The 47804-nt window shown below is 73.4% G+C and carries 43 protein-coding genes and 1 tRNA gene; 28 read left to right on the forward strand and 16 right to left on the reverse strand.

What is annotated here, in order from left to right; translation table 11 throughout:
• The 6 genes from ACI8AG_RS18755 to ACI8AG_RS18780 form a co-directional block, all read left to right on the forward strand.
• A partial coding sequence (locus ACI8AG_RS18755) for an NAD(P)/FAD-dependent oxidoreductase (protein WP_456598218.1) occupies positions 1-975 on the forward strand: 975 nt, incomplete at its 5' end.
• A 201-nt stretch (positions 976-1176) separates the two neighbouring features.
• Complete coding sequence (locus ACI8AG_RS18760) at positions 1177-2670, forward strand: NAD-dependent succinate-semialdehyde dehydrogenase (protein ID WP_456598219.1); 1494 nt, start codon at positions 1177-1179, stop codon at positions 2668-2670.
• A gap of 68 nt (positions 2671-2738) precedes the next feature.
• The gene (locus ACI8AG_RS18765; RefSeq protein ID WP_456598220.1) at positions 2739-3290 is read left to right on the forward strand and encodes an amino acid synthesis family protein; all 552 of its coding nucleotides are present in this window, start codon (positions 2739-2741) and stop codon (positions 3288-3290) included.
• 266 nt (positions 3291-3556) lie between these two features.
• Positions 3557-4609, forward strand: coding sequence for a TRAP transporter substrate-binding protein (locus tag ACI8AG_RS18770; RefSeq protein ID WP_456598221.1), 1053 nt, complete (start codon positions 3557-3559; stop codon positions 4607-4609).
• Between the two features lie 2 nt (positions 4610-4611).
• Positions 4612-5214: a TRAP transporter small permease gene (locus ACI8AG_RS18775; RefSeq protein ID WP_456598222.1), complete on the forward strand. Its 603-nt coding sequence runs from the start codon at positions 4612-4614 to the stop codon at positions 5212-5214.
• A gap of 31 nt (positions 5215-5245) precedes the next feature.
• Positions 5246-6535, forward strand: a complete 1290-nt coding sequence (locus tag ACI8AG_RS18780) for a TRAP transporter large permease (RefSeq protein WP_456598223.1) — start codon at positions 5246-5248, stop codon at positions 6533-6535.
• A gap of 105 nt (positions 6536-6640) precedes the next feature.
• Here the strand turns inward: ACI8AG_RS18780 and ACI8AG_RS18785 are convergent, their stop codons facing one another.
• From ACI8AG_RS18785 to ACI8AG_RS18800, 4 genes are all read right to left on the reverse strand, one after another.
• A complete protein-coding gene (locus ACI8AG_RS18785; RefSeq protein WP_456598224.1) occupies positions 6641-6985 on the reverse strand; it encodes a hypothetical protein in 345 nt (114 codons plus the stop codon).
• Positions 6986-7118: 133 nt separating this feature from the next.
• Positions 7119-7961 carry an ABC transporter permease gene (locus tag ACI8AG_RS18790; protein ID WP_456598225.1) on the reverse strand — a complete coding sequence of 281 codons (843 nt, stop codon included), beginning with the start codon at positions 7959-7961 and terminating at the stop codon, positions 7119-7121.
• The gene (locus tag ACI8AG_RS18795; protein WP_456587521.1) at positions 7958-8884 is read right to left on the reverse strand and encodes an ABC transporter ATP-binding protein; all 927 of its coding nucleotides are present in this window, start codon (positions 8882-8884) and stop codon (positions 7958-7960) included. The genes ACI8AG_RS18790 and ACI8AG_RS18795 overlap by 4 nt, the downstream gene beginning before the upstream one ends.
• Positions 8885-8995: 111 nt before the next feature.
• Positions 8996-10105, reverse strand: coding sequence for an NAD(P)-binding domain-containing protein (locus tag ACI8AG_RS18800; RefSeq protein WP_456598226.1), 1110 nt, complete (start codon positions 10103-10105; stop codon positions 8996-8998).
• A gap of 140 nt (positions 10106-10245) precedes the next feature.
• Here ACI8AG_RS18800 and ACI8AG_RS18805 point away from each other — a divergent pair, with 140 nt between their 5' ends.
• The 6 genes from ACI8AG_RS18805 (at position 10246) to ACI8AG_RS18830 (ending at position 16907) form a co-directional block, all read left to right on the forward strand.
• On the forward strand, positions 10246-11550 hold the full coding sequence (locus ACI8AG_RS18805) for a hypothetical protein (protein WP_456598227.1): 1305 nt from the start codon (positions 10246-10248) through the stop codon (positions 11548-11550).
• A 334-nt stretch (positions 11551-11884) separates the two neighbouring features.
• Positions 11885-12679, forward strand: a complete 795-nt coding sequence (locus ACI8AG_RS18810) for an ABC transporter ATP-binding protein (RefSeq protein WP_456587524.1) — start codon at positions 11885-11887, stop codon at positions 12677-12679.
• On the forward strand, positions 12676-13545 hold the full coding sequence (locus ACI8AG_RS18815) for an ABC transporter ATP-binding protein (RefSeq protein WP_456587566.1): 870 nt from the start codon (positions 12676-12678) through the stop codon (positions 13543-13545). The genes ACI8AG_RS18810 and ACI8AG_RS18815 overlap by 4 nt, the downstream gene beginning before the upstream one ends.
• Positions 13542-14432, forward strand: coding sequence for a branched-chain amino acid ABC transporter permease (locus ACI8AG_RS18820; RefSeq protein WP_456587525.1), 891 nt, complete (start codon positions 13542-13544; stop codon positions 14430-14432). Before ACI8AG_RS18815 ends, ACI8AG_RS18820 begins: the two co-directional genes overlap by 4 nt.
• Entirely contained in the window at positions 14425-15663 is a 1239-nt protein-coding gene (locus tag ACI8AG_RS18825) for a branched-chain amino acid ABC transporter permease (protein WP_456598228.1), read from the forward strand. The genes ACI8AG_RS18820 and ACI8AG_RS18825 overlap by 8 nt, the downstream gene beginning before the upstream one ends.
• Complete coding sequence (locus tag ACI8AG_RS18830; RefSeq protein WP_456587527.1) at positions 15660-16907, forward strand: ABC transporter substrate-binding protein; 1248 nt, start codon at positions 15660-15662, stop codon at positions 16905-16907. Before ACI8AG_RS18825 ends, ACI8AG_RS18830 begins: the two co-directional genes overlap by 4 nt.
• 54 nt (positions 16908-16961) lie before the next feature.
• Here ACI8AG_RS18830 and ACI8AG_RS18835 read toward each other — a convergent pair whose 3' ends face one another.
• Entirely contained in the window at positions 16962-18119 is a 1158-nt protein-coding gene (locus ACI8AG_RS18835) for an MFS transporter (protein ID WP_456587528.1), read from the reverse strand.
• 159 nt (positions 18120-18278) lie between these two features.
• Here ACI8AG_RS18835 and ACI8AG_RS18840 point away from each other — a divergent pair, with 159 nt between their 5' ends.
• On the forward strand, positions 18279-20429 hold the full coding sequence (locus ACI8AG_RS18840) for an acyltransferase family protein (RefSeq protein ID WP_456598229.1): 2151 nt from the start codon (positions 18279-18281) through the stop codon (positions 20427-20429).
• Positions 20430-20569: 140 nt separating this feature from the next.
• Here ACI8AG_RS18840 and ACI8AG_RS18845 read toward each other — a convergent pair.
• Positions 20570-20642: transfer RNA gene (locus tag ACI8AG_RS18845), tRNA-Lys, on the reverse strand.
• A 184-nt stretch (positions 20643-20826) separates the two neighbouring features.
• On the opposite strand from ACI8AG_RS18845, the gene ACI8AG_RS18850 reads away from it, so the two are divergent.
• The 4 genes from ACI8AG_RS18850 (at position 20827) to ACI8AG_RS18865 (ending at position 23921) form a co-directional block, all read left to right on the forward strand.
• Positions 20827-22002 carry a L,D-transpeptidase gene (locus tag ACI8AG_RS18850; RefSeq protein WP_456598230.1) on the forward strand — a complete coding sequence of 392 codons (1176 nt, stop codon included), beginning with the start codon at positions 20827-20829 and terminating at the stop codon, positions 22000-22002.
• Positions 22003-22068: 66 nt separating this feature from the next.
• Entirely contained in the window at positions 22069-22470 is a 402-nt protein-coding gene (locus ACI8AG_RS18855; RefSeq protein ID WP_456587531.1) for a hypothetical protein, read from the forward strand.
• Between the two features lie 69 nt (positions 22471-22539).
• Positions 22540-23613: an exo-alpha-sialidase gene (locus ACI8AG_RS18860; RefSeq protein WP_456598231.1), complete on the forward strand. Its 1074-nt coding sequence runs from the start codon at positions 22540-22542 to the stop codon at positions 23611-23613.
• Between the two features lie 11 nt (positions 23614-23624).
• Complete coding sequence (locus ACI8AG_RS18865; RefSeq protein ID WP_456598232.1) at positions 23625-23921, forward strand: ubiquitin-like small modifier protein 1; 297 nt, start codon at positions 23625-23627, stop codon at positions 23919-23921.
• Positions 23922-23976: 55 nt separating this feature from the next.
• On the opposite strand, the gene ACI8AG_RS18870 is transcribed toward ACI8AG_RS18865, so the two are convergent.
• Both ACI8AG_RS18870 and ACI8AG_RS18875 read right to left on the reverse strand, forming a co-directional pair.
• Positions 23977-24219 (reverse strand): hypothetical protein, encoded by a 243-nt coding sequence (locus ACI8AG_RS18870; RefSeq protein ID WP_456587534.1) that lies wholly within the window; start codon positions 24217-24219, stop codon positions 23977-23979.
• Between the two features lie 176 nt (positions 24220-24395).
• A complete protein-coding gene (locus ACI8AG_RS18875; protein ID WP_456598233.1) occupies positions 24396-26186 on the reverse strand; it encodes an AMP-dependent synthetase/ligase in 1791 nt (596 codons plus the stop codon).
• A gap of 128 nt (positions 26187-26314) precedes the next feature.
• Here ACI8AG_RS18875 and ACI8AG_RS18880 point away from each other — a divergent pair, with 128 nt between their 5' ends.
• From ACI8AG_RS18880 to ACI8AG_RS18910, 7 genes are all read left to right on the forward strand, one after another.
• On the forward strand, positions 26315-27457 hold the full coding sequence (locus ACI8AG_RS18880) for an acyl-CoA dehydrogenase family protein (protein ID WP_456598234.1): 1143 nt from the start codon (positions 26315-26317) through the stop codon (positions 27455-27457).
• 53 nt (positions 27458-27510) lie between these two features.
• On the forward strand, positions 27511-28725 hold the full coding sequence (locus ACI8AG_RS18885; RefSeq protein WP_456598235.1) for an acetyl-CoA C-acetyltransferase: 1215 nt from the start codon (positions 27511-27513) through the stop codon (positions 28723-28725).
• A 13-nt stretch (positions 28726-28738) separates the two neighbouring features.
• A complete protein-coding gene (locus ACI8AG_RS18890) occupies positions 28739-30889 on the forward strand; it encodes a 3-hydroxyacyl-CoA dehydrogenase NAD-binding domain-containing protein (protein ID WP_456598236.1) in 2151 nt (716 codons plus the stop codon).
• Positions 30890-30983: 94 nt separating this feature from the next.
• The gene (locus ACI8AG_RS18895; RefSeq protein WP_456598237.1) at positions 30984-31604 is read left to right on the forward strand and encodes a TetR/AcrR family transcriptional regulator; all 621 of its coding nucleotides are present in this window, start codon (positions 30984-30986) and stop codon (positions 31602-31604) included.
• Between the two features lie 86 nt (positions 31605-31690).
• The gene (locus ACI8AG_RS18900) at positions 31691-32326 is read left to right on the forward strand and encodes a trimeric intracellular cation channel family protein (RefSeq protein ID WP_456598238.1); all 636 of its coding nucleotides are present in this window, start codon (positions 31691-31693) and stop codon (positions 32324-32326) included.
• Between the two features lie 119 nt (positions 32327-32445).
• On the forward strand, positions 32446-33756 hold the full coding sequence (locus ACI8AG_RS18905; RefSeq protein ID WP_456598239.1) for a methyl-accepting chemotaxis protein: 1311 nt from the start codon (positions 32446-32448) through the stop codon (positions 33754-33756).
• A gap of 204 nt (positions 33757-33960) precedes the next feature.
• Complete coding sequence (locus tag ACI8AG_RS18910) at positions 33961-34200, forward strand: hypothetical protein (RefSeq protein ID WP_456598240.1); 240 nt, start codon at positions 33961-33963, stop codon at positions 34198-34200.
• Between the two features lie 64 nt (positions 34201-34264).
• Here the strand turns inward: ACI8AG_RS18910 and ACI8AG_RS18915 are convergent, their stop codons facing one another.
• The 3 genes from ACI8AG_RS18915 to ACI8AG_RS18925 form a co-directional block, all read right to left on the reverse strand.
• Positions 34265-35773, reverse strand: coding sequence for an alanine/glycine:cation symporter family protein (locus tag ACI8AG_RS18915; RefSeq protein WP_456598241.1), 1509 nt, complete (start codon positions 35771-35773; stop codon positions 34265-34267).
• Positions 35773-36210 (reverse strand): universal stress protein, encoded by a 438-nt coding sequence (locus ACI8AG_RS18920; RefSeq protein ID WP_456598242.1) that lies wholly within the window; start codon positions 36208-36210, stop codon positions 35773-35775. Before ACI8AG_RS18920 ends, ACI8AG_RS18915 begins: the two co-directional genes overlap by 1 nt.
• 93 nt (positions 36211-36303) lie before the next feature.
• Positions 36304-37548 (reverse strand): AI-2E family transporter, encoded by a 1245-nt coding sequence (locus ACI8AG_RS18925; protein WP_456598243.1) that lies wholly within the window; start codon positions 37546-37548, stop codon positions 36304-36306.
• 222 nt (positions 37549-37770) lie between these two features.
• Between ACI8AG_RS18925 and ACI8AG_RS18930 the strand changes: the two genes are divergently transcribed.
• On the forward strand, positions 37771-37926 hold the full coding sequence (locus ACI8AG_RS18930; RefSeq protein ID WP_236829151.1) for a hypothetical protein: 156 nt from the start codon (positions 37771-37773) through the stop codon (positions 37924-37926).
• 66 nt (positions 37927-37992) lie between these two features.
• Here the strand turns inward: ACI8AG_RS18930 and ACI8AG_RS18935 are convergent, their stop codons facing one another.
• The 4 genes from ACI8AG_RS18935 to ACI8AG_RS18950 all read right to left on the reverse strand — a co-directional run bounded on the left by ACI8AG_RS18935 (position 37993) and on the right by ACI8AG_RS18950 (position 42749).
• On the reverse strand, positions 37993-39480 hold the full coding sequence (locus ACI8AG_RS18935) for a mannitol dehydrogenase family protein (protein ID WP_456598244.1): 1488 nt from the start codon (positions 39478-39480) through the stop codon (positions 37993-37995).
• Between the two features lie 120 nt (positions 39481-39600).
• Entirely contained in the window at positions 39601-40614 is a 1014-nt protein-coding gene (locus tag ACI8AG_RS18940) for an aldo/keto reductase family protein (RefSeq protein ID WP_456598245.1), read from the reverse strand.
• Between the two features lie 201 nt (positions 40615-40815).
• Entirely contained in the window at positions 40816-41214 is a 399-nt protein-coding gene (locus tag ACI8AG_RS18945; RefSeq protein ID WP_456598246.1) for a MerR family transcriptional regulator, read from the reverse strand.
• Between the two features lie 47 nt (positions 41215-41261).
• The gene (locus ACI8AG_RS18950) at positions 41262-42749 is read right to left on the reverse strand and encodes a SulP family inorganic anion transporter (RefSeq protein ID WP_456598247.1); all 1488 of its coding nucleotides are present in this window, start codon (positions 42747-42749) and stop codon (positions 41262-41264) included.
• 305 nt (positions 42750-43054) lie between these two features.
• Between ACI8AG_RS18950 and pgi the strand changes: the two genes are divergently transcribed.
• Positions 43055-44686, forward strand: coding sequence for a glucose-6-phosphate isomerase (gene pgi / locus ACI8AG_RS18955; RefSeq protein WP_456598248.1), 1632 nt, complete (start codon positions 43055-43057; stop codon positions 44684-44686).
• Between the two features lie 93 nt (positions 44687-44779).
• On the opposite strand, the gene ACI8AG_RS18960 is transcribed toward pgi, so the two are convergent.
• A complete protein-coding gene (locus tag ACI8AG_RS18960) occupies positions 44780-46126 on the reverse strand; it encodes an MFS transporter (protein ID WP_456598249.1) in 1347 nt (448 codons plus the stop codon).
• Between the two features lie 417 nt (positions 46127-46543).
• Between ACI8AG_RS18960 and ACI8AG_RS18965 the strand changes: the two genes are divergently transcribed.
• The gene (locus ACI8AG_RS18965; RefSeq protein WP_456598250.1) at positions 46544-46882 is read left to right on the forward strand and encodes a hypothetical protein; all 339 of its coding nucleotides are present in this window, start codon (positions 46544-46546) and stop codon (positions 46880-46882) included.
• Between the two features lie 26 nt (positions 46883-46908).
• Positions 46909-47115 (forward strand): DUF2795 domain-containing protein, encoded by a 207-nt coding sequence (locus tag ACI8AG_RS18970; RefSeq protein ID WP_456598251.1) that lies wholly within the window; start codon positions 46909-46911, stop codon positions 47113-47115.
• The last annotated feature ends 689 nt before the right edge of the window (positions 47116-47804 follow it).

Here is a 47804-nt window from a genome sequence, read left to right on the forward strand (position 1 = left end):
CCCCCCCCCCCCCCCCCCCCCCCCCCCCCCCCCCCCCCCCCCCCCCCCCCCCCCCCCCCCCCCCCCCCCCCCCCCCCCCCCCCCCCCCCCCCCCCCCCCCCCCCCCCCCCCCCGCCCCCCCCCCCGCCCCCCCCCCCCCCCCCCCCCCCCCCCCCCCCCCCCCACGTCTCCTTCCTCCGGTCCATCGACGACGCCGTGGCGTTGCACGAACGGCTCCGCGACGCCGAGCACGTCGCCATCATCGGCGCGGGCTTCATCGGTCTCGAGGTGGCCGCGACGATCGCCGAGCTCGGCCGCCGCGTCACGGTCGTGGAGGTGGCCCCCGTGCCGCTGGCCCGGGTGCTGGGCGACGAGATGGGGGCCTGGTTCCGGGAGCTCCACGCCCGCCGGGGCGTCTCCATCCGGTGCGGCGCGTACGCGCTGTCGGTCGAACGGGCGCCGTCCGGCTACCTCGTGGAGCTCGGGGGAGACGAGGCAGTCCAGGCGGATCTGGTGATCGGTGCGCTGGGCGCGGCGCCTGACGTCGACTGGCTGCGCAGCAGCGGTATCGCCCTCTCCGACGGCGTGCTCTGCGACCGCAGCCTGCGCACGTCGGCCCCTGGCGTGGTGGCCGCCGGTGACGTCGCCCGCTGGTACAACCCGCTGTTCGACGAGGACATGCGGGTGGAGCAGTGGACCAACGCCGTCGAGCAGGGCCGGCACGCCGCCGGCGTGCTGCTCGGGGGGAACGACGCCTACGCACCCGTTCCGTACTTCTGGTCCGACCAGTTCGACGCGAAGATGAGGTTCGTCGGCCGCACGAACGGGGCGGAGCAGGTACACGTGGAGTCGCTCTCGGAGGACTCCCTGGTCGCGGTGTTCGGCCGCCACGGCGTCCAGGTGGGCGCGCTGTGCATCAACGCCCCGGCCCGACTGCCGGACCACCGGGCGGCCATCTCGCGGCGCCGCGCGTACTCCGAAGCGGTCGCGCACTGAGGGTGCCGGGATCCACCCCTTCGGGGACTGTCCGCTCCTCCTGATCCGGCGAGGATCGAGCCGATCCGGTCGAGGAGGACAGGCGCTGAGGCGGTCGGCGGCGCCCGGACCACCGCCTCGTGGTGTGGTGCGGGCCCGGGAGGCCGGCCTCGGCGCGGGCTCCGGCGGGCCGGCCGTCCCGACCACAGGAGTCCGACCACCATGCAGGAAACCGCCGCGAGCACCCCCGGTGCCGACGTCGACGCCTACGTCGAGGCCCTCCGTCCGCGGGAGGGCATCTGGATCGCCGGTGCCGGGCGGGCCGCGGCGGACGGTGCCTGCACCGAGGTCCGGGACCCGGCCAGGGACCGGGTGGTGGCCCGCGTCGCCGATGCCCGTGCCGCCCAGGCGACGTCGGCCGTGGACGCGGCGGCGGCGGCCCTTCCCGGGTGGGCGGCCACCGCGCCGCGCGAGCGGTCCGAGATCCTGCGCCGCGCCTTCGAGATGATCATGGAGGAGCGGGACGAACTCGCTCGCCTGGTCTCCCTCGAGAACGGCAAGTCGACCGCCGACGCGCAGGGTGAGGTGGCCTACGCCGCCGACTTCTTCCGGTGGTTCGCCGAGGAGGCGGTGCGCACCGAGGGTGCGTACGGGACGTCCCCGGCGGGCGGCGCCCGGACCATCGTCACGCACCGGCCGGTGGGCGTCGCCGCCCTGGTGACGCCGTGGAACTTCCCGGCCGCCATGGCGACGCGGAAGATCGCCCCGGCTCTCGCCGCCGGATGCACGGTCGTGCTGAAGCCGGCGGCCGAGACGCCGCTGACCGCGCTGGCCGTCGCCCGCCTCCTCACCCGCGCCGGCGTCCCGGACGGGGTGGTCAACGTCGTTCCCACGTCGGACCCTGCGGCCGTCGTCTCCACCTGGCTCGAGGACCCGCGGGTGCGGAAGCTGTCGTTCACGGGATCGACGGGGGTGGGGAGGCTCCTCCTGCGGCAGGCAGCGGACCGGGTCCTCAACACCTCCATGGAACTCGGTGGGAACGCGCCCTTCGTCGTCATGGACGACGCCCACCTCCCTGCGGCGGTCGAGGGCGCGATGACGGCGAAGTTCCGCAACGGCGGTCAGGCGTGCACGGCGGCGAATCGCTTCTACGTGCACACGTCGGTGGTCGAGGAGTTCACCGCCCGCTTCGCGCACGAGGTGGCCGGTCTGACTGTCGGGCCGGCGGACGAGGGGAACCGGATCGGCCCGCTGATCACGCCCCGGGCCGTCGCCGACGTGCGTGCGCTCGTCGACTCCGCGGTGCAGGCCGGCGCCCGGGTGGCGTTCCAGCAGGAGCTCGACCCCGCACCGGGCGGCTACTTCTTCCCCCCGACCGTGCTGACCGACGTGCCCGACGGAGCGGACATCCTCGCAACGGAGATCTTCGGCCCGGTGGTCACCATCGTCGCGTGGTCGGACGAGCGGCTGCTGCTCGAGCGGCTCAACGAGTCCGAGTACGGCCTCGCCGCGTACGTCTACTCCACCGACCTCGAGCGGGCCCTGCGGTTCAGCGAGGTCCTCGACGCAGGCATGGTCGGCGTGAACCGCGGGGTCGTCTCCGATCCCTCCGCGCCCTTCGGCGGTGTCAAGCAGAGCGGGCTGGGCCGGGAAGGTGCGCGCGAAGGGCTGCGCGAGTTCCAGGAGACGCAGTACTTCAGCGTCGGCTGGCCGTGACGGCCGGCAGCGGGGTGCGGTCCCCGTCGGCGGGGCGGCGACGACAGCAGGTGAGCCGAGGAGGAGCCGTGTCCGTGCGCAGGATCGTGACAGTGATCGAGGAGGTGCTGTCGGAAGGGGGCCGCGAGGTGGCGCCGGCCGCGCGCACGGCGGTGGTCGCCGCCGTGGTGGCGAACCCCTGGGCGGGACAGGGGTTCGTCGACGACCTCGGACCGGGCATCGAGGCTCATGCGTCCCGGCTCGGCGCGCTCCTGGCTCCTCGGGTCGTGGCTGCTCTGGGGGCGCCGGTGGAGGCCTACGGCAAAGCCGCGATCGTCGGCCTGGACGGCGAGATCGAGCACGGGTCGGCACTGATCCACACGCTTCGTTTCGGCGAGCACCTGCGCTCGGCAGTGGGCGGGACGACGCTGCTGCCCGCGGTGGAGAAGCGTGGCCCGGCCGGCGCCGCGTTCGACATCCCGCTGAAGCACCTCAGGGACGCCACGATCCGGTCCCACCACCAGACCGTCGAGGTCCGCCTCCCCGACGCGCCGCATCCCGACGAACTGGTCATCGCCCTCGCTGCGGCCGCCCAGGGCCGTCCCCAGCAGCGGTTGGCGCCGCTGTCGACCGAGCGCTGAAGTCCGGTAGCCCGGCAGGTGGCCGCGGTGGGCGGACGTGCCCGCCACCCGTCCCAGGGGCGTGCGCCGATCAGCGCGGTCGACCGGCCGAGGGGGGGCGATCACGGCTACGGCAGGCGCGGCGCTGCGTGCGTCGGAGCCCGTGGTCGAACCGTGATCCCGGGATGCGTGTTTGACCCCGGTTGGGTGACAGCGGGGCCCCCCGGTGATTCGTAGCGTCTGGGACCACTGCTCGGCTCACCACTGCATCGACGGAGGTACGGGACATGGGACAGCGTCCAAGGAACGGGCTCAAGGCCGGCTGTGCTCTCGCGGCGGTGACCGCGCTGGCCGCGTGCGGGGGCGCTGCCGGTAGCAGCGCCGGGGGCGGTGGCGAGCAGATCACGCTGAGCTACGCGTTCTTCGCTCCCCAGGCTTCCTTCCCCGGGGTCCAGATGGAGGAGTGGGCCTCGCGCATGGACGAGTGCACCGACGGCCAGGTCGCGGTGGACTTCTACCCCGGCGGGACGCTGCTCGGCTCCGGGGACATCTTCGACGGCGTCTCCCAGGGCGTGGTGGACATCGGCATGGACTCCCCGGCCTACGACGTGGGCCGCTTCCCCCTGAGCTCGGTGATCGCGCTGCCGGTCGGCTTCGCCAACGCCGAGGCCCCCAGCAAGACGTTCCTGGACCTCATCACGGAGTACGAGCCGGCCGAGTACGACGGCTACGAGATCGTCACGGCCTTCACCACGGAGCCGGCCCACCTCCAGACCCAGCAGCCGGTCGCCAGCAAGTCCGACCTCTCCGGTCGGGAGTTGCGGGCCGCGGGCGCGGGCGTCCCGGCGCTGCAGAGTCTCGGGGCCTCCCCGGTCGGCATGCCGATGCCCAACGTCGCGGAGGGGCTGCAGACGGGGGTCATCAGCGGCTACATGTCCTCGCGCGAGGTGCTCCAGGACTTCGGCCTGGCCGAGCAGGTGGGCTACGTGACCGACTACGCCTTCGGCGTCTCGAACAGCTTCGTCGCGGTGATGGACAGCGACCGTTTCGCCGAGCTCCCGGAGAACGTGCAGGAGTGCATCCGCGACCTCCGGCCGGAGATGGCCGAGTTCGCCTCCCAGTACCACGACCAGGAGAACGTCCAGGCCGCGCTGGAGTGGGCGGCGGCCGAGCACGGTCTCGAGACCGTCGAGCTCGCGCCGGCGGAGCGGGAGGAGTGGGACCGGACGCTGTCCCAGCTCGTCGACTCGTGGATCTCCGACACCCGAGGCGACTTCGACCCGCAGGAGGTCTTCGACCGGATGCAGGAGCTTCGCGAGCAGTACAGCGCGGAGGGCTGATCGTGGCGAGCTCCCAGAAGCCCGGCGACGGGGTGCCCGTCGACGGGGGGCCCGGCGACGGGGTGCCCGTGGACGAGGGGCCCGACAGCGGGAAGAGTTCCGGCAACAAGACCACGAAGGCGCTGGACGGGGTCTCCAGGGGGCTCGCCGTCATCGCTGCGGCGGTCCTCCTCGTGATGATGATCCTGACGGTGGGCAACATCGGCCTGCGGCTGGTGGCCACCCCCTGGTACGGCACGTTCGAGCTCGTCTCGCTGCTCGCCGTGATCGTGAACGGCCTGGCGCTCGCCGATGCGCAGCGGGGCCGCTCGCACATCGCGATCGACCTGTTCATGAACAAGACGCCGGTGCGGGTGCAGCTGATCGTGGGCGGGCTGATCACCGTCGTCTCGATCGCCCTCTTCGTGCTGCTGGCCCAGCAGCTCGTCGCCTACGGGATGAACTTGCGGAACCAGGGTGCCCTGACCGATTCGCTCCGGCTGCCGTTCTGGCCCTTCTCGCTCGTCCTCGCGGTCGGGGTCGGGGGACTGGTGCTGGCTCTCGTCAGCGATGTCGTCCAAGTAGGCCGGAACCTCCGGTCGAGCGTCCCGGAGAGCATCTGGTGAGCGCCGTCGGGATCGTCGGAAGGACGAGGACGTGAGCCCGGTAGCCGTCGCGCTGGTCGCGATCGCAGCGATGCTCGTCCTCCTGCTGCTGCGCATGCCCGTGGCGTTCGCCCTGATGCTGACCGGCTTCGTGGGCGCCGCGTACATGCTGACCCCGTCGGCCGCGCTCCAGCTGTTGTCGGCGGACCTGTTCCGCCAGTTCACCTCGTACGGCCTGTCGGTCATCCCACTGTTCGTCCTCATGGGGCAGGTCGCATTCAGGGCGGGGATCAGCGAACGGCTGTACGCGGCGTCCTACAAGTGGATCGGCTCCCTGCCGGGCGGGGTGGCGGCGACGACCATCCTGGCCAGCATCGGCTTCTCCACCGTGTCGGGGTCCAACTCGGCGACGACGGCGACGATGGGTGCGGTCGCGCTCCCGGAGATGCGGAAGTACGGGTACAACCCGGCGCTCTCCGGCGGCAGCGTCGCCATCGGCGGCACGCTCGGTGTGCTCATCCCGCCCTCGACCGCGCTGATCATCATCGCGATCCAGTCGGAGCAGTCGATCACCCGGCTGTTCGTCGCGGCTCTCGTCCCGGGTCTCGTCGTGGGCGGGCTGCTGCTCGCGACCGTGCTGATCCTCTGTCGGCTCCGGCCGGACCTCGGGCCTCCTGGGCCGAAGGTGCCGTGGGGGGAGAAGTTCCGGGCCCTGGGAGGCGTGTCCGAGGCGATCGTCCTGTTCGCGCTCGTGATCGGCGGCATGTACGTCGGCTGGTTCTCGCCGACCGAGGCGGGCGCGGTGGGCGCGTTCGGTGCCATCGTGATCGCGTTGCTCCGGAGGCAGTTGACCCTCCCGAGCCTGTGGACGGCCGTCCTCGAGAGCCTTCGCATCTCGGCGATGGTCGTGCTCCTGGTCGCCGGTGCGGTGGTGTTCGGGCGCTTCCTGAGCCTGACGCGGCTGCCGTTCGACCTGGCCGACGCGATCAGCGGACTGGCGGTGCCGACCACCGTGATCCTGCTGCTGATCCTGTTCGTCTACCTCGTGGGCGGTGCGCTCATGGACGCGCTCGGGTTCCTGGTCATCAGCATCCCGATCTTCTTCCCGCTGATCCTGGCTCTCGGGTACGACCCGGTCTGGTTCACGATCATCATCACGCTCGTGACCACGCTGGGTGCCGTGACACCTCCCGTCGGCGTCAACGTGTACATCGTGAGCGCCCTGGACCGCGCCCTCGACGTCGTCCAGACGTTCAAGGGCACGATGGTCTACTACGTGCCCTACGCGTTGTCGATCGCGCTGTTCATCGTGTTCCCAGGGATCATCGTCACCGGGGGCTGAGCGGGGTCGTCGCCTCGCACTGGTCCGCGCCGTGGGCGCCCCGCGCAGTCATCTGCGCGGGGCGCCCTCTGCGTGGGGCGCTCCCGGCGTGACGTGTTGCGAGGGTCAGCGCTGCCGGGCGGCGGCGGCGTGCAGCGAGCGGATGAAGAGGATCTCCTCGGCCGAGCGCCGCAGCCAGGTGCGCAGACCATCGGGGTCGTCGCGGTTCGCGTCGCGGATCTGGCCGAGCCGCACCTGGCGGGTGCTGGCCTGCGCGCGCTGCGCCGTGGGCAGCGCGCGACCCTCGGCGCGGGCGACCGCGGTGAGCCCCGCCCCCACGAAGACCAGGTCGCGGACCTCGGTCAGCTCGGCGAGCAGCCGCTCGGCGGCGGCGTCGTCGCCCGCGGTCAGAGCGGTCAGCAGTTCGTCGGCGCGGCGGCGGCCCTCGGCGGCCGGGTCGGGCGTGGTCACGGCACCACTGTGCCCCGGCCGGGCGGGCCGGGGCACAGCGGGGCGTGGACGACTGCCCCGTGTCCGGATGCCTCGGGCCCCCTTCCGGGTACCGCCCCGAGCCTGCGAGGGGTGGGGGGAAGGGGGTCCTTTCTCAGGCGTCGCGGCGGCGCAGCACCAGGTAGCCGGCCAGCAGCACGGCGGCCACCTCGGCGCAGAACACGGCGAACCCGGTCCAGGGCTCGAGCAGGTTCGGGTTGAACGACACCGGCGTGGCGACGACGGAGCCGGCGTTGCCCGGCATCAGCTTGGTCGCCCACTCGCCCCAGGCGCCCGGGAGGAGCACCACCATGTTGCCGACGACCAGCAACAGGGCCAGCACGATCGACAGCGCCGCGGCGGTGTGCCGCACCAGCAGCCCGACCGCGGCCGCGAACAGCCCGATGCCGGCCATGTACAGGCCGCTGCCCAGCAGCGAGCGGAGCACGCCGTCGTCGCTGAGCGCCAGGCCCACGCCCTCGCGCTCGAGGAACCAGTTGCCGCCGAGGTAGCCGAGGGCGGCGGTGACGGTGCCGACGACGAACAGCGTCGTGGTGAGCACGACCGCCTTGGCCGCCAGCACCCGGCCGCGGCGCGGGGTCGCGGTCAGCGTCGCGCGGATCATCCCGGTGCCGTACTCGCTCGTCACCACCAGCGCGCCGAGCACGATGGCGGTGATCTGGGCGACGGTCATGCCCCAGGTGATGAACGCACCGGCGGACTCGCCCGCCGTCCCGTCGGCGAGGTCTGCGGCGCTGACGGCGCAGACCAGGACGGTCAGCCCGGCGCCGAGGGTGACCAGCGCGGCGATCGACCACGGTGTCGAGCGCACCGACCAGAACTTGATCCACTCCGCCCGCAGGGTGTCTGCCAAGCCGGGCCGGCGCACCCCGGGGACGTGCCGGTTCGGGTCGAGGTCGACGGTGTCGGTCATCGGGGCGCTCGCGGTCTGGGTCATCGGGGGGCTCCGGCCGGGGTCTGCTCCCGCGCGGAGTACTCCACGCTCGAGGCGGTGAGGGTCATGAACGCGTCCTCCAGCGAGGAGCGGACCAGGGTGAGCTCGTGCAGGAAGAGCCCCTGCCGGCCGACCAGCTCCCCGATGGCGGCGGCGTCGCGCCCCTGCACCCGCAGCTCGTCGTCGACGACGTCGACGTCCAGGCCGTCGCGGCGCAGCAGCTCGGCCACCTCGGCCCGCTGGGGGGTGCGCACCCGCACGTAGGAGGCCGCGTGCTCGGCGATGAAGTCGGGCATCGAGCAGTCGGCCAGCACCCGGCCGCGCCCGATGACCACGAGGTGGTCGGCGGTCAGCGCCATCTCGCTCATCAGGTGGCTGGAGAGGAAGACGGTGCGGCCCTCGGCGGCCAGCTGCCGGGTCAGCGTGCGCACCCAGCGGATGCCCTCGGGGTCCAGGCCGTTGACCGGCTCGTCGAGCACCACCACCGGCGGGTCGCCCAGCAGGGCGACGGCGATGCCGAGGCGCTGGCCCATGCCGAGGGAGAAGCGGCCGACCCGCTGCCCGGCGACGTCGGCGAGCCCGACGAGGTCGAGCACCTCGTCCACGCGACGCACCGGCAGCCCGTTGCTCGCCGCCATCCAGCGCAGGTGGTCGCGCGCGGAGCGCCCCGGGTGCAGCGCGCGGGCCTCCAGCAGCGCGCCGACCTGGCGCAGGGGCGCGGGGAAGTCGGCGTAGCTGCGGCCGTGCACGGTGATGCTGCCGGCGGTGGGCCGGTCCAGGCCCAGCAGCATGCGCATGGTCGTGGACTTGCCGGCACCGTTGGGGCCCAGGAAGCCGGTGACCCGGCCCGGGTGCACGGTGAAGGAGATGCCGTCGACGGCGGTGCGGTCGCCGTACTTCTTGGTCAGACCCCGCGCCTCGATCATCGCGGGCCTCCGGGGAGCGATCGGGAAGTCATGCCCTGGAGCCTGTCGGCGGCGCCGTCCCGGGAACATCGGGGAGCGCCCTGATCCGACCCTGAACGGTCCCCGAGCTGGTCAGGCCGAGCGGGACAGGGTGCTCCCGGGGCGCAGCTCGCGGCGCAGGGCCCGGGCGGCGGCCTGGCCCGCGCGGTTCGCGCCGATCGTGCTCGCCGACGGGCCGTAGCCGACCAGGTGCACCCGCGGCTCGCCGACGACCTGGGTGCCGTCCAGCCGGAAGCCCTCTCCGGGGCCACGGAGCTGCAGGGGCGCCAGGTGCCCGACGGCCGCGCGGAAACCGGTGGCCCACAGGATGACGTCGGCGCGGACCAGCCGGCCCGGTCGTCCGTCGACCGGGTCCCAGGCCACCCCGTCGGGGGTGATCCGGTCGAACACCGGCAGCCGGTCGAGCACGCCCCGCTCGAGCCCGTCGCGGATGTAGGGGGTGGAGGTCACCAGCCCGGTGAGGCCGACCACGCTCCCGGGGCGGCGTCCCTCGCGCACCGCCGCCTCGACCTTCGCGACCACTTCGCGGCCCAGGTCCTCGTCGAACGGCCCCTCGCGCCACACGGGCGGGCGGCGGGTGACCCAGGTCGTGGAGGTGACCCGGGAGATCTCGACCAGCAGCTGGGTGGCCGAGGCGCCGCCGCCGACCACCACGACGTGCTGCCCGCGGAACTCCTCGGGGCTGCGGTAGTCGACGGTGTGCAGCTGACGCCCTCGGAAGGTCTCCTGCCCCGGGTAGCGGGGGACGAACGGCCGGGTCCAGGTGCCGGTGGCGTTGACGACGGCGCGCGCGGTCCAGGTGCCCCGGTCGGTCTCCACGGAGAAACGGCCGTCGTCGCGCCGGCGGACGGCGGTCACCCGCACCGGCCGCACCACGGGCAGGTCGAACCGGCGCTCGTACTCCGCGAAGTAGGCGGGCACCGACTCGACGGCGGGGGTGCGCTCGTCCACCGGGCGGAACGGCAGACCGGGCAGGTCGTGCACCCGGTGCGTCGTGCCCAGGGTGAGCGACGGCCAGCGGTGCCGCCAGGCGCCGCCGGGGCCCGGCTCGCCGTCGAGCACCACGAACCCGGTGCGCCGCTCGAAGCCCTGGCGGGCCAGCGCCCAGGCGGTGGAGAGCCCGGCCTGCCCCGCGCCGATCACGACGACGTCGACGTCGCCCCGGAGGTGGGCAGTGGTCACACGCATGGCAACCGGCCGCCCTCGCTGCTGCTTCCCGCCCCGGCACACCGGCCAACGGCACCCGCCGGTATCCGTTCCGCGTAAACCGACCGGCCGGTATGGTGCGCCTGCTCACACCCACCCACGACGGGAGAGTGCACATGCCCACGCCCGTGGCAGGCGACCGTTCCTCCGGTGCACCGGCCGGTGATCCGGAGCCGTGGTTCGTCTCCGTCGAGGTCCAGGTGCGGCCGTCGGCCGCCCGGCCGGAGTTCGCGGCCGGGGAGCGGTTGGACGCGGCGGGCGTGGCCCTGCTCGAGCGGGCGCGGTTCCGGGGCCTGCGGACGGCGGTGCTGACGGCGGACCGGTGCTCCTACGGGGAGGAGCTCGACTGGCTGGTGGACCGCTGGATCGACTGCGACACCGGGGACGCCGGCGCGGTCGCGGCCGCGGTGCGCTCGCTGCCCGGAGGAGCCGTCGTCGTCACCGGCTCGGCGCCCGGCGCCGTCCTGCCGGCGGCCGTCGCCGCCCGTGCGCTGGGGCTGCGGGGCCCGGACCCCGCGTCGCCCGTGGTGACCGGTGACGCGGTGGCCCTGCGCGCGGCCCTCGCCGCGGCGGGCGTCGCCGACGGGCGGTGGGCGGAGGTCCGCACCGGCGACCCGGAGCTCACGTCACCGGTGGGATACCCGTGCACGGTGGAGCCGGTGGACGGCGCCGGTGCGCGGCTCGGTCCGGTGCAGGACGACGGCGAGCTGCGGGTGCTCGCCGCCCGCGCCTGCTGCCGGCGCGGTGGGCGGTCGGCGCCCCGGCTGGTGATCGGTGAGCACGTGGCGGGTGACCGGTACGCCGCCGACGGGCACGTGGACCGCGGCGTCCCGACCGTGCACGCGTGGAGCGAGGTGCTCACCACGCCCCCGCCGCACTCCGCCGGCCTGCTGCTCACCGCGACCGCGCAGCCGCCGACGGCGGAGGCCGCCGGCTTCGTCGGCGCCGTGCTCGCCGCGGCCGGTTACGACCTCGGCCCCTTCCACCTGGAGTTCGTGCTGGGCCCGGAGGGGCCGCGGCTGGCCGGCCTGGTCCCGCGGCTCGCCGACGCGGGGGCCCACGCCTGCGTGGACCAGGTGAGCGGGATCGACGCCGCGGACCTCGTGGTCGCCGGCCTGCTCGGCCGGCCCGGGCCGGGGCGCCGGCGGGCGGTCGCGGCCAGTACCCAGTTCTTCCTCGGCTCGCACGCCACCGGGCGGGTGCGGGCGGTGTCCGGCCTGCCGGACGTCGGCTGCATCCCGGGGCTCGTCGTCGCGGAGGTGTTCGCCGACGTGGGTGGCGCGGCGGAGCCCGCGACCTGCGGCCAGGCGCACCTCGGCCACGTCGTGACCGTCGGGGACACCCCCGAGCAGTCCCGCCGCCGGGCGGCGGCCGCGCTGGACGCGATCCGCGTGGAGATCGAGGAGCTGCAGCCGGTCTAGCCGGGCCCTCCGCATCGACCGCCCCCGCCCGGCCGGTCGGCGGGCTCCGGCGGCGGGCTCCGGCTTTCCGGACGGTGCCGTACGGAGCGTGCTGTGGATCAGGGGCACGGATGCCTGGGTGGAGCCCGGCAACACGTGATCAATCCGTGACCTTTGTGGCGCCCGTCACAGACCATTGCCTGCCTAGAGTCCCGGCCTGTGTGCCAGATCACTTCTCCGCGCCTGACCTCCTGCGGTCGCGCTCCCGAGCAGGCGGCCCGGTGACGGCCACCCGCCCGCCGCTCGGCCGCCTCCGCCCGATCCCGCCCGGCCGGGCCACGGCAGGGAGCCGCCCGTGCTGAGCATCGACGCCCTGCACGTCACCTACGGCGGAGCCGTCCAGGCCGTGCGGGGGGTCTCCATGGAGGTCCCCGACGGCAGGGTCGTCGCCGTCCTGGGCAGCAACGGCGCCGGGAAGACGACGTTGCTGCGGACCATCTCGGGCACGCTGCGGCTGCACCGCGGCCGGGTCGACTCCGGGTCGGTGACCTTCGACGGGACCGACCTCGTGTCGAAGGACCCGGCCCAGGCCGTCCGGCTCGGGCTCGTGCAGGTGCCCGAGGGGCGGCGCATCTTCGGCCGGCTGACGGTCGAGGAGAACCTGCGTGCCGGCGGCATGGGGAACCGGGACAAGGCGGCCAAGGCCCAGGCCCAGGACCGCGTCTACGACCTGTTCCCGGTGCTCAAGGAGCGCAGCTCCCAGCGGGGCGCGCTGCTCTCCGGCGGCGAGCAGCAGATGCTGGCCATCGGGCGCGCGTTGATGGCCAGCCCGAAGCTGCTCCTGCTCGACGAGCCGTCGCTCGGGCTGGCGCCGCGCATCATCGGCCAGATCGGCGAGGTCATCGGCGAGATCAACCGCCAGGGGACCTCCGTGCTGCTGGTCGAGCAGAACGCCACGATGGCGCTCGGGGTCGCCGATCTCGCCTACGTGCTCGACGTCGGTGAGGTCTCGCTCTCCGGTGACGCGCGGCAGCTCGCCCAGACCGACGAGGTGCAGCGGCTGTACCTCGGCCACGACGGGGGCGGCGACGGCGCGGCCCCGACCCGGCGCGTGAGCTCGGGCAAGAAGCTCTCCCGGTGGACGGCATGACCGCGGCGCCCGACGTCGGGTCGGGGACGCGGTCGGACATCCCGACGGTCGAGGTCGACGGCGTCAGCGTCCGCTTCGGGGCGATCAACGCCCTGTCGGACGTCTCGTTCACGGTCGCTCCCGGCACGATCCACGCGATCATCGGGCCCAACGGTGCGGGCAAGTCGACGATGTTCAACGTCCTGTCCGGCGTCTACCGGGCCAACGAGGGCCAGGTCCGGTTCGGTGAGCACCGGCTGGACCAGATGCGGCCGTACAAGATCGCCGGCATCGGGGTGGCCCGCGCGTTCCAGAACATCGCGCTGTCGGGCACCCAGTCGGTGGCGGAGAACCTCATGCTGGGCCGCCACCACCTGACCAAGGCCGGCTTCCTCTCGGCCGGCCTGCGGCTCCCGCGGGCCACGCGGGAGGGCAAGGTGCACGGCGCGCGCGTCGCCGAGATCGCCGAGTTCATGGATCTCGGCGAGAAGCTGCACACGCCCGTCGGGGTGCTCTCCTACGGCGACCAGAAGCGGGTGGAGGTGGCCCGGGCCCTGTGCACCGAGCCGCGGCTGCTGCTCCTGGACGAGCCGGTCGCCGGCATGAACGCCGAGGAGACCGACCGCATGGCGGAGGCGATCCTCGAGATCCGGTCGGCGCTGGGCATCTCCGTCGTCCTGGTCGAGCACGACATGGGGATGGTCATGTCCCTGGCCGACCGCGTCACCGTGCTCGACTTCGGCCGGCGCATCGCCGACGGCACACCGGCGCAGGTGCAGACCGACCCCGAGGTCATCCGTGCCTATCTCGGCTCCGGCGACGAGGAGAGCCCCTCGGAAGCCGCCGCCCACCACCACTCCTCCGACAACCCTGGGGCGACCTCGTGACCCAGTTCCTCTCCCTGCTCCTCAACGGGATCTCCCTGGGCGCCCTGTACGCCCTCATCGCCCTCGGCTTCGTGATCATCTTCAAGGCGAGCGAGGTCGTGAGCTTCACCCACGGGTCCCTGCTGCTGCTGGGCGCCTACTCCATCGCGCGGCTGTCGGACACGATCGGCTTCCTGCCGGCCGTGCTCGTGGGAATCCTGATCACGGCCGCGGCGGCGTTCGTCATCGAGCGCCTGATCATCAACCGGTTGCGCGGCGCCGCGGTGATCAGCCTGGCCATCGTGACCATCGGCGTCGACATCATCCTGCTCACCGAGCTCATCCGCCGGCTCGGCTCCGACATCCTCAACGTGCCGCACCCGTGGGGCGGGCAGTCGTTCCGGATCGGCGACGTCGGGCTGGCGCAGAACCGGCTGATCGCGTTCCTCGTGGCCGCCGTCCTCATCGCGCTCTTCTTCGTTGCGTTCAAGTACTCGAACTGGGGCATCGCGATGCGGGCCTCGGCGGAGGACGGCGAGACGGCGGCCCTGATGGGCATCCGGCAGGGGCGGGTCTCCGCGCTCGCCTGGGTGGTCGCCGGGGTGCTCGCCGCCGTCGCGGCGCTGTTCCTGGTCGGATCACCGACGCCGGGCGTCACCCCGACGGCCTACGCCGTCGCGCTGCGGGCCTTCCCGGCGGCGATCCTCGGCGGCCTGGACTCGACCGGCGGCGCCCTCGTCGGGGGCCTGCTGATCGGCATCGCCGAGGCGATGGCCGCGGGCTACCAGGACCAGCTGCTCTTCCTCGGCCGCGGGTTCAGCGCCGTCGTCCCGTTCATCGTGATGATCGCGGTCCTCATGTTCCGTCCGTCCGGCCTGTTCGGGACGAAGGAGCTGACCCGTGTCTGAGGCGACGATGACGGCGGCGACCGGGGCCCACCCGTCGGGGGTCGGCCCGGCCGAGCGGGCCGGTTCCGGCCGGTCCGGACTGCGGTCCTGGCTGCGCCCTCTGCTCCTGGTCGCCTTCCTGCTGGTGATGCTGGCGCTGCCGCTGTACGTCGAGGAGTTCTGGCTGCGCACCGGGTTCGCCGCCTTCGGCGCGATCGTGGGCGCGATCGGCCTGAACCTGCTCGTCGGCAACAGCGGCCAGCTCTCCCTCGCCCACGCCTTCTTCCTGGCGGTGGGGGCGGTCAGCTACGTCTACGTCTCGGGGGAGCCGGGCGGGCTCGGGGTGGCCGAGCTCGGCGGGCTCGGGCTCCCCCCGGTCGTCGGGATGATCGTGGGCGTGCTCCTCGCGGGGCTCGCCGGGCTGATCTTCAGCCCGCTCGCGGCCCGGCTGCGCGGGATCTACCTCGGGGTCGCGTCGCTGGCGCTGGTGTTCATCGGCGTCCACGTGCTCAACAGCTGGACCGAGGTCACCGGCGGCTTCAACGGCCGGGCGGCACCGGACTTCTCGCTGTTCGGCTTCACCTTCGCCAACCGGGACCCGGAGCTGTACGTGCTCGGCGTGCCGTTCCGGGAGTCCGAGCGGCTGTGGTACCTGGGGCTCGTCCTGGCCCTCGGGGCTTACCTCTTCGCCCGCAACCTGCTGCGCAGCCGGCCGGGCCGGGCCCTGCAGACCCTGCGGGACAGCGAGGTCGCCGCGTCGGTGATGGGCGTCAACGTGCAGGGCTACAAGGCGCGGATCTTCCTGGTCAGCTCGATGTACGCCGGCCTCGCTGGGGTGATGTACGCGCTCTCCATCGGCAGCATCGCGCCGGAGTCCTTCGGCCTGGAGCTGTCCATCCTCTACCTCGCCATGATCGTGCTGGGCGGGCTCGGCTCGGTGAACGGAGCCGTGCTCGGGGCGATCTTCGTGAGCGCGCTGCCGCTGGTCTTCCAGCGGTACGCCGACCTGATCCCCTTCGTGGGCCGGGACGAGGGGCTGGCTGCCGGTGAGGCGGCCCGGTTCCTGTTCGGCGCGGCCATCGTCCTGGTGATCCTCTTCGAGCCCGCCGGCCTCGCCGGTATCGCCCGCCGCATCTCCGGCCGGGCCCGCCGCAGACCGGGCGGACGGATCACCCAGCACCCACCCGACACGCCCACCCGTTCCAGCGAGCCCACCCCCTCCGACCCACCAGCCCAAGGGAGCACCACGTGAGACTCAGCAAGCGTTCGACCGGCGCCACGATGCTGGCCGCCACCGTCGTCCTGGCCGCCACCGGCTGCAGCACCAAGGCGCCGGAGGCCTCGGGTGGCGGCGGCGGGGGAGGAGCGGCCGCCGGCGACGTCGCCACCGACGTCGGGATCGAGGGCGAGACGATCAACCTCGGTGTGCTCACCGACCTGACCGGTGTCTTCGCCGCGCTGGGCAACGACATCACCAACGCCAACTCCCTGTTCTGGGAGAACAACCAGGTCTGCGACACCTACGACGTCCAGCTCGACATCCAGGACACCGGGTACGTCCCGCAGCAGGGCGTCGCGCTCTACAGCGGGATGCAGGACAACATCCTGGCGATGCAGCAGACGATCGGGTCGCCGATCAACACCGCGCTGGCACCGGAGTACGAGTCGGACCAGATCGTGAACTTCCCCTCGGCCTGGTCGAAGACGCTGACCGAGATCCCGGGCACCGGCGTGGTGGGCGCCACCTACGACGTCGAGCTCGCCAACGGCTACGACTACCTGTTCCGCGAGGGCCTGCTGAACGAGGGCGACACGGTCGGCCACATCTACTTCGAGGGCGAGTACGGCGCCAACGGGCTCGAGGGCACCCGGGCCGTCGCCGAGGAGAAGGGCCTGGAGGTGATCGAGGCGCAGATCAAGGCGACCGACCAGGACATGAGCGCGCAGATCACCCAGTTCCGGTCCGCCGGGGTCGACCTGATCGCGCTCACCGTGGCCCCGGGGCAGACGGCCTCGGTCGCGACGGTCGCCGCGGCGCAGGGGCTGGACGTCCCGATCCTGGGCAGCAACCCCGTCTTCGCGCCGGGACTGCTCCAGGGCCCGGCCGCCGAGTGGCTGAAGACCCACCTCTACGTGGCCTCGCCGGTGTCCTCCTTCGACGCCCACCCGGAGCTGCTCCAGCAGTACCAGGAGGCCTACCCCGACGCCGTGCCGAGCCTCGGTGTGGTCGTCGGCTTCGGCATGAGCGAGATCATGAAGCAGGTGCTCGACCAGGCCTGCGAGGACGGCGACCTCACCCGTGAGGGCGTGCTCAACGCGTTCAACGAGCTGGAGGAGGTCGACACCGGCGGCCTCGTCGTCCCGATCCGCGGCTTCGAGGTCGGCCAGTCCCCGAGCCTGCAGAGCTTCATCCTGCAGCCGGCCGACGTGCCGGGTGGCGCCACCGTCCTGGAGGAGGCCTTCGAGGGCGAGTTCGCGGCGGGTATCGCCGGCTGACCCTCGCACTCCCGGCGGCGCCCCCTCCCTCGCGGAGGGGGCGCCGTCGCGCGCTCACAGCCGTCGCGCTCGGGCCACCGGGAGGAGGCGGAGGGCGAGCAGCGCGGTGATCGCGGCCGCCACGGTCAGCGGCAGCACCGCCGACGTCGCCCGCGCGGCCACGGCCATGACGAACGGCGCGGCGAACCCGACGTAGGCGCAGGCCAGGAACAGCGACGTCAAGGCGCCGAGGCGGGCCGGTGGGGCCAGCCGCGCGGTCAGTGTCAGACCGGCGGCGAGGCACAGCCCACCACCCGCGCCCAGCAGCGGGGCGGCGGCGACCAGCCAGGGCAGCGCGCCCGTCCCGGCGAACGACGCGGCGCAGCCGAACCCGAGCGTGCCGAGCGCCGTGCCGACGACGGCCGTCCACCGCCCCAGCCGGCGCTGCAGCCCGGCGACGACCGTGCCGGCGCCCAGCGTCACGCCCGCCAGCACGCCGGTGACCGCGACGCCGCCGTAGGGCAGCTCCACCAGCAGCGGGACGGCGTTGATGACCGTGGAGGGGAACGCGTAGACGCAGACCGCCACCGGGGCCAGCACGGTCGCCACCAGGGCGCCGTCTCCCGGCCGGATCAGCGGCGCGGCCGGCGCCGAGCCGGATCCGGTGGGGCGAGCGTCGTGCAGCTCGACCGTCTCCGGCAGCCGGAGGGCGAACGCCAGGCCCACCGCGACGAGCACGGTGTGCAGGAGGTACGGCAGCACTGTCGGCGCCGGGGCGTACTGGCCGAGCAGCCCGCTGGTCAGCGGGCCCAGCGAGAACCCGGCGGTCATGGCGAAGGCGGCCCGCCGTCCGCCGGCTCCCTCACCCGAGGCGAGCGAGAGCTCGCCCACCCACGCGCTGCCGACGCTGAAGACGATGCCGCTGACGACGCCCTGCAGGAAGCGGGCGCCGAACAGCAGCGCCAGCGAGTCGCCCGCCGCGGCGAAGGCGAGCGACGCCAGCGCGGAGAGCACGATGCCGGGGATCGCGACCCGGCGGCGGCCCAGCCGGTCCGACAGCGGCCCGGCCAGCAGGAGGGCGGGAACGAGCCCGGCCGCGTAGCAGCCGAACAGCGCGGTGAGGACCTCGGCCGAGAGGCCGAGCCGTTCCTGGTAGACCAGCAGCAGCGGGGTGGGGACGTTCGTGCCCGCGGCCACGGCGAAGAGCGCGAAGACGGCGCGCTTCCAGATCACCGGGCGACCCTACGACCCGCTCGAGGCCCCGCCGTCCCACGTCCGGCTCGGGTACCGGTCGCTGTCTGCTGCCGCTACGCCGCCGGGAATCTGCCCAACCGGGGGAGTCGCGCAACGTGGTGACGCCAGGAACCCGGCGGCGCCAGTACGTTCGTGCCCATGACCGCGGGAGATCAGGCGGCAATCCGGACCACGCCGCGGCCGCCCGGCGGTCCGCTGCGCTTCCGTGCGGACATCCAGGGTCTGCGCGCCGTGGCGGTGGCGCTGGTCGTCGCCGACCACATCCTCGGCTGGCCCCACGGTGGCTTCGTCGGCGTCGACGTCTTCTTCGTCATCTCCGGGTACCTGATCACCGCGCTGCTCCTCCGCGAGCTCGCCTCGACGGGCACCGTCTCCTTCCGGGCCTTCTACCTCCGGCGCGCCAAGCGGATCCTGCCGGCGGCCATGGCCGTGCTGGCGGTGACCGTGGCCGTCGGGTACGTCGTCTGGTTCCTGCCGCGGGCGAACCAGACCGCGCTCGACGCGTTGGCCGCGGCCTTCTTCGTCGAGAACTGGCACCTGGTGGCCGTCGGGGCCGACTACCTGCAGGCGCAGGGGCCGGTGTCGCCGGTGCAGCACTACTGGTCGCTGTCGATCGAGGAGCAGTTCTACGCGCTCTGGCCGCTGCTCCTGCTCGGTGGCTTCGCGCTGTTCGACCTCCGGCGCCGACCGGGGCGGCTGGTGTGGTTCCTCACCGCGGGGATCGCCCTCTCCCTGGCCTGGGCGGCCTACCGGACGAGCACCGCTCCCACGGCCGCCTACTTCGACACCCTCGCGCGTGCGTGCGAGTTGCTGGCCGGAGCGCTCGTCGCCGTCGTCGGCGGTCGGCTGGTTCTCGCCGACCGGTTCCGCGCGGCGCTGAGCCTGGGCGGGCTGGGAGTCATCCTCGGCTCCGCCGTGGTCATCTCGCCGTCGTCGCCGTTCCCCTTCCCGTGGGTGCTGGCGCCGGTGCTCGGCGCGGCGCTGGTGCTCCTGGCCGACCCGCCCCCGTCCGCGGCCACCGCGGTGCTGACCAACCCGGTGGCGCGACGGCTGGGGCAGTGGTCGTACTCGATCTACCTGTGGCACTTCCCGGTGGTGGTGTTCGGGGTCGGCGCCTTCGGGACCTCCGTCGCGGTGCAGCTGGCCCTCGTGGCCCTCACGGTGCTCCTGTCGGCCGCCTCGTACCGGTGGATCGAGCAGCCCGTGCTGGCCATCCGTCCCCGTCCCCGCTACGTCTCCGGCTGGGAGCGACGCCGCCGCGAGGGGGTCGGGCTCCCCGTCACCGTGGCCGCCGTGCTGCTCGTGGTGGGCGCAGCCCAGTTCCTGGTGCCCGGGTGGAGGGGGGTCGCCGACCCGGACAGCGGGGGCCCGGCACGATCCACCGGTGACGAGCGGCCGTCGGCGGCCGAGCTCGCGGACCAGGTGGAGGCCGCCCTGTCCGCCGAGTCCTGGCCGGCCGACCTGACACCCTCCCTGGACGGGCTCGGGCCCGAGCACCAGCCGGTGGAGATGGGCACCACCGCTCCGGGGTGCCGCAACACGGTGGCCGCCGGAGATGACCCGCTGGTCTGCCGGCACGGGCCCGCGGATGCGCCCAGGACGGCGCTCCTGGTCGGCGATTCGGTCGCGATGAGCTGGGGGCCCACGGTCAACGGGGTCTTCGAGGGCGACGACTGGCAGGTGCTCGCGCTGGGTTACGCCTCCTGCCCGTTCATCGACGTCGCCGTGGCGCCGCCGGCCGAGCCACCCGGCTTCCCGGAGGAGTGCGCGGCCGCGCGCGAGCGCACGCTGCGGTTCATCGAGGAGACGGCACCCGACGTGCTGGTCCTCTCGGCCGGCCAGGGGTACTTCGGCAACTTCGTCAGCGGGGCCGGCAGCGAGGGCGACAGCGGCGCCGCCATCGACGAGTGGCAGCGCGGCCTGGAGTCGACCCTCGAGGCGGTGGCGCCGTTCGTCGGCTCCGTCGTGGTCCTGGGCAACCCGCCGCTGGGCGCCGATCCCCGCGAGTGCGGGGGGCGCCTGAGCGGTCCCGAGGACTGCGTCAGGCCGATCAGCCGCGGCTTCCTGGACAAGACCGAGGCCGAACGGGCCGCGGTCGACGCGCAGCAGGCGGCCGGCGCGGACGTGACCTACGTGGACACCCAGGAGATGTTCTGCGCGGACGGCCGCTGCCCCGCCTTCGCCGGCGACGTGCTGCTGCGCACGGACGAGACCCACCTGACGGCGGCAGCCGCGGACATGCTGGCCGCCGCCGTGCGGGAGCAGGTGCCGTCCGAGGTGCTGTCGTGATCGCGAGGCCGCCGGACGGGAGTGATAGCCCGAGATCGACAGGCAGGTGACCGACCGACGCATCGGAGTGAGTGCGTGGTGGATCAGCCACCACGCACGAAACCCCCTCCGACACGGGCACAGGTCGGAGGGGGTTGCGGTGCGCCATCAGGGACTCGAACCCCGAACCCGCTGATTAAGAGTCAGCTGCTCTGCCAATTGAGCTAATGGCGCGGTGCGCCCGGCTGGCGGGCACGAGAGAGAACGATACCAGCGCCGGGCGGTCGCCCGGTGGTGGGGGCAGGTGCTCTTCGCCACGCCCGTGTCCGATACCACGCTCCGCTGTCGTCCCGCCGTGGACACTGGAGGGGATTGCTCCCGTCCGGACCGGGTGGGAGGGCGAGAGGAGCCGGGACGGGTGCGACGGACAGCCACGATGATCGCCGCTGGGGCGCTGGTCGCCCTGGCCGGGTGCAGCGGGTCGGACGCCGGCGCTGCCGGTGAGCCGACCGCCGCGGCCGAGCCGGCGACGGTCGAGCTCGCGGTCGCCGACGGGGCGGTGGACATCTCGCCCGTGGTCCCGCTCGAGATCTCGGTGAGCGGTGGCGAGCTCGCCGAGGTCGCCGTCACCGACGCGACCGGGGCACCCGTGCCGGGCGTCGTCGCCGAGGAGGAGGAGGACGGCACCGCCGTCTGGGAGCCGGCGACGCCGCTGGCCTACGACACCGCCTACACGCTGACCGCGACGGCCACCAACGCCGACGAGGAACCGACGCGGGCGACGTCGACGTTCACCACCGTGGACCCGCAGGCGGTCGTGACGCCGGGGATCGGCCCGCTGGACGGCCAGACCGTCGGCGTCGGCATGCCGATCCGCGTGTACTTCTCCGAGCCGGTGACCGACAAGGCCGCCGTCGAGCGCAACCTGGTGGTCACGAGCACGACGCCCACCGACGGCGTGTGGAGCTGGTTCGGTGACAGCGAGGTGCACTTCCGCCCGTCCACCTACTGGCCCGAGAACATCGAGGTCACCCTCGACGCGAACCTGTACGGCGTCGACTTCGGCGACGGCGTCTGGGGGGAGAAGGACCGCAGCATCAGCTTCTCCATCGGCGAGCGGCACGTCTCGGTCGCCGACGCCGCGACGCACACGATGGAGGTCTACGACGGCGACCAGCTGGTGCAGACCTTCCCGATGAGCGCCGGGGGCCCGGACTTCCCGAGCCGCAACGGGCCGCACGTGGTCACCGAGCTCAACCGGAACCGGGTCATGGACTCCAGCACGTACGGCACGCCGGTCGACAGCCCGGACGGCTACCGGACGCCCGTGGAGTACGCGGTCCGGCTCTCGGACAACGGGGAGTTCGTGCACGCGGCGCCCTGGTCGGTGGCCCAGCAGGGGCGGGAGAACGTCTCGCACGGGTGCATCAACCTCTCCACCGAGCGCGCCGCGTGGTTCTTCCACTTCTCCCAGCCCGGCGACGTCGTGGAGATCAGGAACTCGATCGGCCCCACGCTCTCGGCCGCCGACGGCGCCATCTACGACTGGGCCATCCCCTGGGAGGAGTGGCGGGCCGGTAGCGCGCTGAAGTAGCGGCCACCGCGTTTCCCCCACACCCGCCGGGGGCACGAGGACGGCGCGTCCGAGGAGGGGATCGTCGTGGAGCCGTGGCAGATCGTGGTGCTGGTCGTCGTCGTGCTGCTGGTGCTGGCGCTGGTGGCGTTCGCGTTCACCCGGCGGTCGCGGACCACCGGGGCGCGCAAGCGGGCGGAGCAGCGCGAGGAGGCCCGCGACCACCTGCGGGAGGCCGAGATCCGCGGCGCCCGCGCCGAGAAGGAGCAGGCGCTGGCCGAGGAGCAGGCGGCCCGCGCCCGCCGGGAGCTCGCCGAGGTGCAGGAGCGGGCCGCGCTCGCCGAGCAGGAGGCCCGGCAGCGGGCGGCCCGCGCCGACGAGGACCGGGCCGCCGCCGAGCAGCTGCGCGCGCAGGCGCAGCGCCTCTCGCCCGACGTCGTCTCCGACGGGCAGCAGCGACACCCCGAGGGCGGCGCCACGCGCCGCTGAGCGCCGACCGCTCAGTTCCCGCCCCGTCGGCGGTCCTCCCTCCGAGGACCGTCGAACCGGAGGGGCGCCATGACCGACCTGCTGGCCATCGGAACGCGCAAGGGGCTGTGGCTGGCCCGCAGTGACGACGACCGGCGGACGTGGACCCTGGACGGGCCACACCTGCTGGCCCAGGAGGTGGCGGCGGTGTCCGTGGACGTCCGCCGCCCGGCGCCGCGGCTGCTGGCGGGGGTCCAGTACGGCCACTGGGGCCCCACCGTCACCTGGTCGGACGACCTGGGGGGCAGCTGGCAGGAGACCGAGCACGGGGCCATCCGGTTCCCGGGCGACGCCGGCGCCGCGCTCGGCCGGGTGTGGCAGCTGCGGCCCGACTCCGCCGCCCGCCCCGACGTCGTCTGGGCCGGCTGCGAGCCGCATTCGTTGTGGCGCAGCGACGACGGCGGCTGCAGCTTCTCGCTGGTGCGCGGGCTGTGGGACCACCCGCACCGGCCCACCTGGGAACCCGGGGCGGGCGGCGGCGCGGTGCACACGGTCCTGCCGGACCCGGGAACCGACCGGGTGACCGTCGCCATGAGCACCGGCGGGGTGTACGTCAGCGACGACGGCGCGACCGGGTGGACGCCGCGCAACCGGGGGATCAGCGCGGTCTTCCTGCCCGAGCCACCCGAGTACGGCCAGTGCGTGCACAAGGTGGCGCTCGACGCCGGGAGCCCGGCGCGGATGTACGCGCAGAACCACTTCGGGGTCTTCCGCACCGACGACGGCGGCGGATCGTGGACCTCCATCGCCGAGGGCCTGCCGGCCGACTTCGGCTTCCCGATCGCCGCCTCGCCCACCGTGCCCGGCACCGCCTGGGTCGTCCCGCTGGTGGCCGACGTGCAGCGCGTGCCGCCGGACGGCCGGCTGCGGGTGCACCGCACCCGGGACGCCGGCGCGAGCTGGACCGAGGTCGGCGCCGGGCTCCCCGAGGGCGCCTGGACCGCGGCGCTGCGCGACGCCTTCTGCACCGACGACCGGGGCGGCCTCTACCTGGGCACGCGCGACGGCTGCGTGTACGCCAGCAGCGACGAGGGGGACACCTTCTCCCTGGTGGCCGAGCACCTGCCCGACGTGCTCGTCGTGCGGGCGGCCCGGCTGCCGTGACGGGAGGCGGCGTGCGCGTGGAGGTGGTGCTGCCCGGGTCGCTGGCCGACCTCGCCGGGGGGACGCGGCACGTGACGGTCGATCCGGGTGGCGGTGCGGACGGCACCACGCTGCGGGCGGTGCTCGACGCGCTGGCGGCGCGTCACCCGGTGCTCGGCCGGCGGATCCGGGACGAGGCCGGGGCGCTGCGGCGGTTCGTCAACGTCTACGTCGACGGCGAGGACGTGCGCTGGCAGGGCGGCCTGGCGACGGCGGTCGGCGACGGCGCGGTCGTGCAGGTGCTGCCGTCGGTCGCGGGCGGCTGTTGAAGGACCCCCTGCCCCCCACCACTCGCAAGCTCGTGGCGGGACCCTGCAGGGGGCCTCAGAGGGCGGCGAGGGCGGCGCAGTTCGGGCAGAGCTGCGTCTCCTCGTACCCCTCGGGTGGCCAGGGCAGCTGCTCGTCGATGGAGACGTAGGCGCCGCAGAGGGCCTTGCGGCTCTGCCCGCTGACCCGGCCGATGGTCGCGTGCGCCGGGCCGATCTGCCGCGGGGTCAGCCCCTCGGCGCCGAAGGAGCCGACCATGACGACCGCGTGTGCCGTGCCGTACGCGTAGACGCTCGTCATGCGCCCAGGGTCCGAGCCCGCCGCCCGTTCCGCCACCACCGCCGGGCACGTGTCGGCCGCACGCGTCACACCGGTCCCATCCGTTCCCGATTCAGCGGCGCGGCCGGTCCGGCCGGCCCGCCGGAGGTCCGCGCGTGCCCCCGGACCGCCCGACCGGGGGCACGCGGGCGGCCGGCTCAGGAGGCGTAGATCCTCTCGATCTCGCCGGCGTTCTCCTGCATGACCACCGAGCGCTTGAGCTTCAGCGAGGGGGTCAGCTGGCCGCCCTCCACCGTCCACTCCACGGGGAGGACGGCGAAGGAGCGGATCGACTCGGCCTTCGACACCTGCCTGTTGGCGGCGTCCACGGCGGCCTGGAGCTCCGCCCGGACCTCCGGGTCGTCGACCAGCTCGGCCAGTGGGGTGCCGGCGGGGCGGCCCTTGCTCTCCAGCCACCCGGGCAGCGCCTCGGCGTCCAGCGTGATCAGGCAGCCGATGAACGGCCGGTTGTCGCCGACGACGATGCACTGGCTGACCAGCGGGTGCGCGCGGATCTTGTCCTCGAGGACGGCGGGGGAGACGTTCTTCCCGGCCGAGGTCACGATCAGCTCCTTGATCCGTCCGGTGATCGTCACGTACCCCTCGGGGTCGAGCACCCCGATGTCGCCGGTGCGGAACCAGCCGTCGCGCATCGCCTCGGCGGTCGCCTCCGGGTTGTGCCAGTAGCCGCGGAACACCTGCGGCCCGCGGACGAGGATCTCGCCGAGGTCGTCGATGCGCACCGCCGTGCCGGGGGCCGGCCGGCCGACGGTGCCGACCTTGAGGGTGTCCGGGCCGCTGACGGTCGCCGGGCCGGTGGTCTCGGTGAGGCCGTAGCCCTCGAGGATGGTGACGCCGATGCCCCGGAAGAAGTGGCCGAGGCGTTCGCCCAGCGGGGCGCCGCCGGAGAGGGCGTACTCCACCTGGCCGCCCATCGCCGCCCGCAGCTTGCCGTAGACCAGCCGGTCGAACAGTGCGTGCTGGAGCCGGGCCGCGAGGCCGGGGCCCCCGGTGTCCTGACCCTTCGACCAGGCGACGGCGACCCGCTCGGCGCGGTCGAAGATCGCGCCCTTGCCGCCGGCGTGGGCCTTCTGCCGCGCACCGTTGTAGACCTTCTCGAACACTCGGGGCACCGCGACGAGGAACGTCGGCTGGAACGTGCCGAGGTCGGCCAGCAGCGAGGCGAGGTCGGGAGTGTGGCCCAGCCGGGCGCCGTGCTGGATGCAGCCGACCTCGATGATCCGGGCGAAGACGTGCGCCAGCGGCAGGAAGAGCAACGAGCTGGCGTTCTCGGCCGCCATCGCCGGGATGACCGCCGGTGCGAGCTCGGCGACGTAGAGCAGGTTCCCGTGCGTCAGCTCGCAGCCCTTGGGGCGCCCGGTGGTCCCCGAGGTGTAGATGATCGTGGCGAGCGAGTCGGTGGTCAGGCCGGCCCGACGCGCCGCCAGCTCCTCCTCCGGCACCTCCCCGGCCCGCGCGGCCACGGCGTCCAGGTCCCCGGTCTCGACAGTCCAGACCTCGCGGAGCTCGTGCAGGTCGCTGCGCACCGACTCGACCAGGGTCCGGTGCGCGGCGGTCTCCACCACGACGGCGACCGCGCCGGAGTCCGCCAGGATCCACTGCGCCTGCTCGGCCGACGAGGTCTCGTAGATGGGTACGCCCACGCCGCCGGCGGTCCAGATGGCGTAGTCGGCCAGGGTCCACTCGTAGCTGGTCCGGCCCAGGATCCCGACCCGGTCGCCCGGCCCGACCCCGGCCGCGATCATGCCGCGCGCCAGGGCCGACACCTGCTGGGCGAACTCGCGGCTGGTGACCGGCACCCAGCTGCCGCCCACGTTGCGGCTCAGCGCGATGCGGTCCGGGTTCTCGCGCGCGTGGGTGGCCACCGCATCGGGCAGCGCGGCGGTGGCGGGGATCTCGAAGGTGCTGGGGCTGGCGTACTCCTGCACGGGTGGGCTCCTCGGGACGACGACACGACGCTGTGACGTGGACCGCGAAGATACAGAACGGGTGGTCTGTATGTTCGGGTTCCCGGCGCGGTGATCGCCGGTGGTCGGCGAACGTCCCGGAGGTTGCTGTGCAGTCCGCTCTCTACGAGGCCGAGCACGAGTCGTTCCGCGCGATGGTGCGGGACTTCCTGGCCAAGGAGGTCGTCCCCCACCACGACGAGTGGGAGAAGGCCGGCGTCGTCGACCGCGCGGTGTGGCTCCGCGCCGGCGAGCAGGGCCTGCTCGGCATGGACGTGCCCGAGGAGTACGGCGGCGGCGGGGTCCGGGACTTCCGCTACAACGCCATCCTCTCCGCCGAGATCAGTCGGGCGGGGGCCAGCGGCCTGGGCTTCACGCTGCAGAACGACGTCGTCGCGCCGTACCTGACCGGGCTCACCACCGAGGAGCAGAAGCGGCGCTGGCTGCCCGGCGTGGTCAGCGGGGAGATCATCACCGCGATCGCCATGACCGAGCCGGGCGCGGGCTCGGACCTGCAGGGCCTGCGGACCACGGCCCGTCGGGACGGCGACGAGTGGGTGCTCAACGGGAGCAAGACGTTCATCACCAACGGCATCAACGCCGACCTCGTCATCGTGGTCGCCCGCACCGACCCGGAGGCCGGTGCCCGCGGGTTCTCGCTGCTGGTCGTCGAGCGGGGGATGCCGGGCTTCGAGCGCGGGCGGAACCTGGACAAGGTCGGCCTCAAGGCGCAGGACACGGCCGAGCTGTTCTTCGAGGACGTGCGGGTGCCGGCGGCCAACCTGCTCGGCACCGAGGGGCACGGCTTCTTCCACCTCATGGCGAACCTGCCGCAGGAGCGCCTGTCGATCGCCGCCGGCGCCGTCGCCTCCGCCCGCATCGTGCTCGACCTGACCGTCCAGTACTGCAAGGACCGCACCGCCTTCGGCAGACCGATCGGGGCGTTCCAGAACACCCGCTTCGAGCTCGCCGAGATGCACACCGAGGTCTCGGTCGCCGAGACCTACCTCGAGAAGGCCGTCCTCGAGCACAACGCCGGCCGGTTCACCGCCGAGGACGCGGCCATGGCCAAGTGGTGGACCACCGAGCTGCAGAAGCGGGTGATCGACCGGTGCCTGCAGCTGCACGGCGGCTACGGCTACATGCTCGAGTACCCGGTCGCGAAGGCCTACCTCGACAGCCGCATCCAGACCATCTACGGCGGGACGACCGAGATCATGAAGGAGATCGTCGGCCGCTCCCTCGGCGTCTGAACCCGTTCCCCGTACGCACCCGAGAGGACTCGCATGGCCACCGAGGCACGAGCATGAGCACCGAGGCGTTCATCTACGACGCCGTGCGCACCCCGCGCGGCAAGGGCAAGAAGACCGGTGGGCTGCACTCGGTCAAGCCGATCAGCCTGACCACCGGTCTCATCGACGCGGTCCGCGACCGCAACCCCGGGCTGGACCCGGCGCTGGTCGACGACATCGTCCTCGGCGTCGTCTCCCCGGTGGGGGAGCAGGGTGCGGTGATCGCCCGGACGGCGGCGCTGACGGCCGGGCTGCCCGACACCGTGGCCGGCGTCCAGATCAACCGGTTCTGCGCCAGCGGCCTGGAGGCGGTCAACCTGGCCGCGCAGAAGGTCCGGTCCGGCTTCGAGGACCTGGTGCTAGCCGGCGGTGTCGAGTCGATGTCGCGGGTGCCCATGGGCTCCGACGGCGGCGCCTGGCCCATGGACCCCGAGACTGCCGCGCGCACCGGCTTCGTGCCGCAGGGCATCGGTGCCGACCTGATCGCGACCCTCGCCGGCTGGAGCCGGGAGGACGTCGACGCCTACGCCGCCGAGTCCCACGCCCGCGCGGCCAAGGCGTGGTCCAACGGCTACTTCGAGCGGTCCGTCGTCCCGGTGACGGACAAGAACGGCACCGTCGTCCTCGACGCCGACGAGTTGGTGCGACCCGGCACCACCGTCGAGTCGCTGGCCGCGCTGCCCTCGGCGTTCGCCGGCATCGGCGACCTGGGCGGCTTCGACGCCGTCGCGCTGAACAAGTACCACTGGGTCGAGCGGATCGACCACGTGCACACCGCCGGCAACTCCAGCGGCATCGTCGACGGCGCCGCGCTGGTCGTCGTCGGCACCGAGGAGGCGGGCAGCCGCAACGGGCTGACCCCGCGTGCCCGCATCGTGAGCACCGCCGTCTCCGGTGCCGACCCGGTGATCATGCTGACCGGTCCGGCGCCGGCCACGCACAAGGCGCTGGCCAAGGCGGGTCTCACCGTCGACGACATCGATCTGGTCGAGATGAACGAGGCGTTCGCCGCCGTCGTGCTGCGGTTCATGGCCGACACCGGTTTCGCCCACGAGCAGGTCAACGTCAACGGCGGCGCCATCTCGATGGGGCACCCGCTGGGCGCCACCGGGGCGATGATCCTCGGCTCCCTCGTCGACGAGCTCGAGCGGCGCGACCTGCGCTACGGCCTGGCCACCCTGTGCGTCGGCGGCGGGATGGGCATCGCCACCGTCGTCGAGCGAGTCTGAGGAGCGACACCCGATGAGTGAGAGCACCATCCGCTGGGAGTCCGACGCCGACGGCGTCGTCGTGCTCACCCTCGACGACCCCTCGTCGTCGGCGAACACCATGAACGACGCGTACGTGGCCTCGATGGGCGAGACGATCGACCGGCTCGAGCGCGAGAAGGAGTCGGTCCGGGGCGTCGTCCTGACCAGCGCGAAGAAGACCTTCTTCGCCGGCGGCAACCTGGGCAGCCTGATCCAGGCCACGCCCGAGAGCAAGGACGCCGTCCTGGCTCAGGTGACGCTGGTGAAGGGCCAGCTGCGCCGGCTGGAGACGCTCGGCATCCCGGTCGCGTCGGCGATCAACGGCGCCGCGCTGGGTGGCGGGCTGGAGATCGCCCTGGCCACCCACCACCGCGTCGTCCTCGACGACCCGAAGGTCAAGCTCGGCTTCCCCGAGGTCACGCTCGGCCTGCTGCCCGGCGGCGGCGGGATCGTCCGCTCGGTCCGCCTGCTCGGCCTGACGACGGCGCTGCTCGAGCTGCTGCTCCAGGGCCAGCAGGTCCGTCCCCAGAAGGCGCTGGAGCTGGGGCTGGTCCACGAGACGGCCACCGACCGCGACGAGCTGCTCGCCAAGGCCCGCGCCTGGGTGCTGGCGAATCCCGGTGCCGCGCAGCCGTGGGACACCAAGGGCTACAAGGTGCCCGGCGGGACCCCGTCGTCGCCGTCGCTGGCCGCCAACCTGCCGGCGTTCCCGGCGAACCTGACCAAGCAGCTCAAGGGCGCGCCCTACCCGGCGCCGTACGCGATCCTGTCCGCCGCGGTGGAGAGCCTGCAGGTGGACGTCGACACCGCGTTCACCGTGGAGGGCCGGTACTTCGTCGACCTGGTCGTCGGCCAGATCTCGACCAACATGATCCAGGCGCTGTGGTTCGACCTGAACCGGATCAACGGCGGGGGCTCGCGGCCGTCGGTCGAGCAGACGTTCTCGGCGTCGAAGGTCGGTGTCCTGGGCGCCGGGATGATGGGCGCCGGCATCGCGCACGCGTTCGCCAAGGTGGGCGTCGACGTCGTCCTCAAGGACGTCAGCGCGGAGGCCGCCGAGAAGGGGAAGGCGCACGTCGCCGGGCTGGTCGGGAAGCAGGTGTCGCGCGGGCGCATGAGCCAGGCGAAGGCCGACGCGTTCCTCGCCCGGATCACCCCGACCGGCGACGCGGCGGACCTGGCCGGCTGCGACGTGATCGTGGAGGCGGTCTTCGAGGACACCGCGCTCAAGCACCGGGTGCTGAGCGAGGCGGAGGCGAACGCCGCGCCGGGTGCGCTGCTGGCCTCCAACACCTCGACCCTGCCGATCACCGGGCTGGCCGAGGGCGTGCAGCGGCAGGCCGACGTGGTCGGCATGCACTTCTTCTCGCCGGTGGACAAGATGCCGCTGGTCGAGCTGATCGTGGGGGAGCGGACCTCCGACGAGGCGCTGGCGCGGGCCTACGACGTCGTCCGGCAGATCGGCAAGACCCCGATCGTCGTCGCCGACAGCCGGGGGTTCTTCACCAGCCGGGTGTTCGGCACCCTGGTCATGGAGGGCGCGGCGCTGCTGGCCGAGGGGCTGGCGCCGATGAGCGTCGAGCGCGCCGCCCTGCAGGCCGGCTTCCCCGCCGGGCCGCTCACCCTGCTCGACGAGGTCACCCTGACCCTGCCGCTGAAGATCCGCGACGAGGCGGCGAAGGCCGGGGCCGCCGACGACCACCCGGGCGTGGCCGTCCTGCGGACGATGGTCGAGCACGGCCGCACGGGCAAGGCCGCGGGCGCCGGGTTCTTCGACTGGCAGCCGGAGAAGCGGGTGTGGCCCGGGCTGGCCGAGCTCTTCCCGGCGAGCGACGGGGTGTCCTTCCGCGACGCCCAGGAGCGCCTGCTGTTCGCCATGGCCGTCGAGACGGCGCGCTGCCTCGAGGAGCAGGTGCTGCGCACCGTCGAGGACGCCAACATCGGGTCGATCATGGGGATCGGCTTCCCGCCGCTCTACGGCGGCGTCCTGCAGTACGTCGACCAGTACGCCGGCGGGGTGGCCGGCTTCGTGGCCCGGGCCGACGAGCTGGCCGACCGCTACGGCGAGCGGTTCCGGCCACCGGCGATCCTGCTGGAGCGGGCCGTCCCGGCGGGCAGCCTGCGGGCCGCCGCCGCGGCCTGAGCACCGGTAGCGGGGCGTCGCCGCAGGGCGGCGCCCCGTTCCCCGGCGTCCTTCCTAGGATCAGCGCGTGGCGCGGGGGAGCGAGCATGCCGAGGTGACCGCCGCCCCGAGCGTGCGACGCACCCAGGCCGAACGGCGGGCCAGCACCCGCGCGGCGCTGGTGCGGGCCACCGTGGAGTCGCTGGTCGAGCTCGGCTACGCCCGGACCACCACCCAGGAGGTGCAGCGCCGGGCCGGGGTCTCCCGAGGGGCTCTGACCCACCAGTTCACGGCCAAGGCCGACCTCGTGCTGGCCGCGGTCGACCACCTCTACGAGGAGTTCAGCGCCAGCGTCCGCCAGGCTGCCGCCGACCTGCCGGCGGACCCGACCGCGCGCGCCCGGCTCGGCGTGGAGCTGATCTGGGAGCGGTTCCACGGCGAGCTGTTCGTCGCCGCGATGGAGCTGTGGGGCGCCGCCCGCACGGACGCCGAGCTGCGGGCCGCGCTGCTCCCGCACGAGCGGCGGCTGGGCGTGCAGCTGCGATCGCTGACGATGGAGGTGTTCGGCGAACGGGTGGCGCGGCACCCCCAGGCCGAGGCCGTCTACCAGGTGCTGCTCACCTCGATGCGCGGGCAGGCGCTCACCTACGCGCTGCAGCCCGACGCGCCGCGCACCGGCCCGCACGTCGAGCACTGGCAGTCGATCATCGAGGCCTTCACCCGCCGGGGAGACTGATCCGGCACGGTGCCGGGACGGCGGGCAGGAGCCGCCGTCCCGGTCACGCCGGTCGGTGAGCCCCGCAGTGAGGAGCAGGACATCCCATGGCGACCACGGCGCTGCTCGTGCTCGACCTCGTCGGCACGTTCGCCTTCGCGCTCAACGGCGCCCTGACCGCCCTGCGCGCGACCCGGTTGGACATCGTCGGCGTGGTGACCCTCGGCATGATCACCGCCCTGGGTGGCGGCACCATCCGCGACGTCTTCCTCGACGCACTGCCGCCGGCGACCTTCCTCGACTGGCGCTACCTGGCCGTGGCGGCCGGGGGCGGACTGATCGCCTTCTTCTCCTGGTCCCACCTGGATCGGATCAACGGGACGATCAACGTCCTGGACGCTGCCGGGCTGAGCCTCTTCGCCGTCACCGGGGCACTCAAGGCGGTCGACCTCGGGTTCGGTCCCGCGCAAGCCGTCATCGTGGGCGTGCTCACCGGAGTGGGGGGCGGCACGCTTCGCGACGTCCTCGTCCGGCAGGTGCCGACGGTGCTCAGCAGCGGGCTCTACGCCGTACCGGCGCTGGTCGGCGCCACCGCGGTCGTCGTCGCCGAGCTGCTCGACGTCCGGAACGCCGCCGCCTCGATCGTCGCCGCCGCGGTGTGCTTCACGATCCGCATGGTCGGTGTCCTCTTCGACGTCAACGCACCCGTCCCCCCGGGTACCCGCGGCAGCGCGGAGGAGTGACCGCCGCCGCCGGGCGCGGTCGATCCGGCGTCCGGGCGTGGAGACGGCTCGGCGCCATAACCGCAGGGTCCATTCTTATTGTGCTCAATAGTCTTGCTGCACCTGTCGATAGTCGCGTCGTGACCACCCTCACCGATGTCCCGCGCCGCAACGGGCTCTGGGCAGCCATCCCGCGCGGTGCGCGCCTGGACGAGGCCGGCTTCCTCCGGCGGCACCGCATCATCTGCTGGGTCCTGGCCCTCCACCCGCCCGCGCTGGTGGCCATCGCGCTCGTGCGCGACGTGACCGGCTGGGCGCTCTGGGGGCAGCTGGCCGCGCTCGTCACCATGCTCGCCGCCGCCCTGGTGCTGCGCGGCATGCTCGCGCAGGCCGGCGCGGCCAGCGTCGGGCTGATGTTCGGCGCCGACCTGCTGGTGCACGTCGGCGGCGGCCTCACCGACCTGCACATCTGGTTCTACGTCCTGCTGGCGCTGGTCGCGCTCTACCAGCTGTGGACGCCGTTCCTGCTGGCCGTCGTCTTCGTCGCGGTCCACCACGCGCTGACCAGCCTCGTCGCGCCCGAGGCGGTCTACTCGACCGAGCAGGCGCAGGAGAACCCGCTCCTGTTCGCGTTGCTGCACGCGGTCTTCCTGCTGGCCGAGGCGTTCTTCCTCGCCTACACGTGGAAGTTCACCGAGGAGGCCGAGCGCGGTCGCCGGGCCGAGACCCGCCGGGCCGAGGCCCAGGCGGTCGCCCAGGCCCAGGCGCAGACCGAGCTCGCCGCCGAGCGGGCGCGGGCCGCGGAGGAGGCGGCCGCTGCCCTGGCCCAGCGCGAGCTCCGGGCGAGCGGCCTGGAGGAGCAGCTCGCCGAGCTGGTGCAGGCGGGTCAGCGGCTGGACGAGAACGTGGGCACGGCGACCGACGTCATGACCGGGCTGCGCTCGGCCATCGCCGAGATCGCGGCGGCGGCCAGCCACGCCACCACCACGGCCACCCAGGCCAGCGACGGGTCGCGGGAGAGCGCCGAGACCGTGGCGCGCCTGGCCGCGACCATGGCCGAGATCGACCAGATCGCCAGCAGCATCTCGGCCATCGCCGACCAGACCAACCTGCTGGCGCTCAACGCGACCATCGAGTCGGCCCGCGCCGGGGAGGCGGGCAAGGGGTTCGCCGTCGTCGCCGGGGAGGTCAAGGATCTGGCCTCGGAGACGGCGAGGGCCACCGAGCGGATCCGGGGCGTGGTCGAGGCGGTTCGCGGTGACGTCGAAGCCGCGGGCGCCGCACTCGGCAACGTCCAGGAGGTCATCCGGGGCGTCGTGGAGGCGCAGACCACGATCGCCGCGGCGGTCGAGGAGCAGAACGCGTCGACGGCCCAGGACGCCATCGCGGGCGCCTCCCGGGAGGCGACGCGGGTGGCCGACGACCTGCGGCGCATCGTCAGCGGCATGTAGCCGCCCGGCCGGGTGGCTCCTTCCCCCGCGCTGCTCGGACGGCCCCCGGAGCCGCCGCCCTGGGTACCCGGTGGTCCCACAGGTGCGCCCGCCGCTCGCGTGGACGGTGCGCCGGCGGGTAGGGGGACGCGGTGGCCACCGGGTGACCTGCACCGGCCGGTCACGTCCGACGATGTCCGTGCCGACCTCGAGGAGGAACAGCACATGCGCGTGGAGGATCTGTCCGGGGACGACGCAGCGGTGTACCGGGCCGTGGCCGAGCGGGAGGGGACCGACGGCGCGCCGCACCTGCAGGACCTGGCGCGGCGGACCGGGCTGGACCTCGAGCGGACCCGGGCCGCGGTCCACCGGCTGCAGCAGGCGGACCCGAAGCTCGTGCACGAGGTGCCCGACACCGGCACCACCGATCTCGGCCCCACCTACGAGCTGGCCCCCCGCACCTGATCGCCGGGCGGCCCGTCCCGCTGCGGGCCGCCCGCGCAGCCGGCCCGTCCCGCTGCGGGCCGGCTCAGCCGCGGTCGGCGACGGGGCGGATCTCGCCGCTGGCCAGGCGGGTGCGGTAACCCTCGATCTCCCCCTTGACCACGCGGGACAGGACGTAGAGGCCGATGATGTTGGGCAGGGACATCAGGAAGATCATGCTGTCGGAGAAGCCGATGACCGCCTCCAGCGTCGACGAAGCGCCGATGACCACGAAGATGCAGAAGATGAGCTTCCAGGTGCGGTCGACGATCATCGACTCGCCGAAGAGGTAGGTCGCCGCCTTCAGCCCGTAGTAGCTCCAGGCCAGCATCGTCGAGTAGGCGAACAGGACCACCGCGACCGCGAGCACGATCGGGAACCAGCCGACCACCGACCCGAAGGCGGCCGACGTCGTCTGCACGCCGGCGTCGCTGGCGTCGTCGGCGTAGGTGCCGGTGATGACGATGGCGAGCGCCGTCATGGTGCAGATGACGACGGTGTCGATGAACGGCTCGAGGACGGCGACGTGCCCCTCGGTCGCCGGCTCGTTCGTCTTGACCGCCGAGTGCGCGATCGCCGCCGAGCCCAGCCCCGCCTCGTTGCTGAAGGCCGCTCGCCGGAAGCCCTGGATGAGGACGCCGACGATGCCGCCGAACCCGGCCTCGGGGCTGAACGCCTGCGACACGATCGCCCACATCGCCTCGGGGATCTCCGTGAGGTTGGCGAAGAGCACGGTGAGGCAGGCGATGACGTAGAAGACGGCCATGAACGGCACGAGCTTGTCGGTGACCCGGGCGATGCTGCGGATCCCGCCGATGATGACCGCGCCGACGAACAGGGCGAGCACGAGACCGAAGATCGCGCCCGCGGCGCCGCCGCCGAGGGGCCCGTCCGCGCCGCCGGTGACCGACTGCGCCTGGCTGAACGCCTGGTTGGCCTGGAACATGTTGCCGCCACCCACGGCGCCACCGAGCGTGAAGATGCAGAAGAGGACGGCGAGGACCTTGCCGAGCGTGCCCAGCCTCGGGCTCTTCTCCTTCAGCCCCTTGGTCAGGTAGTACATCGGGCCGCCCGAGACCCGGCCGTCGGCGTAGACGTTGCGGTACTTCACGCCGAGCGTGCACTCCACGCCCTTGGTGCACATGCCGACAAGCCCGGCGATGATCATCCACAGCGTGGCACCCGGCCCGCCCAGCGAGATCGCCACCGCGACCCCGGCGATGTTCCCGAGTCCGACCGTGCCCGACACGGCGGTCGCCAGCGCCTGGAAGTGGGTCACCTCGCCGGCATCTCGCGGATCGTTGTAGTCCCCGCGCGCCAGCTGGAGGGCGTGCTTGAACGCCCGGAACTGGAACCCCCGCAGGTAGATGGTGAAGAAGACGCCGGCGATGACGAGCCAGACGACGATGAGCGGCAGCTCGACGCCCTCGTCGATGAAGTCCAGGGGGACGGCGAAGAAGACGACCGTGGTGATCCACTCGGAGACCGGTGCGAAGAAGCTGTCGACCTGTTCGTCGAACGTGGCGGCCAGCAGGGAGTCGGACGGCGAGGGCATCACGGCACCACCAGGACGGGGACGGGGGAGAGCTGGATGAGGCTGCTCGGCGTCGACCCGAAGAGCAGGGTGCGCACCCGGCTCTGCCCGATGCGGCCGACGGTGATCCAGGCGGCGTCGTGCTCGCGGGCCAGGCGCACCAGCGTCTCGGCGGGGTGCCCGTGCCGGACGACCCCCTCGACCAGGAGGTCCCCGGGCTCGGAGAGCCGCGCGACGACCGGGTCCAGCACGCGCTCGCGGGCGGCCGCGGCCTCCCGCGCCTTCTCCACGGAGCGGCGTTCGTTCTCCTCCGCGGTGGTGAAGGAGTAGGGCGACCAGGGGACGACGCAGGCGAGGACCAGGCGCAGACCGTGGTGGCGGGCAGCGTCGGCGGCTGCGTCCGCGGCGCGGTTGCTCGACTCGCTCCCGTCGAGCCCCACGACGATGGAATCGGGCACGGGCACACCTCCGGCGGAGACGACGTGGGCCGAACCGTAACCGGGATCACACCGCTCGTCAGGTCGAGCGGTGGCGGGGCGGGGGAGCGCCGGTCAGGCCGGAGGGGCGCCGGCGTGCGCCCGCGTTCCGCGGCCGTCGTCCTCGGCGTCCTCCGGGTCTTCCGTGGCGGGGCTGCCCGCCTGCCCCTCCACGGAGCGGCGCACCGCCCGCCGCCAGCCCTGGACCGCGGCGGCGAGCACGCCGGCGACCGGCACCGCCACGAACAGGCCCAGGAGGCCGAAGGCGGAGGCAGCCCCGGTCGTGAGCAGCAGGATGACCAGGGGGTGGAAGCTGATCGCGCGGGACAGGAGCAGGGGGGCCAGGACGTTCCCCTCGATCTGCTGAACCACGATGACGACGAGGAGTGCCCACAGCGCGGTGGTCCAGCCGTTGGTGACGCCGGCGACCGCGACCGCGACCGCTCCCGCGATCGTCGCGCCCACCAGCGGCACGTAGCCGAGCAGGAAGGTCAGCGCGCCGATGGGCAGGGCCAGCGGGACGTCGAGCAGCCACAGCCCGAGACCGATGAGGATGCCGTCGATCAGCCCGGTCGCGGTGGCCGCGTAGAACCACGCGCCGGCGGTGCGCATCCCGGCGCGGAAGGCGGCGTCGGTCGGGGCTCGGTCCGCCACGGGCAGGACTCCGAGGAACTGCCGCCACAGCCGGTCGCCGCTGGTCAGGGCGAACAGGGTGAAGAACAGGGCGATGATCAGGACGGTGGCGACGTTGCCCGCCGCGTTCAGCCCCTGCGCGGCCGCGTTGCCCAACCCGCTCATCGCGGAGCCGACCGAGGTCTCCAGCTGGTCGATGACCTGGTTCAGCCCGGCGTTGTTCAGGTCGTCGGTCCGGTCCTGGACCCAGGTGCTGGTCGCCTCCACGGCATCGGTGCCCGCGGCGATCAGGCCGGGCCAGGCGCCGATGATCTGGAGCACGAGGAAGGTCAGGACGCTCACGAAGAAGGCCAGGTAGGCGACGACGCAGAGGATCGCGGCCAGCGCGGCCGGGACGTTCCGCTCCCGCAGCCACCGGGCGATGGGCCAGAGCATCGCGACCTGCGCCAGTCCGAGCATCGCCGCGGCCGCGACGAACTGGACCTGCAGCACCAGCCAGATGGCGCCCAGCACGGCCAGCCCGATGACCAGGAACCGCCCGGCGATCACCGCCTCGCGCTGCAGCAGCGACGCGCGGCCGATCGCCGGGGGCTGGGTCGCGGCGTGCGCGCCGGGCGCGGTCGCCGGCGCGGGGCCGGGCCCGGGGGAGGGGCTGTCCCGGGGGAGGGCCGACGTCGGCTCGGTCATGCGCACCTCCCCTCGCAGCGTTCACCGGTGGCCGCTGCCGCCCGGTCCCGGACTCCTCGTCGCGCGCTCATCCTGGCGTGTCCGTCACCCGTGTGCGTGGAACGGTCGCACGACCGTCCCGTCGAGGCGTGACCGACCCGGCGATCGGGTAGCGATTCCGATCAAGGTCACATCGAGGTGCGCGCAGGCCGGAGCGGCCGTGCGCGGACAGAGGAGGAACCCGTGCTCGGACTCATCGGACTGCTGCTGGTCGTCTGGCTGGTGCTCGCCGTCGTCGGCGCGGTGGTCGAGGGGCTCTTCTGGCTGCTGATCATCGGTGTGGTGCTCTTCCTGGCCACCGCAGCCTGGGGCTGGACGAAGCGCAACACCCGGGTCTGACGTCCCCTGCGGGCCGGCCCGGTGCGGCCGGCGGGCGGTGACGGCGTCACCGCCCGCCGGCGGTTCTCAAGCCGATGCGTTCGGCGCGTCGACGAGTGCCGCCAAGGTGGCGCGGGCGCCGCGCTCGCGCAGGAGGGAGAGGGCCCGGCGGTAGGCCGCCACGAAGCGCTCGTCGTCCACCAGGTCCCCGAAGATACTGCGGTCCGCGATGAAGGCGACCGGGTCCTCGTCGAGCCGGCTGGCGTTGGCGCGTACCCGGTCGGCCTGCCGGTCGACCAGCGGCAGGGGGCGCCCGGCGTCGTCCCGGCCTTCCGCGGACCGGGCCCAGCTGGCGACGACAGCGGCTGCGCGGCGCACGTCTCCGCCCCTGGCCAGGCCGTCGTGCACGACGGGCAGCACGTACTTGGGGATCAGCGCCGAGGTCTGCGCGCAGAGCCTGGCCACGGTGTCGCCCACGGAGGGGCTGGCGAAACGGGCGAGGAGTGTCCGCTTGTAGTCGTCCAGGTCGATCCCGGGCACGTCCGCGAGCGTGGGGGACACCTCGCGATCCATGTAATCCCGCAGGAAGGCGGTCCAAAGCGGGTCCCGGCAGGCGTCGTGGACGTGCTCGTAGCCCGCCAGCCGGGCGAAGTGGGCCAGCGCCTGGTGGCTGCCGTTGAGCAACCGCAGCTTCATCGCCTCGTAGGGGGCGACGTCCTGCACGAACTGCACACCGGCCTCCTCCCACGGTGGGCGGCCGGCGGGGAAGCGATCCTCGACCACCCACTGGGCGAACGGTTCGCACACGACCGGCCACGCGTCCTCCACCCCGAAGCGCTCGCGGAGATCCGCGATGTCCGCGGCGGTGGTCAGCGGGGTGATCCGGTCGACCATGCTGTTGGGGAACGACACCTCGCGGCCGACCCAGTCCCCGAGATCGGCGTCCCGCATCGTCGCGAACGCACTGAACGCGCGCCTCGCGACGTCGCCGTTGTTCTGCAGGTTGTCGCAGGAGAGCACGGTGAACGGTGCCAGCCCCCGCTCGCGACGGCGGGCCAGCGCCTCGGTCACGAGCCCGAACGTGGTGCGCAGGGCGGCGTCAGGCCGGAGGTCGTCCCGGATTCCCGGGGCGTCGACGTCGAAGGCTCCGGTCACGGGGTCGGTGTTGTACCCGCGCTCGGTGATGGTCAGCGACACGATCCGCGTGTCGGGGTCCGCCATCCGCTCGACCACCGCCTCCGGGTCGTCGGGCGCGAAGAGGTAGTCGACGATCGATCCGACGACCCGTGGCTCGAAGGTGCCGTCCGGGTGCTTGACGACGAGGGTGTACAGGCCGTCCTGGGCAGCCATGACCTCCTGCATGAGGTGGTCGGACGGGAGGACGCCGACTCCGCAGATCCCCCACTCCGGGGCCAGTCCGCCCTCCATGAGCCGGTCGACGTACATGGCCTCGTGTGCACGGTGGAAGCCGCCCACCCCGATGTGCACGATGCCGGTGCGGACCCCGCGGCGGTCGTAGCGCGGCACCTCCACCCGCTCGGCGAGAGAGGTCAGGGCGCCGGCGTGGACGCGCACGATCTGTTCGGTTCCGGGCGGGTCGGGGCGGGTGAGCACTCCCTACCTTAACGTAAGAGTAGAGCGACCTCGTGTCGGCCCTGGCGCGCGGGAGACCGACGGGCGGCCGGAGCCGGCCCGCTACGCGGCGGTGCCCCTCGCCGCCTTGTCCGCGGGCAGGAAGACCTTCGCGGGATCACGCTCGACCACACCATCGAGCACCTCGTCGACACGGGCCATGACGTCGGCGTCGAGCCGCACGCCGACCGCCTTCACGTTGTCGCGGACCTGTTCCGGTCGGCTGGCGCCGATGATTGCGGCGGCCACGTTCGGGTTCTGCAGCACCCAGGCCAGCGCGAGCTGCGCCATCGTCAGCCCGAGGTCGTCGGCGACCGGGCGCAGCCCCTGCACCTTGGCCAGGACCTCGTCGGCGAGGAACCCCTCGATCTGGAAACCGACGGCCGAGTGGCCCGCGCGGCTACCGGTCGGCGGCTGCTCGCCGGGCCGGTACTTGCCGGTGAGCACGCCCTGGGCCAGTGGTGACCAGATGATCTGCGACAGGCCCTCCCGCTCGCACGTCGGCACGACCTCGCCCTCGATGACCCGCCACAGCATCGAGTACTGGGGCTGGTTGCTGACCAGCTGGACGTTCAGCTCGCGGGCGAGCGCCGCCGCCGAGGCGATCTGGTCGGGCTGCCACTCGGAGACGCCCAGGTAGAGGACCTTGCCGGCCCGCACCAGGTCGGCGAAGGCGGTCATGGTCTCCTCCAGCGGCACCGTCGGGTCGTAGCGGTGCGCCTGGTACAGGTCGATGTAGTCGGTGCCGAGTCGCCGGAGGGAGGCGTGGCAGCTCTCGACGACGTGCTTGCGGGACAGCCCGCGGTCGTTCGGCCCGGGGCCCGTCGGCCAGTACACCTTCGTCGCGATCTCCAGCCCCTCGCGGCGCTGACCGGCCAGGGCGCGGCCCAGCACCGACTCGGCGGCGGTGCCGGCGTAGACGTCGGCGGTGTCGAACGTGGTGATCCCGACATCGAGTGCGGCGTGCACGCACGACACGGCGGCGTCCTCCTCGACCTGGCTGCCGTGCGTCAGCCAGTTGCCGAAGGCGATTTGCGAGACGTTGAGGCCGGACCGGCCCAGTCGACGGAATTCCACCTCGACGACCGTAGTGCCGGGATCGCGCCGTGGCCCGGCGGGGGTGCGGACCGGTGGCGCGCAGCCACTCACCAGGGCTGGTCGGGGCAGGGACGGCGTCACGGTGGTGGCGCGGTACGTCGCGCCACCACCGCTCGCACCGCATGGGTCGGGATCGCCGGGGTCACCGGCGAGGACCTGGACGAGTCCGTCGACCGCAGGTCAGCGGCTGGCGTCCAGCCGCTCCGCGAGGGTGCCGGCGAACCCTTCGGCGACGGCGAGCTGCTCCTTCAACGCGGTGACGCGAGCCGTGGCCGCCTCGTGGAACATCCGCAGCCGGTCCACCAGCTGCGCCCGGTCGCCGCTGCCGGAGTCCAGGTCGGCCAGCAGGGTGAGCAGCTCCTGCATCTCCTCGAGGGTGAAGCCCAGGGGCTTCATCCGCTTCACGACCTCGAGGCGGGCGACGTCGTCGGCGCTGTACAACCGGAACCCGCCCTCGGAGCGGGCGGTGGGGATCACGAGCCCGTTCTCCTCGTAGAAGCGGATCGTGCGCAGGCTCAGGCCGGTGCGCTCGGCGACCTGGCCGATCTGCATGAGCTGCTCGCGGGGCGTTCCGGTCACGCCTCCTTCATAGGCCACCCGCCCGGCGGGCGCTGCCGCGGCGGGCATCAGTGGGCCCCGGCGAGCTGGCCGGTGTGCCGGTCGAAGCGGTCGGCGGAGTGCCCGGTGAGCCCGACGATCTCGACGTTCTTGCCCCGGGTCTCGTACTTGTGGGTGATGGCATCCAGGGCGGCCACGGTGGAGGCGTCCCAGATGTGGGCGTTCGACAGGTCGATGACCACGTTGTCCGGATCGCCGGCGTAGTCGAACTGCGTGTACAGGTCGTTGCTGGAGGCGAAGAACAGCGCGCCGTGCACCGAGTAGATCCGGGTGCCTTCGTCGTCCGTGACGCTGGTGACCTCGGCCAGGTGGGCGACGCGGCGGGCGAAGAGCGCGCACGCCGTCAAGACACCGGCGCCCACGCCGATCGCGAGGTTGTGCGTGAGCAGCGTGCCGGCGACGGTCGTGAGCATCACGGTGGTCTCGCTCTTCGGCATCCGGTGGATGGTGCGCAGGCTGTGCCAGTCGAAGGTGGCGATCGACACGAAGATCATCACGGCGACCAGGGCGGCCATCGGGATGGTCGCCACGATGTCGCCGAGGGCGACGACCAGGACGAGCAGGAACACGCCGGAGAGGAACGTGGAGAGCCGGGTGCGGGCGCCGGACTTCACGTTGATCATCGTCTGGCCGATCATCGCGCAGCCGCCCATGCCGCCGAAGAAGCCGGAGGCGATGTTGGCTACGCCCTGGCCCCAGGACTCGCGCGTCTTGTCCGAGTGGGTGTCGGTGAGGTCGTCGACCAGCTTCGCCGTCATCAGCGACTCCATCAGCCCGACGAGGGCCACGCCGAGGGCGTAGGGGGCGATGATGGTCAGCGTCTCGACGGTGAACGGCACGTCGGGCAGCAGGAAGAAGGGCAGGCTGTCGGGCAGCTCGCCCTCGCCGCCGACGTCGGGGATCTCCCAGCCGGCGGTCACCGCCAGGGCCGTCAGCACGACGATCGCGACCAGAGGTGCGGGGATCGCCGTCGTCAGCCGGGGGAGCAGGAAGATGATCGCCAGCCCCGCGGCCACCATCGGGTAGACCAGCCACGGCACGTCGGTCAGCTGCGGCAGCTGTGCGGTGAAGATCAGGATCGCCAGCGCGTTGACGAAGCCCACCATGACGCTGCGCGGGATGAACCGCATCAGCCGGGCGAAGCCCGTGACGGCCAGCACGGCCTGGAAGATGCCGCCGAGGATCACGGCGGCGAACAGGTACTGGACGCCGTACTCGAGCGCCAGCGGGGCCACGACCAGGGCGATGGCGCCGGTGGCGGCGGTGATCATCGCCGGCCGGCCGCCGGTGAAGGCGATGACCACGGCCATCACGAACGAGGAGAACAGCCCGACGCGGGGATCGACGCCCGCGAGAATGGAGAAGCTGATCGCCTCCGGGATCAGGGCCAGGGCGACGACCAGGCCGGCGAGCACCTCGGTGCGGGCCACCTTCGGGGACAGCCAGGCGGGCCGGGACAGGCGCGGCTTGGGGAGGGCAGGCAGTGCTGAGGACATGGATCCGTCTCGTTCGGTGCGCCGCGGAGCGCAGATCGGCAGCACCGGGGACGGTGCCGAGTGAGGGGTGGGCGCGCCGGTGCGCCCGGGAGAGCGGAGCCCGATGCGTCGCCCGGTGCGGGTCGGGATCGCCGACCCGGCAATTCGGCGCGCACGCGCGGCCCGCTGGTGTCACGGACAGTCTGCCGGGAACTCGCCCTTCACGTCAGGGTTGAGTGGTGAGCCGTTGGTCACGTTCAGGTACCGATGGCCGTACGGCACGATCGCGACGGCGCCGAGCCGTCGGACAACAGGGAGGGAGCGGCATGGACATCACCGCGACGGAGGAGTGGCGCGCGCTCGACGAGCACCGCCGTGCCCTCGGGGACACACACCTGCGGGACCTATTCGCCGGCGATCCCGATCGCGCGGCGCGGCTGACCGGGCAGGTCGGTGAGCTGCACGTCGACTGGTCCCGGCACCGGGTGAGCGACGAGACGCTGCGGCTGCTGGTGGCCCTCGCCGAGCGTGCGGGCCTGCCCGACCGCATCCAGGCGATGTTCCGCGGCGAGCACATCAACACCACCGAGGACCGTGCCGTCCTGCACGTCGCGCTGCGCATGCCACCGGGTGAGCAGCTCGTGGTCGACGGCCAGGACGTGGTCCGCGACGTGCACGAGGTGCTGGGGCGAATGCGCCGCTTCGCCGACCAGGTGCGCTCGGGGGAGTGGCGCGGGCACACGGGCCGGCCGATCCGGGCGGTGGTCAACATCGGCATCGGCGGCTCCGACCTGGGTCCGGCGATGGCGTACACCGCCCTGCGGCACCACGCCGACCGGGACCTCACCCTGCGGTTCGTCTCGAACATCGACCCCACCGACTTCGCCGAGGCCACCCGAGACCTCGACCCCGCCGAGACGCTGTTCGTCGTCAGCTCCAAGACCTTCACCACGCTGGAGACGCTCACCAACGCCGGCGTCGCCCGGGACTGGCTGCTGCGGGGCCTGGGGGCCGACGAGTCGGCCGTGGCCAAGCACTTCGCCGCGGTGTCCACCAACACCGACGCCGTGCGCGCGTTCGGCATCGATCCGCAGAACATGTTCGAGTTCTGGGACTGGGTCGGGGGCCGGTACTCCTTCACCTCCGCCATCGGGCTCTCGCTGATGGTGGCGATCGGCCCGGACGCCTACGACGAGATGCTCGCCGGCTTCCACGCCGTCGACGAGCACCTCCGCACCACCCCGCTCGAGCGCAACGTCCCGGTGCTGCTGGGCCTGCTCGGTGTCTGGTACCGCAACTTCTTCGACGCCCAGACCCACGCCGTCCTGCCCTACAGCCAGTACCTCTCCCGGCTGCCGGCCTACCTGCAGCAGCTGACCATGGAGAGCAACGGCAAGTCGGTGCGCACGGACGGGCAGCCGGTCACCACGGCGACGGGCGAGGTGTTCTGGGGGGAGCCCGGCACGAACGGCCAGCACGCCTTCCACCAGCTGCTGCACCAGGGGACGTCGCTCGTCCCCGCCGACTTCATCGGCTTCGGGGAGCCGAGCCACGACATCGGTGAGATGCACGACCTGCTGATGGCCAACATGTTCGCCCAGGCGGCCGTCCTGGCCTTCGGCCGCACCGCCGAGGAGGTGGCGGCCGACGGCACGCCCCCGGCCCTCGTGCCGCACAAGGTCATGCCCGGGAACCGGCCGAGCACGGTGATCCTCGCGCCGCGGCTGACTCCGGGGACGCTCGGGCAGCTGGTGGCGCTCTACGAGCACGTCGTCCTCACCCAGGGCGTGATCTGGCAGATCGACTCGTTCGACCAGTGGGGTGTCGAGCTGGGCAAGGTGATGGCGCGCGAGCTGGCGCCGGCGCTCACCAGCCCGGAGCCCGTGCCGCTGGACCAGGATGCCGCCACGACGGCGCTGGTGGCCGAGTACCGGCGGATGCGGGGCCGGGCGACCTGACGCGCTCCGCGGGGTGATGCCTGCGGGAGGTGGACCCCGGGGCGGCCGCGCGCCGTCGCAGCGACCGCCCCGGGAATTCGGAGGCCGCGGCGGTCAGGGGGAGGGCTCGCTCCGGGCCGGCCGGTCCTCGACGGGCGGGGTGCCAGCGATGTCGGCCTCGACGGCGGTCGCCCCGGGGGTCGCCGGCGGTGGCGGGATCGGCGTGCCCGCCACCGCCTCGCCGGCGTCCTCCGGAGCGTCGTCGGGGACCCGGTCCAGGGGGCGGGGGACCGGGAGCACCAGCGAGATCACGGCGACCAGCAGCGGGAGGACGGCGGAGGCCAGCAGCGCCACGGTGTACCCGCCGGTCACGTCGTGCACGAGCGCGAAGGCGAGCGGTCCGAAGGCGGTGGAGGCCACGCTGACGGCGGCGACGACCCCGCGGGTCGACCCCAGGTGGGTGGTGCCGAAGTAGCGGGGGAACGCACCGGCCTCGAGGGTGCGGATGGCGCCGGCGGAGCCGCCCAGGAGGAGGCCGAAGCCGATCGCCGACCACCCGGGGTCCACGACGGTCCCCCACGCCAGCCCGGCGGCGAGCCCGAGCATGCAGGTGGCGGTCAGCCACCGGGGGCTCACTCGGTCGACCAGGGCGCCGACGGCGAGGGTGGCCAGCAGCGAGGCGACGGTCTGCGGCAGGAAGTTGGCCGCCGCCGCGGTGCTGCTCAGCCCGCGTTCACCGAGCAGGTCGATCTGGTGGAAGGCGACGGCCGTGCCGAGCATCCCCGCGACGGCGACCCCGGCCACGACCACCCAGAAGAAGGGAGTGTGGGCGGCCTGGCCGAGCGTGAGCCCGGCCGGGAGGTGGATCGGCGGCTGCCCGGCCTGCGGCCTGCCGTCGGGCTGCTGGCCGAGCTCGGGGGGTGAGTTGCGGACGCCGAGCAGCGCCAGGGGGATGACGACCGCCCAGACGAGGAGCCCCTCCACCGCCCAGGCGGTCCGCCAGCTCGTGGCCGAGATGAGGGCCTCGAGCCCGATGGGGGCCAGGGAGATGCCGGCGGCGCCGACGGCGGAGACGAGACCGACCGCCGTCCCCCGGCGACGGGTGAACCAGACGGCGACGGCAGCGGTGGCGGTCAGCCCGAGGGCGCCCTGGCCGGCCATCCGGATCCCGACGAAGCCGGCGGTCAGGCCCACCAGGTTCGACACGAGCGACAGCGCCAGGAGCACCGCCCCGAAGACGGCGCCGATCCCCGCCATCGTGGCGCGGGTGCCGTACCGGTCGAGGGCGCGACCGACCAGGGGCATCGCCGCGGCGCCGACGAGCGTGCCGACGAGGTAGGCCGTGGAGATCGCCGACCGGCTGACACCCAGCCCCTCGGTCATCGGGTCGATGAAGGCGGAGACGGCGGCGGTCTGGCCGGGCGCGGTGGCGGCCAGCGCCACGGCGGAGACGGCCACCATGTGCCAGCCGTAGAAGCCGCCGGGGGAGAGGGCGCCCGGGCGTGGGGTGCCCGCGGACGGCGGGGAGGAGAGGCGCGCTGCCGGCGCGGAACGGGACGTGGGACTTCCTTCCGGGTGGTGGTGGCCGGCGTCGCTGACGGCGAGTGCGGTGCGGTGGCGCGGTCGGAGCGATCGTTCCAGCGGTGCGGGCGCCAGTGGTTCCAGCGTCGACCGTGGCCGGTTCTCCTGCAACACGCGACCCCGCGCCGGCAGGGGCGCCGGCCGCCGTGCACGGGCGGTGCAACCGCAGAGTTGCGCGCAGCGCAGGTGCCCGGGAGGGGGGACGCCGAGATGTAACCCTTACGTAAGAGTAGAATGGGCGCCGCGAGGATCGCTGCTCACTAGCGCGGCTCGTCCCACTCGAGGAGGTCGGAGTCCATGCCCATGCACGTCGAGTGCCCCACGTGCGGCGAGACGGAGGACCTGGTCGGCAGCGGTGGGGTCGCCGGCATCCAGATCAACTGCGGCTCCTGCGGCACGTCCTTTCTCCGCGACCAGCGTCTCCGCTGCGCCACCTGCCACGGCACGGACCTCGTGCTCCGGCCGCAGGTGCTGACCCAGTACTCCCGGGGGTCCCAGCTCTCCGTCGTCGGGTGGACGCAGACCCACTGCTGCACCACCTGCGACGCCGAGGCCCTGCTGCGCTCGGAGCGGGCGAACGGCCCGCTCCCGGCGGAGTACCGCCCCCGCGCCGTCACCGCGCATCCCACGGACTGAACCGCACACCCGCACCAGGAGGAAGCATGCCTCTCACCCGGATGCAGGTTCTCGACGACGTCGAGACCGCCTTCCAGGCCGGACCCGTCACCACCACGCAGCTGCAGGCGGCCGCCGCGCGGGCCGGCGCCCATCCGGACGTCCTCGCGGTCCTGCAGGGCCTGCCGCCGCGCCAATTCGCCACGCCGCGCGACATCTGGCCCTACCTGCCCGACCTGCCGGTGGGCGTGTGATCCCGGACGGCGAGCCCGCATCCCGATCGTCCACCTCACGACAGACCGGAGTTCCACCCTTGTCCCTCGACCAGACCAGCTCCCGCGTCCTCCGCACGCGGACGAGCACCGCAGCCCATCCCATCCCGGACGACGTGCGGCCGCTGCACGACCTGGCCGACCGTGCGTCGGAACAGCTCCGGGCGCTGGGCGTCCGACCCGAGGACGCCGTCATCGGCATCTACCGGTCGTTCGGCCGGTCGGCCCGGATCGCCGCCCGGGTCCTGCGCACCCTCCTCGCGCCGGCCGCGTGCTACGAGCTGACCCCGGCATCGGGCCACCGGGTGGCTCCGGACCGCCGGGGACCCGACGCAGCCGTCGTGCCGCCGGAGGCGCTCACCCTGGTCGTCGACCTCGGCCGCTTCCCGCACCCCCGGGCCCGGCGGATCGCCGAGGACGCGGGCGTGCCGCTCGTCACGCGCCCGCTGCCGACGCTGCCGCCGGCGGACTCCGCAGCGAGCGAGGCGGTGGACCGGGGCACCCGGGCCGGGCGCACGCTGCCGCTCCACCGCCCGGGCGCGAGGCCCACCGGTGCCCGCCCCCTCGCCGGACGCGGGGGGGGGGGGGGGGGGGGGGGGGGGGGGGGGGGGGGGGGGGGGGGGGGGGGGGGGGGGGGGGGGGGGGGGGGGGGGGGGGGGGGGGGGGGGGGG

The sequence above is a fragment of the Blastococcus sp. SYSU DS0552 genome (genome assembly GCF_054050815.1).

Excerpts from the sequence above, each read along its gene's own strand:
- ACI8AG_RS18860 (WP_456598231.1), top strand. The coding sequence starts at position 22,540 with ATGACCGACCTGCTGGCCATCGGAACGCGCAAGGGGCTGTGGCTGGCC.
- ACI8AG_RS18925 (WP_456598243.1), bottom strand. The coding sequence starts at position 37,548 with ATGACCGAGCCGACGTCGGCCCTCCCCCGGGACAGCCCCTCCCCCGGG.
- ACI8AG_RS18900 (WP_456598238.1), top strand. The coding sequence starts at position 31,691 with ATGGCGACCACGGCGCTGCTCGTGCTCGACCTCGTCGGCACGTTCGCC.
- ACI8AG_RS18885 (WP_456598235.1), top strand. The coding sequence starts at position 27,511 with ATGAGCACCGAGGCGTTCATCTACGACGCCGTGCGCACCCCGCGCGGC.
- ACI8AG_RS18815 (WP_456587566.1), top strand. The coding sequence starts at position 12,676 with ATGACCGCGGCGCCCGACGTCGGGTCGGGGACGCGGTCGGACATCCCG.
- ACI8AG_RS18805 (WP_456598227.1), top strand. The coding sequence starts at position 10,246 with ATGCCCACGCCCGTGGCAGGCGACCGTTCCTCCGGTGCACCGGCCGGT.
- ACI8AG_RS18890 (WP_456598236.1), top strand. The coding sequence starts at position 28,739 with ATGAGTGAGAGCACCATCCGCTGGGAGTCCGACGCCGACGGCGTCGTC.
- ACI8AG_RS18840 (WP_456598229.1), top strand. The coding sequence starts at position 18,279 with ATGACCGCGGGAGATCAGGCGGCAATCCGGACCACGCCGCGGCCGCCC.
- pgi (WP_456598248.1), top strand. The coding sequence starts at position 43,055 with ATGGACATCACCGCGACGGAGGAGTGGCGCGCGCTCGACGAGCACCGC.
- ACI8AG_RS18770 (WP_456598221.1), top strand. The coding sequence starts at position 3,557 with ATGGGACAGCGTCCAAGGAACGGGCTCAAGGCCGGCTGTGCTCTCGCG.
- ACI8AG_RS18960 (WP_456598249.1), bottom strand. The coding sequence starts at position 46,126 with ATGGTGGCCGTCTCCGCCGTGGCGCTGGCCGCCACCGCGCCCGGCCAG.
- ACI8AG_RS18790 (WP_456598225.1), bottom strand. The coding sequence starts at position 7,961 with ATGACCCAGACCGCGAGCGCCCCGATGACCGACACCGTCGACCTCGAC.
- ACI8AG_RS18965 (WP_456598250.1), top strand. The coding sequence starts at position 46,544 with ATGCCCATGCACGTCGAGTGCCCCACGTGCGGCGAGACGGAGGACCTG.
- ACI8AG_RS18870 (WP_456587534.1), bottom strand. The coding sequence starts at position 24,219 with ATGACGAGCGTCTACGCGTACGGCACGGCACACGCGGTCGTCATGGTC.
- ACI8AG_RS18795 (WP_456587521.1), bottom strand. The coding sequence starts at position 8,884 with ATGATCGAGGCGCGGGGTCTGACCAAGAAGTACGGCGACCGCACCGCC.
- ACI8AG_RS18910 (WP_456598240.1), top strand. The coding sequence starts at position 33,961 with ATGCGCGTGGAGGATCTGTCCGGGGACGACGCAGCGGTGTACCGGGCC.
- ACI8AG_RS18950 (WP_456598247.1), bottom strand. The coding sequence starts at position 42,749 with ATGTCCTCAGCACTGCCTGCCCTCCCCAAGCCGCGCCTGTCCCGGCCC.
- ACI8AG_RS18915 (WP_456598241.1), bottom strand. The coding sequence starts at position 35,773 with ATGCCCTCGCCGTCCGACTCCCTGCTGGCCGCCACGTTCGACGAACAG.
- ACI8AG_RS18970 (WP_456598251.1), top strand. The coding sequence starts at position 46,909 with ATGCCTCTCACCCGGATGCAGGTTCTCGACGACGTCGAGACCGCCTTC.
- ACI8AG_RS18760 (WP_456598219.1), top strand. The coding sequence starts at position 1,177 with ATGCAGGAAACCGCCGCGAGCACCCCCGGTGCCGACGTCGACGCCTAC.